We start from the raw sequence: 57,671 nt of genomic DNA, 5'->3' as shown, positions 1-57,671 counted from the left end.
CTGATCGCGCGTCACCGATTGCCGCGGGCCGTTGTCGCTTGCCACGACGCTCTTCAGGTTCAGCTTGCCTTGCGCGTCGAGCAACACGCGGCCGTAGAAGTTCGCGAAGGTCACGCGCGCCGCGTCAACGTCCGTGCCGCGCTCGCCATAATTCACCTTTACGTTGGTGAGGCCGAGCAGTTTCCAGCCGGCGAAACGGTCGGACGTCGCTTTGTCCTGCATGCGCACGTCTGTCAGCGAAACATCGCCCTTGTAGGAAGCCGCGAGCGTCTTGCCACTGCCCGACAAGCTGACATCGCCATTGGCGTTGAGGAACGCGCTTGCGATATCGACGTTGAGCTTGTCGCCGAAATACGGTTCGAAGGCGGCGGCATCGACCTGATCGCCCTTCACATGCAGCGCGAGCTTGAGCGGTGTGACCGTGACCGCGCCATTTATATCGAGCGCGCCACGCCCGTTGAGCGTGAGCTTGCCGGTAACATCGAGCGGTTTCGAGAGATCGTCGCCGAACTGCTTCACGGCTACCGACATCGGCGCAATGCGCAGCTTCACGGGCGTCGTGGGCGTCAAGTCGGTGACATTAGCCGAGGCGTTATCGAGCGCGATCTGGCCAATTTGATAGCGCCACGCCGGTCCCGCTTCCTGCGCCTTCTGAATCTTGCGCGTGGCGCTCGGCTCCGGCGCAACCTCATGCGCTCCAGCGAGCGCGGCCAGGTCGATACTGCCGTCCTTGCGGCGCGTGGCATCGAGCGAAAGTCCCTTCAACTGCACGCTGTCGAGCGCGACCTGACGCGCGGGCACATCCACCTTGACGATCTTCGCGAGCGCGGCATCGAGCTTGATGGGCGCGGCGGCATCCGCGCCATTCGATGCATTCGGCACGAGCGTGAGCGCGTCGAGTTTCACATCGCCCGCGCCGACCTGCACGTTTGCTTCCGGCTTCGACCAATCGACCGACACCGGCAGATTCGCGCCGAGCGTGCCGCTCGTCACGCGCGCCGCCAGCGAATTCGCGATATAAGGCTGCAACGGCGGCAGCGCCAATGCTTCGAGCGCCAACTTGACGTCGGCGGTCTTGGCGGCCAGCGCGACGTTGCCGGACGCACCGAGCGAACCGCCGTGACCGAACGCCGTCTTGAGCGTGTAGCGCGCGGGCGTCTTGTCGAGCGTCGAAAAACCATCGAGCGTGACGGCAAGACCTGTCAGCGTTTCCTGCACGCGCTGCTTCATCAACTGGTCATCGAACGCGATCTTGCCGTCGTCGATGGCAACGTGCTTGATAGCCAGATCGAGCGGCGGCGTGTCCTTCGCTTCGGGCTTCTTCACCTCGGCCTTCGCGGGCGGCGGCGCGAGTTTCTGCACGTTGAGCGTGCCGGACGGATCGCGCGCGAGCCGTACATCCGGGCCCGCAAGCGTCACTTCGTCGAGATGATAGATATCGCGCAACGGCTCGGCGTTGGCAATCTTCACATGCAACGCGCGCGCGGCGACGAGCGGTGCGTTCGCTTTATCGGTGACGGCGAGATCGGCCAGATCCGCAGTGCCGTCGATACGAATGGTCGGTGCATCGCCGGCAATGGCAAAGCGCACGTTGAGGTCGGTCGTGAGCTTGCCGCTCTTCACCGCGACGGGCACGGAAGCCGGGGCGTAAGACGCCATCTGCGGCACGTCGAGCCCGTCGAGCGTGAGCGCGATCTCCGACTCGCGCGACTCCGAAAACGGCTTCGTGCGGCCCTTCACGACGAGCGGCGAGCCGTCGATGTGCGCCTGTAATAACGGCGTCACGAAAATATCGGTGGCCGAGGGCAGCGTCGCGATGAAAGGGATACCGAGCGCAAACTGGTCGATGGTGTGCTTCGCCTTCAGGAGCCGGTCGTCGAACACGATCCGGCCGTTCTCCACGCGAATGTTCGACACGGAGAAGCGCGCCGGCTTGTCCGATGGCGGCGACGAAGGCTTCGAGAATTTCTCGATCAGATCGGAGACATTGAAATGCTCGCCGTCGAAACGCACGATGCTGATGCGCGGCGAATCGATCTTCAGTTCATTGACGACGGGCGCGAGCCGGAAGATGGACGACCACGACGTGCGCACGACGAGCCGCGACACATCGACGAAACCGGCCGCCGCGCCGGGCGCTTTCGCGAGATTCGCGGGCGCTTCGCCGATATGCACGTCATCGGCTTCGAAATCGAGCGAATAGGGATTGAGCCAAATGCGCCGGATGGTGACCGGCCGGTCGAGTTGCTTGCCAAGCTGTTGCTCGGCGATATGACGAATGACCGGCGGCGCGACGAAGAAGCCGAGAAGGCCAATGACCACCACGAAGACGATCAGGCCAATCGCGATTCGCCGCGTACGCCGTGCATGCACGACGCCGCGCAGGGTTTGCCCGGCCGAGGCCAGTGAAGACTTGGTGACGCTTGCCATTCGATGCGCGCTGCGACGCGCGGCGGCGCATCGCCCTGTCAGGTAGAGAATGCTTCGAGTATACGACGAGGCATCGCGCAAACGTTCATCAAATGCTTCACTGCCGTTCGACGGCCGGCGGCGTCCACGTGCCGTCGCTTGCCTGCGGTTTGGGCGCGTAGAGGCGCATCGTCAGCTGAAAGTCGCCGTCGGGCGCGGGCAGCCAGTTCGATGCGCGCGCACGCGGCGGTGCTTCGGCCGATACGGTGACATCGACCGAACCGTCGCGGTTTTTCTTGAGGCGGTCGCGGTCGCTTAGCGACAGACGCGGCAGCTTGCCGTTGGCGAACGCGCCATCTTTCGTGTAGGCCGCGAGCGTCCAGAAACCGCGCACCGGCGGCAACTGGTTCGGCGCGAAGTGCAGCACGTAGGTGTTCGCGCCGTTGAGCGGATGGCCGTCGCTGTCCACGCGCGCAACCGGCTTCGCTTCGCCCGCCTTCGTCCCCGAAAACGGCTGATGGCGCGCGAGATAAGCCCGCAGAATGTAATCCGTGCCGTAGTTGCCGACGTCGTCGCCGAACCACGTCCAGCCGTTCTTCGTGATCGCGTTCGATGGCGCCGTCGCGAGATGCGCGCGGCCATCCGCGACACCGGACGCCAGAAGCGGCGCGTCGGCCTTCTTGAACTGCACCGGTTCGCCCGGCTTCACGCCGAGATCGGCGAGGCGGGACATCGCGGGCGCATCGTCGGCGGCGGGCGGATTGTCGTCGAGCGAGCGGGCAAGGCGCGCGAAAAACGCGTTGGCGTCGAGCGCTTCGGCCTGCGCGCCGGGCGATGCCGTCGGCGCCGCGCTCGGCAAAGGCGGCACGCTAGGCGTCTGGCCCGTGGCATTGCCCGGCCACGCGCCCGTCACGGTCGAAGTAGGATCGGCGAGCGAGCCCTTGGTGGGCGTAAGCGTATCGATGCGCATCGACGTCTGCAGCTTTCTGACTTCGCGCACGTCGCGCGTGCCGTTCACCCGCACGCGCACCGAAAGCCAGACGTAGCGCGTGCGCGTTTCGACGCGCGTCGCACCGGCGGGCAGCGTGCCCGTAAAGCCGGCGGGCACGAAGGCGATGAGCTGCGCCTTCGGAAACGGCGTCGTGTCGGCGCTCGAATACAGCGCGTTGCTCCATGCATCGAACGCGCGGGTATCGAGATAGCGTGCGCGCGGCGCGGCGGGCACGGTCACGATCACGGGATCGGCGGAGACATCGAGCCATGCGGAGGAATCGAGCGTATCGACGCTCGGCCAGCCGGTCGCGCCCGCGGGCGGCAACGCGATGGCGTGGCGGAACGTGTTGAGCGGCGCCTGACCCGGCCGCGCCGCCCCGCTTGCACGTTCCCGCGCGATGTCCGACGCGACGAGCGGAAAGCCGAACGTGTAGGCATCGACGACCTGGTTTTTTACCCAGCCGCCCGTATTTGCCGCCTCGGGCGTCGCGGTTCCCGCGCAGCCGGCGAGCAAGGCCGCGGCAGAAAGGCTCGTGCTGACCCATAAAGCGGCGTTGAGCGGAAGCGTCCAGCGTCGGTGCTTATTCATTCGAATGGAAATCCGGTTTTATTTCGATGGGTTCGCAGACGAGCAGCCCGCCGCCGTCCTGATCCCCGAGGTAGCGCGCCGAAAATTCGATCTCGAAATTGGGGTTTTAACGTATCCGCTGATGATAGGCAAGACAACACGCATAAAAGGCGCTACTCGTCGCGCAAATACGTCTGACCACTCGTCGAGACTCGCTTCACGGCATCGCGTAACATGAATGTTTTAGAACCTTTCGAACGAGTCCGACGCATGTATATTCCCGCCCATTTCGAGGAAAACCGCCCGGAAGCCCTGCGCGCGCTGATTGCCGCGCATCCTTTTGGCGCATTGGTCACGCATGGCCCGAATGGGCTTGACGCCAATCACATTCCTTTCGAACTCGATCCCGCCATCGGCGAACACGGCACCTTGCGCGCGCACGTGGCACGTGCAAATCCCGTGTGGCGCGAAGTCGGGGCGCGCGAGGACGTGCTGGTGATCTTTCAGGGCGCGGAAGGTTATATCTCGCCGACTTTCTATCCGAGCAAGCAGGAAACCCACCGTCAAGTGCCGACGTGGAATTACCTCGTCGTGCATGCGCATGGCCGAATCACCGTGCGTGACGACGAAGCCTACGTGCGCGGCGTCGTTGCGAAACTCACGCGCAAGATGGAAGCGGGCGAAGCAATGCCGTGGAAAATGGGCGACGCGCCGCGCGATTTCATCGATCAATTGCTGGGCGCGATCGTCGGCATCGAAATCGAGGTGACGCGGCTGGTCGGCAAGGCAAAGCTTTCGCAGAACAAGGCTGAAGCAGACCGCATCGGCGCGGTCGAGGGCTTGCGTCAGCGCGGCGGCGAGGAAGCCGGCGCGCTCGCCGACGCCATGTTCGGCTCGATCGAACCGCCTCGCGACTGAAATGCGCTCTTGACCTTCCAATCGTTGGAAGGTCGATACTGGCTTCATGCGTGGCCAGAAGGAGCGTTTCATCATGTCATCGGCACCAGTCAATCAAACCAGAACCGCGGTATTCGCCGTGAGCGGCATGACGTGCGCGTCGTGCGTCGTGCGCGTCGAGAAAATGCTCGGACGCGTGCCGGGCGTGGAATCGGTCGCCGTGAATCTCGCGACCGAAAAAGCCACCGTCCATACGAACGATGCCGTCACCGACCAACAACTGGTCGCGGCCATTACGAAAGCCGGTTATGAAGCGGCGAAGGTCGAGCCAGACGCGCCGACTGTCGATGCGAAAACGCCGCAAGCGCTCGATGCCGAACTCGTCGCGGTGGTCGCGAGCGCGCTCGTCACGCTGCCCTTGCTTGCGCCGATGTTCGGCGCAGCGCTCTCGCCGTGGCTGCAACTGGCGCTCGCGAGCATCGTCCAGTTTGGCTTCGGCGCGCGTTTCTACGTCGGCGGTTATCGCGCGCTGCGGGCGTTCGCGGGCAACATGGATTTGCTCGTGGCGCTGGGGACATCGGCGGCGTGGGCGCTGAGTGTCTATCAGATGTTCGCGCACGGCGGCATGCCGATGCATCTGTTCTTCGAGGCATCGGCGGTCGTCATCACGCTGGTGCGCTTTGGCAAATGGCTGGAGACGCGCGCCAAACGCCAGACCACCGACGCCATCCGCGCCCTGAACGCGCTGCGTCCGACCACGGCGCGCGTGCGCGATCGCGCCAATCCTTCGCATGAAAGCGAGATTGCGCTCGCCGATGTGCGCGTGGGCGACATCGCCATCGTGCGGCCGGGCGAGCGCGTGCCGGTGGATGGCATCGTGCGCGAGGGACGCACGCATGTCGACGAATCGCTGATCACGGGCGAGAGTCTGCCGGTTGCGAAAGAGCCGGGCGCGCGCGCGACGGGCGGATCGATCAACGGCGAAGGCGTGATCGCGATCGAAACGACGGCCATCGGCGCGGAAACGACGCTCGCGCGGATCATCCGGCTGGTCGAATCGGCGCAAGCGGAAAAAGCGCCGATCCAGCGCCTGGTCGATCGCGTGTCCGCCGTTTTCGTGCCGGCAATTTTGGTAATTGCGCTCATCACGCTGGCGGGCTGGCTTCTGCATGGCGCGGATGCCGAGACCGCCTGGCTCAACGCCGTCGCCGTGCTCGTGATCGCCTGCCCGTGCGCGCTCGGCCTCGCCACGCCGACCGCCATCATGGCCGGCACGGGCGTCGCGGCGCGTCACGGCATCCTGATCAAGGACGCGGAGGCGTTGGAACAGGCGCATGCCATTAGCGTCGTTGCATTCGATAAGACCGGCACGCTGACGGCCGGCCAACCGAGTCTCGTCGCGTTCGAAGCCGCGCCGGGATTCGAGCGCGCGGAAGCACTCGCGCTGGCGGCGGCGGTGCAAAGAATGAGCGAGCATCCATTGGCGAAAGCGGTAGTCGGTTTCGCCGATAGCACGCCGGACATTGCGCGATACGAGGCGACGTCGGCGAAAGCAATTGCCGGACGCGGCGCGGAGGCTTTCATCGGCGCGCGCAACGTGGCGATAGGCAGTGCGCGCTGGGTCGAGGAATTGCATGCGGCCTTGCCCGAAGCGCTTGCCGTCGAGGCGCGCAATCTCGAAGCGCAGGGCAACACGGTGTCATGGCTGCTGGACCGCGCTGACGGCAAGGCGACCGTCCTCGCCCTGCTCGCGTTCGGCGACACGATCAAGCCGACGGCGCGCGCCGCCATCGAAAGACTCGCGCAACTGGGCGTGAAGGCCGCGCTCGTTACGGGCGATAACGCGGGTAGCGCGCAGGCGGTTGCGCGCGCGCTGGGCATTCCGTCGGCGCTGGTTTTCTCGCAGACCTTGCCCGCGGACAAGGCGCGCGTGATCGCGGAATTGAAGGCATCGAACCACGGCATCGTGGCGATGGCGGGCGACGGCATCAACGACGCGCCCGCGCTCGTCGCCGCCGACGTCGGCATCGCGATGGGCAGCGGCACGGACGTGGCGATCGAAGCGGCGGGCATCACGCTCATGCGTGGCGACCCGGCGCTCGTGGCGGATGCCATCGACATTTCGCGCCGGACGTATCGCAAGATTCAGCAGAATCTTTTCTGGGCGTTTGTGTACAACCTGATCGGCATTCCGCTTGCCGCATTCGGCATGCTCGACCCGATGTTCGCCGGCGCGGCGATGGCGTTTTCGAGCGTGAGCGTGGTGGCGAACGCGTTGTTGTTGCGGCGCTGGCGTGCTCAGGCGGGAACCGAGGTGCCAGCGGAACGCGCGGGCAAACCAATCACCCGCCCCGCATAACGCGCATCGCACGGGGCAATCACCGCGTGCATATCGATACTTCGCGCCACGTCTTCATCGAACGAAGCCGACTTCGGCGCGCCGCTCGAATCGATGTGCATCATCATCTGCTCGCACGCCGATACCGGCTCCGCCTCGTCCGCTTCGAACATCTCCAGATAAAGATGCACGCGCTTCTTGTCGCGCGCGACAACCCACGCGTCCACTCGCACCGCCGCGCCTTCCTTGATCTCGCGCAGATAGCTCACATGGGCTTCGAGCGTGTAGAGCGTGCGCTGCCGCGCGCGTCTGCCCGCGTCGTCCAGACCGATGCCGTCCATGAACGCATCGGTCGCGAGGCTATAGATCAGCATGTAGTACGCGTCACGCAGATGGCCGTTGTAATCGACCCATTCGGCCTTCACGGTGTCGCGATAAATCGTGCTCATGAATCTCGCCCCGTTAGTCTTCGATACCGTGCCGTGCCTTCGCCTGCGCAATCGCCTCGATCACGCTCGTGATGCAGTCGTCGCGATACCGCTCCAGTTCCTTGATGCCGCGTCCGTTCGTCTGCCGCGACGTGCCGTCCACCACGCGGTCGATGAGTTCATCGGTGAGCGTCGGCGCGACGAGCTTCGTCCACGGCAATTCGAGCGCGGGGCCGAATTGCTGCATGAAGTGTCGCATGCCCGCCTCGCCGCCCGCCAACGTATAGGTCAGGAACGTGCCCATGAACGACCAGCGAATGCCCGCGCCGTACCGAATTGCATCGTCGATCTCGCCGGTCGTCGCCACGCCTTCGTTCACCAAATGCAACGCCTCGCGCCACAACGCTTCGAGCAATCTGTCCGCGATAAAGCCCGGCACTTCCTTCTTTACGCGAAGCGGCCTCATGCCGATGGATGCGTAGAAGCTCATCGCGGTATCGATCGCGTCGCCGGAAGTCAACTCGCCGCCAAGCACTTCGACGAGCGGCAGAAGATAAACCGGATTGAACGGATGCCCGACCACGCAGCGCTCGGGATGCACGGCGCGTGTGTAAAAATCGCTGGGCAGAAGGCCCGAAGTGGATGACGCGATAATCGCATCGGCCTTCGCCGCGCGGCTCACGCGTTCGTGCAGCGCGAGCTTCAGTTCCTCGCGTTCGGGCGCGCTCTCCTGAATGAAATCCGCATCGGCGACGCACTCCTCGACAGTTTCCACCACGCGCAGGCGATCCTGCGACGCGCCTTTCGCCAGTCCCACGCGTTCCAGCGCCGGCCACGCATTGGCGACGTTCGCGCGTAACTGCGCTTGAGCGCCAGGCGCCGGGTCCCACGCGGTGACATCTAGCCCATGCGCAAGCGCGCGCGCCACCCAGCCGCTGCCGATCACACCCGCGCCGAGCGCGGCGAATTGCCTGACTTGCATATCGTCCATCCGAATGTAGTGATCCTGAACCTATGCCAACTGCCCGAGCGCGCGACGCTCCAGCAAGCGTTCGCCGCGCGCCGGCAAACCGAGCTTGCGACGCCCTTCCGCCGGCGTGAGCGCGCGTCCGCCAAGACGTTCGATGATCTCCACCGCGCGCTGCACGAGCGAACCGTTGCTCGCATGCACGCCGCGATCGAGCCACAGATTGTCTTCGAGACCCACGCGCACATGACCGCCGAGTAGCATGGCTTGCGCGACCATCGGCATCTGCATGCGGCCGATACCGAAGCCCGCCCAATGCGCGCCAGGCGGCAGGTTATCGACCATGGCCTTCATGGTGCCCGTGTCGGGCGGCGCGCCCCAAGGAATGCCCATGCAAAGCTGAAAAAGCGGCGGCGCATCGAGCAGGCCTTCCTTCAGCAACTGATTCGCGAACCAGAGATGACCGGTATCGAAAATCTCGAGTTCCGGCTTCACGCCAAGCTGCTGGATTCGCTTTGCCCCGGCTCGGAGTTGCGCGGGCGTCGAGACGTAGATGTAGTCGCCATCGCCGAAATTGAGGGTGCCGCAATCGAGCGTGCAGATTTCCGGCAGCAGTTCCTCGACATGCGCAAGACGCGTGAGACCGCCGACGAGATCGGTGCCCTTGCCGAAGCGCATCGGCTCTTCGCCCGCGCCGATTTCCAGATCGCCGCCCATGCCCGCCGTCAAGTTGATGATGACATCGACATCCGATGAACGAATGCGATCCACCACTTCGCGATACAGCGCCGGGTCGCGGCTGCCGCGCCCGGTTTGCGGATCGCGCACATGGCAATGCGCCACGGTCGCGCCCGCACGCGCGGCCTCGATAGCCGCTTCGGCAATCTGCCTGGGCGTGACGGGTATTGCCGGATGTCTGGCCGTTGTGTCGCCTGCTCCCGTTACCGCGCAGGTCACGATCACGTCATGGTTCATGGTGGCGCTTGTCCTTATTCAGTTCAAAGTCCGAGGTATTGCTTCACCGCTGGCAGACCATCCTTGCCATCGACGGTCTTCACGCCCGCAAGCCATGAATCGAGCACCTGCGGATTCTTCTTGAGATACGCCTTTGCCGCTTCGGCGGGGCGTTCCTTGTTCATCACCGGTTCCATGAGACGGTTTTCGAGATCGGTATTGAACTTGAGGTTCGATACGAACTTGCCGGCGTTCGGGCAGCGTGTGAGGAAGTCGGTATTCGTGAGCGTGTAGACGCGCGCTTCGCCATAGTTGGGGCCGAAGACTTCATCGCCGCCAGCGAGATAGTCGATCTTCATCTGAATGTTCATGGGATGAGGCTCCCAGCCAAGAAACACGACCGGCTTCTTGTCGCGAATGGCGCGTTCCACCGTCACCAGCATGCCCGCCTCGCTCGATTGCACGAGCTTGAATCCGCCGAGCCCGAACTGATTCGTGTCGATCATCTTCTGAATCTTGGCGTTTGCGCTGCTGCCCGGTTCGATGCCGTAGATCTTGCCGTCGAGCTCATCGCGATGCTTGGCGATATCCGCGAACGACTTGATGCCCGCGTCATACGCATAGCTCGGCACGGCAAGCGTGGCCTTCGCGCCAGAGAGATTCGGCGGATCGAGCTTCTGAATGCTCTTCGATTCGAGGAACGGCTCGACCGCCTTTTCCTGCACCGGCCACCAGTAGCCGAGCGACACGTCGATCTGCTTGCTCTTCAGACCCGCGAGCGAAATGGGCACGGAGGCGACCGTGGTCTTCGGCGCATAACCGAGCCCTTCGAAGACGACGGAAGCGAGCGCGGTCGTCGACGTGATGTCGGTCCAGCCGATATCCACGAAGCGCACGTTGCGGCAGCTCGCATCATCGGCGGCAAGCGCGAAGGCGCCGTGAGTCAGTGCGGTCGCGGCACAGGCGCCAGTCAGGAGCAGTTTCGAAACCAGGCGATGTCTCATGGCGTGCTGTTCCGGTGAGGGTTCATTGGATGCCGGTTCGTCGTGCCGGCGTGCATCAAAAGTAACGCCGCATAAAGGCGAACGAACGACCGCTTGCGACCGCGACTTGACCGCATGCGACGTGCTAGAAGAAAGGCCTGCGAATACGGGCCACGCCGGATTGCGCGGGCTTTTTGTGCTTGCTAGCGTGGAGCGTTCATCCAAAGCGCCACACGCCATTCGATGCCCGTTCCCCAAGACTTCCACTTCCTGCTGCTGCCCGAGTTCTCGTCCATTGGCTTCATGTCGGCGATCGAGCCCTTGCGGGTTGCAAATCGCTTCAGCGGCGAGTTGTATCGCTGGCATATCCTGTCGCCCGATGGCGGGCCGGTGGTCGCGAGCAACGGCATCTCGCTGAATGCGGAAAGCGCGTTCGACAGCGTGACACATGCGGATACCGTGTTCGTCGTATCGGGATTCGAGCCGCTCGCGCGCTATACACGCGGCATCGGCGAGTGGTTGAAGCGGCTGGATCGCGCGGGCGCGACGCTTGGCGGCATCGATACGGGCAGCTTCATACTCGCCGAAGCCGGCCTGCTCGCGGACAAGCGCGCGACGTTGCACTGGGAAGCGGCGGCGGCCTTCGCCGAGCGCTATCCCGCGATAGAAACGAGCCAGGAGTTGTTCGAGATCGATACGCGGCGCATTACGTGCGCGGGCGGCACTGCGTCCATCGACCTCATGCTGGACCTGATCGCGCGCGATCATGGCGCGGAACTCGCGGCGCAAGTGTCGGAGCAGTTCGTGCTGGGGCGCATCAGGCAGCGCTCGGACCATCAGCGCATGAAGATCGCGGCGCGCTATGGCATTCACAATCGCAAGTTGATTCAGGTGATCGGCGTGATGGAGCAGCATATGGAAGAGCCGCTCTCGCCCGATGAGCTCGCGCAATCCATCGGCGTCACGCGACGTCAGCTCGAACGCCTGTTCTGCACCGCGCTAAAGGACACGCCGACGCATTTTTATCTCGGGCTGCGTCTCACGCGCGCACGCGAACTACTGCAGCAAACCGATATGTCGATACTCGCCGTGTGTGTCGCGTGCGGATTCGAATCGCCGTCGCACTTTTCGCGGACGTATCGCGCGCGCTTCAATGCGAGTCCGCGGCAGGACCGCAGCGCGTTGCGCGCCGTGCCTGCCGCCGCATGATCTTCGTCTCGCTAGAACGAGTGCCGCATGCCGATGCGCACATCCGACTGCGTATTCGAAGTCGACGGCGTGAAGCTATAACCGATGACGGCATCGATCGGACCCGACGCACGCAGATAATCGCCGGATACATAGACGTCGGTACGCTTCGAAAGCAGATAGTGCAGTCCGAGCGAACCCTGGTTCCAGTGATTGCCTTCGAAGCGCGTGTGCTGATAACCGCCGTAAAGCGCGAGATCCGGCCTGAACGAATACGACGCGCCGCCTTCGTAGACTTGCATATGCGAGGTCACGCCGAGGCCCTTGATGGTCGTGTACGTGAAGTTGCCCGAGAGCATCAGGTCGCCGAGCGTCCACGCGCCGCCGACTGCAAAGGCGCCTTGTTTATCGACGGGAAACGAATTCGTGCTGTAGAGGTCCGTGACTGCGCCCGTGGCCGGATCGACCGATACCGTCGGCTGGCCCAAGAACGTGCGCGCGCCGATCATCGCGTAGGGATCGAACGCGTAAATGCCGAACGGGTTGTTCAATTGCGTATAAGCCGCGCCCACGTTGAAGGTGTTGGCCGCATAGTGCGCGCCCACGCTCCACGCGCTGTTGCGATGAAAGTCGCCCGCGTTATTGCCGAACGAATACATGCCGCCGAAGGTGAAGCCCGCGATATTGTTCGAGAGGAACTTGACCGAGTTCGGCAAGCGGTCGCCGTTCATCCGGTCGAAGTCGCCCTGGTGGATGGCATAGCCGCTTCCCCATGCCGAGATGTTGTAGAGGTAGACCATCTCCTCGGTCATATCGAGCTGATTACCGAACGAGATTTGCCCCCACGGGTTCTTGAGGCCCACATAGGCTTGCCGTCCAAACTCCGCGCCGCCGAATGCATAGCGCCCGGTCCCGAGGCGGAAGCCCGATTCCAGCGCGAAGATCGCCTGCAGTCCGCCGCCCAAATCTTCCGCGCCACGAAAGCCGATGCGGTTGCCGTAGGACACGCCATCGTCGAACTTCACGACATGCGAGCCACCGGTGTTGTTCACATAGGTGATGCCTGCGTCGAGAATGCCGTAGAGCGTCACGCTGCTCTGCGCGTGCGATAGGGCCGGCGCGCCTGCCGCGCTCGCCGCGAGCGCGAGTCCCGCAAGACTGGAACGACGGCCGCGGGCGAGTCTCGAAACGCTTCGTGCGGCATGTCCTCTTCTCATCTGCTGCTCCTCTTCTTGTGGGTTGTCGTGTCGTTGAAGGTTGCTGATCGTTCGTCGTGTCCTGCTGAAAGTGCTAAAGACTGCCGCTGAAACGCTGCATTTCGATGCATCGGCGTGCGTGCGCCAACGTCGTAAAAGTAAGGCCACATATAAGCCACGGCTCGACCCGGTGCGACGCAAACATGTCCAGTTGCGACTCGCGCTCATTTGCAGCCCTTCTATTTCGGACATGCCCGATATCGGATTCCTCTGCTCCTACCCATACTTCTGAATCTGTAAAAAAGCGCTACATCGCAACATCTGCATCAACCACTGATCGAACATGACCACTCGCTGCCTGAGCATCTTCCACGTCGACGCCCCTCACGTTCTTGCCAATCACAAGCACTACAGCTCTCGCATGGGCTATGAGCACACCGCTGTTTCCATGGCGGGTATGCAGGGCAAAGCCCAACGAACGCTTCTCAAGTACGAACTCGTGCTGCATCACTTGCGGCAGATGCCTGAAATGGCTTTGCTCGTCTGCTTCAGCGAAGACTGCCTCGTGCTGAACATGTATCCCGTCGAACCCATGGCCGAAGGAAGGCAACATCTGCTTCCTTCGCTCAACGGCAACACGGGCAGTCATCAGGCCGCCGTGCAGGTCTGGCGTAACACGAAGGACATTCGCAACTTCATCGTTCGTTGCATCGGCGAATGCAAGATCGGCGGCGCAACCGATGACGAAGAAACCTTGCTCGCCCCGCTCGACGTCATCGAACCGATGGGCGAGCGCGGTGGTGTCACGTGCGCCATGTTCTGCAATCCACGCTTCACGCCTGTCTGGGCTACGTATTCGAATCTGTGGACCATCGTGATGGACGAAGAGAAGATGTACGGCTACATTCATCCGAGCTTTCGCAACGCGCTCGCCGAGCACATCAACGATTGCCAGCAAAAAGGCGCCCGCCTGCTCGATTTTTCAGCCCATGCGAATGTGCCCGCCGAACCCTTCAGCGTCTACAACCCCGGCCAGCCCATCGCGCTCGTGACCTACTACACGGCTAACGTGCGCGAGTACGGCGCAATCGCCGAATTGAACTTCAAGCGTTATTGCGAGCGTCACGGCTACACGCTCTACGTCTATCGCGATACGCCCGCCGAGGTGGAACCAGGCACGACGGGCACCTGGCTCAAGCCGTGGTTCCTGCGCAAATATCTGCCGCATCACGAATGGGTCATGTGGGTCGATGCCGACATTCTTTTCGTCGATCAATCCAAGCCGCTAGAACCGCTCTTCGCGAATCGCGATCTTCTCGCCGCGCACGACATCGGTCCTTGGATCATCAATGCAGGCGTGCTCGGTTTCAAACGCACGGACCACAATGTCGAGTTCGTCGAAGAGATCTATCGCGCCGTGAGCGCCGCGCCCGACAAGTCGAGCACGTATGCGAACGGCGGCGATCAGACGATCATTGCAAACCTCTTGCGCGAACGTCTCGACTGGGCGCTCGAGGACGGACTGGACTGCATCGGCATCAATACGCCGTGGTATTTTCAGCAGCCTTCCAGCCTGATGGTCCACTTCCTCGCCATCCAGTCGCCCATGCGCGCCATGCTGATGTCGCAGCAGGAACGCGTCAGCTTGCAACTCAACTGATCGTTTTCGATCACTTCACCCCGAGCGCGGTCTGAACGGCTTCCAGGCCGTTCCCGCCGCTCGCAGTCGTCACACCATCGAGCCACGTCTTCAGCAGTTCCGGATGCCGTTTCAATGCGTCCGTGGCGGCTGTATCGACGCGCGTCTTCTTCTCCAGCACGTCGGTTATCACGCCGTTTTCCAGATCTACGTTGAACGCCATCTGCTTGAACAGGCGGCCGACGTTCGGGCATTGCTGCTCGTAGCCGTTACGAGCCACCGTGTTGACCGTCGCGCCGCCGAAGTTCGGGCCGAAGTATCGATCCCCGCCATCGAGGTAGGCGAGCTTGAACTTGGTGTTCATGAGATGCGGCTCCCAGCCCAGAAACACGATCCACTTCTTGTCCCGCACCGCGCGATCCACTTGCGTGAGCATGCCCGTCTCGCTCGATTCCACGAGCTTCCATCCGCCCAGCCCAAAGGCTTTGTCGTCGATCATGCGTTTGATGTTCTGATTCGCGGGCGCGCCCGGCTCGATACCGTAGACGCGGTCATCGAACTTGTCGGCGTTCTTCGCGAGATCGGCGAACGAATGCACGCCGGCTGCGGCGACATAGTCGGGCACGGCCAACGTGAACTTCGCGTTGGATAGATTGGCGCGCAACACCTGCACCGATTTGTCGTCGATGAACGGCTTCACGAGCGGCGCCTGCGCCGGCATCCAGTTGCCAAGGAACACGTCGATCTGGCCGTTCTTGAGGCCTTGATACGTGATCGGCACAGACAGGTTCGCCACGTTCTGCCTGTAGCCGAGCGCTTTCAGAATGACGCCGCTCATCGCATTGGTGGCGTCGATGTCGGTCCATCCCGGACCTGCCATGCGCACCTGCGTGCAGGTCGAGGGATCGGCGGCGAATGTGGGCGAGACCACGGCGACGAGCGCGGCAACAATGAGCGCATGAAACAAGGGCTTTTTCATGGGGCGTTCCTGTCGTTGGAGTTGCTGGTGACTAGCGCGGGACTAGCGCTCGACCGCTGGAAAGCGCGCCATGGCTTCGAGCGTATCGAGGTCAATGTGATTGCGCATGTAGCGCTGGCTCGCATCGACATGCGGCTGCCAGTCCCACGACTGGATCGCACCTTGCGTGGTCGCGGCGAAATGGAAATGGCGGCGGCGCTGACTCTTGAGCACATCGCGATGCAGCGCTTCCAGGTCCCAGCGTCGCGCGATCTCATCGCGGAACGCGGTGACCTGCGACGCGTGCCGCGCATCGCTCGCGAGGTTATTGCGTTCGAGGGGATCGGCGGCGACATCGTAGAGTTGATCGGGATCGACACTCGTATGGATGAACTTGTAGCGCCCCCGCCGGATCATCACGATAGGCGCGATTGCACCTTCCGCGAGGAACTCGCCGATGGCTTCGTCATGGCCGTCCGCGCCCGCGAGATGTGGCACGAGGCTTTGCCCGTCGATGCTATCCGGCCACGCTGAAGGCGCATCGCCGCGCGCAAGTTCGACGAGCGTGGGCAACACATCGAGATGCGATACCGAAGCGCTCACGCGATGCGCATCGAAACGCTTCGGCGCATGCACGATCAAGGGCACACGGCAGCCGCCCTCGAAAAACGTCATCTTGTACCAGAGGCCGCGCTCGCCGAGCATCTCGCCGTGATCCGACGTCACGACGATGGTTGTGTCATTTGCGAGACCCGCCTGTTCCAGCGCTTCGAGTATCGATGCGAATTGATCGTCCACGTACGACACCGCGCCGTAATACGCACGGCGAGCATTGCGAATCTGTCTCTCGGTTGGCGGCGTGCGATCCGTCTCGCAGACATGACGCAGGCGCTGCGAATGCGGATCGCTGGCTTCGAGCGAATCGCGATACGAAGGCATGTCGATGTCGTCATCGCCATACAGGTCCCAGTATTTTTTCGGAATGGCATACGGGTCATGCGGATGCGTCAGCGACGCGACCATCATGAACGGTCGTACGTCTTTGCCCGCATTGCGCTCGCGCGCGATATCGAACAGCTTCTGACGCGTGGTGAAGGTCACTTCGTCGTCGAAGTCGAGTTGATTCGTGCGCACGCACGGACCTGCGTCGATCACGGAACTCATGTTGTGATACCACGAGGGACGCGCCTCGAAATTCTCCCAGTCGGGCGTCCAGCCGAAATCGGCGGGATAGATGTCGGTCGTCAGCCGCTCTTCGAACCCGTGCAACTGGTCCGCGCCGCAGAAATGCATCTTGCCGGAAAGAATCGTGCGATATCCCTCGGCGCGCAAGTAGTGCGCGAACGTGAGCGTCTCCGAAGGGAACTCGGCCGCGTTGTCATAAGCGCCGATTTGCGAAGGCAGCTTACCCGCGAGCAGCGAAAAGCGTGACGGCGCGCAGAGCGGACTCGCGCAGTAGGCCGATTCGAACACCACGCCTTCACGCGCGAGCGCGTCGATGCACGGCGTCTTCGTCACTCCGTTGCCGTATGCCGCAAGCACGAACGGCGTGAGCTGATCGGCCATGAGAATAAGGATATTTTGTTTTGTCTCAAGCATGAATGCATACCTCGAATAGAATCGACAGCGGACACGCGCATGGCGATGCAGGTTCGCTTCATGTGACTATTGCCGTTCAAATGGCCGCTGTGAAGAGAGCAAATCGTTATGCGCCCATAAGGGGGATTTATGCCGCGCCAGGACCGTCTACCGCCCATGCAGGCGCTCTCGATGTTCGAGTCCGCCGCGCGTCTCGCGAGCTTCACTGCCGCCGCGCGTGAACTCGGCTCGACACAGCCCGCCGTGAGCCAGCGCGTGGTGCAACTCGAAGAAGCGCTCGGCGTGCCGCTTTTCGAGCGCGGGCACCGGGGCGTCACCTTGACTGAAGACGGCGCGCGTCTCTTCGAAGCGGTCCGTCAAGGCCTCGATATCATCCGCACGGCTACCGGCGAGATTCGCGCGCGTAACGCTCAGCGCACGCTCACGCTGTTGACCGATTTCGGCTTCGCGACTTACTGGCTCATGCCGCGCCTGCCGCAATTCAAGGCGCTGATGCCCGATGTCGATGTGAAGATCGTCACCTCGCAAAATGTATCGGATGCCGACGGCGAACCGGCGGACGTGGTGATCGCATTCGGCAGCTCGCGCGCGCAGTGGAGTTCGCCGCACGCCATCCGGCTCTTTCCTGAAAGCGTCGTGCCGGTATGCAGCCCGGCGCTCGTGGCACGCAACAAGCCGTCGAGGGCGGCCGATCTGCTCGACTTGCCGCTCTTGCATTTGCAGGCTACGTTGCCCGAACGCTGGCTTTCATGGGCCGGCTGGTTCGAGGCGCATGGGCTGAGCGCGCCGCCGGCGCAAGGCGGCTTCACCTTCAACAGTTACGCGCTCGTCACGCATGCGGCCGTGATGGGCCAGGGTGTCGCGCTTGGCTGGGCGCCGCTCGTCGATGACCTCATCGCCAAAGGTCATCTCATCGCGCTCGACGATACCCCGCTCGTCACCGATCGCGGCTACGTGCTCGTCACGCAACGCGAGCCGTCTGCCGTCGTGCGCGCGTTCAGCAACTGGCTGCTCGATGAATGCGACGTGATCGCCTGACGCTTGCATACCAGCGCGACGGCGCTTCGCTTCTATCCGTCGTGCCCGTGCATTTGCTCTACTAGCGATAACGTTCGCCGCACGAGCGGCGTGGCGACCTTTATCGAATGTGGAGCGTGCATGTCCGCTGAAACCCGTCCCAATCAACTGGTGCTGACCGTTGCGTGTCCGAGCGCGGCGGGGCAAGTCGCCGCCATCGTCGGCTTTCTCGAACGCCATCATGGTTATATCGACGAACTCACCGTGTTCGACGACGACCTGAGCGAACGCTTCTTCGTGCGCTGCGTGTTTCATGGCGCAAGCCGAGACGACACGCTCGATCTGCCGATGCTGCAGCGCGAGTTTGAACCCATCGCCCAACGCTTCTCGATGAACTGGTCGATGCACGATCTCAACGCGCGGCCCAAGGTGCTCATCATGGTGTCGAAGCTCGAACACTGCCTCGCGGACCTGCTGTTCCGCTGGCGCATGGGCGAACTGAAGATGGATATCGTCGGCATTGCGTCGAATCATCCGGACCTGGCGCCGCTTGCAGAACAACACGGTCTGCGCTTTCATCATCTGCCGATCGCGGCCGATACCAAGGCGCAGCAGGAAGCGCGTCTGCTCGATCTCTTCGAGACATCCGGTGCGGAACTGATGATTCTCGCGCGCTACATGCAGATTCTTTCCGGCGATACGAGCCGCAAACTCAAGGGCCGCGCGATCAACATCCACCATTCGTTCTTGCCTGGCTTCAAGGGCGCGAAGCCCTATCACCAGGCGCATACGCGCGGCGTAAAACTGATTGGCGCCACTGCGCACTTCGTCACCGACGATCTCGACGAAGGCCCGATCATCGAACAGGAAGTGGAGCGCGTGGATCACTCCTATAGCCCCGAGCGCCTGCTTGCAACGGGACGCGATGTCGAATGCATCACGCTTGCGCGCGCCATCAAGGCGTTCACGGAACGGCGCGTGTTCATCAACGGCGAACGCACTGTCGTTCTACGGTAAGCACAAAAAAGGGGTGCCGCGGATTCGCGGCACCCCTTCTTGATCCAGGCGCTGAGACTTACTTCACCCAGCTGTCCACGCGATCGCCATGCGCGCCGATCCATGCATCGGCGGCGGCTTGCGGCTTCTCACCGTTTTGCGTCGCGAGCATCACGCTGTCGATTTCACCCGGCTTCCACTGGAATTTCTTCAGGAAGGCCACGACCGGCGGAGCCTTCTTTTCGAGTTCCGGATTCACCACGCTATCGACGTGTTCCGCTTCGCCGAAGACCTTCTTCGGATCTTCGAGGAATTTCAGCTTGTACTTCGCGAACATCCAGTGCGGCTTCCAGCCGGTCACGATGATCGGCTTCTTCGCCGCTTCCGAACGCGCAAGTTCAGCGGTCATCGCGCTGCCCGAACTCGGCATCAGCCTGTAGTCGAGGTTATAAGCCTTGATGGCTTCGCTCGTCTTTTGCATCACGCCCGCGCCCGCATCGATACCGACGATGCGCGAATCGAATTCGGCCTTCTTCGCTTCGAGGTCGGTCAGGCTGTTGGCATCGACGTTTTCAGGAACGATCAGACCAATCTTCGCATCATTGAAGTTGGGTCCGAGGTCGACGACCTTCGTCTTGAAGTTGTTCCAATACGCACCGTGCGTCACCGGCAGCCACGCGGACAGCGTCGCATCCAGATCGCCGCGCGCCACGCCCTGCCACATTACGCCTGCCGCCACCGGCACGAGTTGCACCTGATAGCCCAGCTTCTTTTCGATGATGCGCGCCGCCACGTTCGACGTCGCCACGCTGTCGTCCCAGCCTTCGACGTAGCCAATCTTGATGGTCGGTTTATCTTCGGCGTTTGCGCCCATGCTCGTGGCCAGTGCCGCAGCCATGGCGCTCAGCACGAACAGTCTTCTCATCGCTTTCATTTGATTTCCCCTTTGCGGCCCCACGCCGTAGCGTCCAGAATCACCAGCCAGAATTGGCCAGTAACGCACTTTTCCGACACTCAGTTGTCCAGAAGCGACGCCGAGTTTTATTTGTCCACCACGAGGTCGCTCAAAGGCTTGCTGCAGCACAACAGCACCATGCCCTGATCGATTTCGCGCTGACGAATGCCGCCTGCGTGCTTCATGCTCACTTCGCCCGATACGAGCTTGACCTTGCATGTGCCGCACATGCCTTGCGTGCACGATGAGGGTAAACGCACCCCGGCTTTCTTCGCGGCATCGAGCACGTTCTCGTTGCTACCGCATTCGATGTCGCGCCGGATCTTGGCGAAGCTGACTTTGTATGTCGTATCGACAGGCGCCGCTGGTCGAGGCGCAAAGCCGACTGCCTCTTCACGCGCTTCCACGAAATCGGTCTGTGTGGCGATGGCGTCGGCCACGTGCGCGGTCGTCAACTGCGATGCGACCTCCGCAATGGTCTCGAACGAGAAGCTCTCTTCGTGATAATGCTTGCGATCGAAACCGCCTTCGTCGAGAAGATCGCGGACCGCCTTCATATAAGGCGCGGGACCGCACGTGAAGATCTCGCGTTCTAGATAGTCCGGTGCAATCAGCTTCAGAAGCGGCAAGCTGAGAAAGCCCGTCACACCGGCCCAGTTCGTGCGCGTGCCCACGCGCTCGCAAACGAAGGCCGTGCGAAAGTTCGTCTGATTCGATGCAATGAGATCCAGCTCGCGCGAGAAGATGATGTCGTCGGGTGTGCGCGCGCTGTGCACGAAAACGATATCCGCGTCCTCGCCGAGTTCGTGATGCGCGCGGCTCATCGACATGAGCGGCGTGATACCCGACCCCGCCGAAAGAAACAGGAACTTGCGCGCCGGATGCCGCGCACAGGTGAACTCGCCCGAAGGTCCGAGCACACGCACGCGCGATCCCGCAATTACGTTGTCATGCAGCCAGTTCGAAACCTTTCCGCCCGGTACACGCTTGACCGTGATCGAAATGGTGTGCGGCCGCGTGGGCGAAGAGGAAATCGTATAGCAGCGATTGATCTGCTCGCCGTCGATATCGAGTTCCAGTGTAATGAACTGCCCCGGTTCGAACACGAAGCTGCGTTCGCTCGGCGCCTTGAAGAAAAAACTCTTCACGTCGTGCGTTTCCTGCCGGACGTGACAGCAGACGAGTGTGTCGTCGGTATCGCTATTCCAGCGCGCGGGCAGCGCCCCCCAGAACCGCGGCTGGGTGACACGGCTTGCAGTCGGCTCGAACGTGGCCTGATCGCGCATCATGTTTTGCCTCTCGAACGCGCTTAGCGCATGAAGGAAACGACTTTCTCGCCATGCGTGACCACGTCCTTGTCGGGCGTGTTCGCATAGTTATCGAGGCGGCCGATATACCACTCGCAGAACTTCTCCACGAGCCCTTCGGTGAACGGCGAATACGGGCCCGGCTCGTAAGCGCTGCTCGTTGCACCCAGCTGCGAATACTCGACCAACGTGCGGTCCTGTTCGTTCGTTGCGCGCCACACGGCGGTGAGATTGTCGACGTCGTAATCGATACCTTCGCGCGCGTCCTTATGCACGAGCCACTTGGTGCGCACGAGCGTTTCGCCCGCGGACAGCGGAATCACGCTGAACGTGACGATGTGATCGCTCATGAAGTGATGCCACGAATTCGGTTGCGTCCAGAACGACAAGCCGCCCAGGTCCGCGCGCTCGAAGCCGCCAAGCAGCTTCTTCGATGCCACCTTCGCGTCGAGCGTCTGCGATTCGCCATCGCGGTCGAGTGGCAGACGTTGCGTGCGAAAACCGGTGACGAGATCCGCCAGACGTTCGATCTCGGCGGAAGGCAGGTTCATCGCTTCCCATTGCTTCGTGCGTTCGCTCACCGTGCGTTCGAACGCGGCCATGCCGTCCTCGTTCGCAGGGGTGCGTTGATAACCGAAGCCGTATTCATAGAGCGAAATGGTCAACTCGGGATGGTTTGCCACGCAGTGATAGCACTCGCGGTTGTTCTCCATCGTGAGCTTCCAGTTGCCCTTTTCCACGATGTCGATGCTCGCCGCGATCTTGCAATCGGCGAGACCGTGCGGCAAAAGATACGGCTCCATCGACTCGCGCAGCACGGAGAAATCGGCGGGCGGTTCATCGGCGAGACAGATGAAGATCAGGCCCGCGAGGTTCTGCACATGAACCTTCTTGAGGCTATGTTTGCAGCGGTCGAACTGTTCGCCCATGTGTTCGGCGAACATGAGGTCGCCGTTGAGGTTATAGGTCCAGCTGTGATACGGGCACACGATATTGCCGAGCGAGCCTTTCTCCTGATTGCAAAGACGCGCGCCGCGATGACGGCAGACGTTGTGGAACGCGCGAATCTGCATGTCGTCGTCGCGCACGATCAGGATCGAATCGTTGCCGATATCGACGGTCGTATAGTCGCCCGGCTCCGGCACGTCCGGCTCGATCGCAACCTGAATCCAGTGCTGCCGGAAAATCGCGTCCAGGTCGAGCGCGTGAATCTCGTCGCTCGTGTAGAACGGCGCTTCGAGCGTGTGGCCCTTTTTGCGGCGTTCGATCATTGCGCGAACGTCTGCCGAAACTTTCATCGTGTGCTCCGTTGTGCGTCACGTCTGGTGCCCCGCCAACACCCCTGAAATGCGGGCTTGCTGCGCTTTGAACTTAATAATCCACCAGTTGATGCTCGCGCAAATACGCCAGGATCACTTGTGCTTTTTCGACGGAACTCCCTTCAATTACGACGCTTCCGCCACGGCTTTCGGTCGTGGTCGCGGAAAGCATGCGGGCATGGCCGGTGCGCTTTTCGGGCGCGGCGAGGCGCTTGGGCTTCGCGCTCACGGGGCCGACGCTCCATGCGCTCGCTTCCGGATCGACAGGCGCGGCCGCTGCAACCGGTGCGACGCGTCCTTCGCGCATACGCGCATACGCGTAGCGCGGTGTCGCGTTGGCGAGCGGATGCACGGCGATGAGCGCGGGCAACTGCACGCGCACACGACGACGCAAGCCCTTCGGCATGAACTGGCGCACTTCGACGCCTTCGTTCGTCACGTCGATATCGACAGCCGAGCCGACTAGCGCGACGTTCAACGCATCGGCAAGCCGATACGGCAACGTGCCGCTATCGAACGCGCCTTCGGCACGCGTGCCGGTCAAGACGAGTCGATAACCCGCGAGACGTTGCGCGAGTGCCGCGCAGGCATCGCCCGGTGTGTTGAGCACTTCGACGCGCGGCGCGCCCAGTGCGAGATATTCGGCAAGCGCGGGATTGGCGGGGTCGCCTGCATGCAGCACATCGAGTTGCGCGCCGTGTTCCTTTGCAATGTCGATACCGAGGGCGAGCGCGGCCGCGTCGTTGCGGCTATAACGCGCCGTGCCGCTAATAGGATGCCGGCCAGTAGAAACGAGAACGGCTATTTTCATGCGTACGCTCCTTCGGCAAGCGTCGCCGTCTGCAGGATCGGGCTGCCATTGGTACGCGATGCACGCGCGGCCGACGCCGCGTCCGTCAGCGCCTTGATGGTCTCTTGCGTATCCGCGACGATGGTCAGATCCGCACGCTTGGCAATGGGCGCGCTCGCATCGAGATTGACCGCGATGACATGCCGGCAATCCTTGATGCCTTGCAGGTGCTGCACCGCGCCCGAGATGCCGAACGCGATATACACGCTAGCTTCCACCGTCTTGCCCGTGGCGCCGATCTGCTTGTCGCGCGAGAACTTGCCGTCGTCGACAGCCACCCGGCTCGCGCCGATAGCCGCGCCCAAGGTGCTTGCCAACGCTTCGAATGCGGGCACGTCCGTCACGCCGTTGCCCGCCGAGATGATGAAGTCCGCTTCTTCGAGCGCGACTTGGGCCGCGTCCATTTCCTCGATGCCGAGATCGACATACGCGCTCGGCATCGTCGCGGGCACGACGTCTTCGCTATTCACGCGCGCGCCTGCGCCGACGTAAGGCAGCTTGGCATCGACCGCATTCGGTGCGAGCAAGATCACATCGGGTAGCGCACGCAATGCCACCGCGCGGCCAGCATGTGCATACGCAGCGACGTGCTGAAGGTCGAGTTCCACCACGTGTGTGGCGATACTCGCACCGGCGCGCGCCGCGTAACGCCGGCCGAGATCGCCGTCGCCGGTTGCGTTGTCGGGCATGAAGACATGCACGGGCGTGAACGCCGCGACGCAGGCAGCGAGCGCGCGCAGTTCTTCATCCGGTGCGAAATGGCGGCGATCGAAGCCGGGCAGCTCGATATAACGATCCGCGCCGAGCGACGCCGCATCGTCACTGAACGCGCCGAACGCGATCAACACGACTTCGGTTTCATCGTCCGCGAGCAAGGCGGCGGCGGCCAGTGCCTGACGGCCGTGATCGTCGAGCGCGCCGCGATCCGTATGCGCCGCCACCAGCACCGCGCGACGCGACGCTTTCGCCGTGCGGCGCGGCTTCGCTGCATCATGGTGTGTTGCTACGAAGTCAAGCAGCGCGCCGCTGCCGATCTCGCCGAGCGTGATGCGCTTGAGCCCCGCGCTCGTGACGATAAACGGCCTGCGCGGATCGATTCGTTTGATGTTGTCGTTCATCGTGTTACTCCAGCGCCGCGGCGACCAGCTCCGCCACGTCGAGCACTTCGGGACGCGCGCCGACCACGCCTTCGAGCATCGCGGTGCAATTCGGGCAACCCACGGCGACCACTTCCGCGCCTATCGTGCGGGCATCGGCAATGCGGATATCGGGAATGCGCTGCTTGCCGGGAATGTCGGTCAGGGGCGCGCCGCCGCCACCGCCGCAGCACCGTCCGCGCATGCCGTTACGCTCCATTTCCACCACCTTGACGCCGATGGACTTCAGCAGCTTGCGCGGCGCTTCGGTCTCGCCGTTATAGCGGCCGAGATAGCACGGATCGTGATACGTGATCTTCTTGTCGGCGAGCACGGTCGCGGCCTTCGGCGAGAGCTTGCCGTTCGCGACGAGTTCAGCCATCAACGCCGTGTGATGCTGCACTTCATAGAAGCCGCCAAGCGCGCGATACTCGTTGCGCAAGCTATGCAGCACATGCGGGTCCGCCGTCACGATGCGCCGGAACGAATACTGCGAAAGTGTGCCTATGAGCTTCTTCGCACATGCCTGAAAGGTGGCTTCGTCGCCGAGACGACGCGCCGTATCGCCGGTGTCCGTTTCAACGCCGCCGAGCACCGCGTAATCCAAGCCTGCCTTGTTCAGCACCTTCGCCAACGCACGCAGCGTGCGTTGATAACGCATGTCGAACGCGCCTTCGCCCGCGATCAACAAGACATCGACGGGACGACCCGGTTGCGCGACCTGCACTTGCAGATCCACCGACCAGTCGTAACGCGCGCCGATGTCAAACCCGTTCGCGCTGCCCGTTTCACGCAGATTCGCAAGCGTGATCGGACCCTTCCCCGGGACGTTGCCTTCCACGAGCGTCTGATTGCGGCGCATATCGACGATGGCATCGACGTGTTCGATCAGCATCGGGCACTCTTGCACGCAGGCGCGGCACGTGGTGCAGGACCAGATGGTATCGGCTTCGATCATCGTGGAGATGAGCGGCTTGCCCGGTGCGCCCGAATGCCTGCCGACCGGAATGCCGGGGGTCGGGCTGCCGGCGTAGAGCGCATCCGAACCGCCGACCATGCCGACGACGAGATCCTGAATCAGCTTCTTCGGATTGAGCGGTTGTCCCGATGCGAACGCGGGGCACGCCGCTTCGCATTTGCCGCATTGCACGCAGGCATCGAAACTCAGCAACTGGTTCCAGCGAAACTCGATGGGCTTGCTCACGCCATATTCCTGCGCATCGAGTACGGGCACTTTGAGCGCGGTGGGCGGCACGACATCGTGCTCGTTTTTCGCTGCAAAGCGCTCCTGACGCGGATGAAACGCGAGATGCAGCAAGCCCGCCATCGCATGCTTCATCGGGCCGCCTTGCGCTGCGCCGAAGGTCATCGTGTATGCGCCCGCCGCGATCAGCAATGCAACGATGATCGCGAGTGCACCCGACATCCACGAAGCCGGCAACAGCATGAACAATGCAAGACCAAGCGCGAATGAACCGAGCAGCAAAGGCAGGCTGTCCCACGGTCCGCGTGACAAACGCGCGGGCACTTCCTTCGCGCCGTGTCTGCGACGGTACACGAACACCGCGCCCACCAGCATGACGATAGCCGCGAGGAAGATCAGCTTGTCGAGCCACGGCGAATAGATGGCGAGGCCGTAGTTGAGGAATACGAGCGCCATCGCGAGAATGGCGCCGCCAGCGGTTGCAACGTGCGTCTTCGCGATATACGGATCACGCGCGACCACATGATGCAAATCCACGAAGTAACGCTTCGGGATGGTCAGCAGGTTAGCCCAGCCATAAGCACCGGCAGTCGTGGCGCGTCCTTCTCGCCAATAGGCCGCGCGCTTCATCACGGCGAAGGCGAGACCCGCCACCGATACCCACAGCAAGACGGTGATGACAAACACGGGGTTCATCGTCTAAAGCCCTCGTCAGAAGTCTTTGCAAAGACGCAGCGCGTCGTAGATCGCGCCGTGGATGTTGTGCATGGAGATGCAGTCGCCGACGCGGAACAAGAGAAAACGCCCGTTTCCAAGCTCTTCCGAAAGACACGGCTGCGCTTCCGATGCAAAGAGCTTGTGCACATCCACCTGGCCGCGATTGAGCGATTCGGGTTTCAGCTTCCAGTACAGGGAATCGTTGGGCGTGCTGCCGTTCTCGATCACGACCTGATCCACCGCGCGCTCTTCCTGTTCTTCCGTGTACTCGTTGCGGATCACGGCAATCTTCTTCCCGTCTTCCTCGTACACCTTGTCGAGCCAGTAGTTCGGCGTATGGATCACGCCTTGCGCATAAAGCCTTCTATAAAAGATGGGGAACGTGGTGCCGCCGACGTCATCGGCGACCTTCACGTCCGGCGTCACGATCTCGACATTGCCGCCACGGCTCGAGATGAAGTCCGCGACGCCCGCGCCCGCATGCGTGCTCACGCCGTCATAAACGAGCACGTTCTTGCCCGGCTCGACCTTGCCCGAGAGAATGTCCCAGGCGCTCACCGCGAGACCTCGTTCGACGCCCCATGAAGGCACTTGATCCGTGAACGACGAGCCGCCCGTCGCGAGCACGACGATGTCCGGCTTCTCGGCCATGATGGCCTTGTCGTCGGCGGCGACACCGAGACGACGATCCACGCCGAGCCGCTTCGTTTCCATGTCGAACCAGCGCACGATGCCCGCCATCTGCTCGCGCTGCGGTGCCTTCGCGGCAAGCATGATCTGACCGCCGACGTAATCGTTCTTCTCGAACAGCACGACATCGTGACCGCGCGACTTCGCCACGCGCGCCGCTTCGAGTCCCGCGGGCCCTGCGCCGACCACCACGACTTTGCGCTTCGGCCCGCGCGTCTTTTCGATGACATGCGGCATGGTCGCTTCACGCGATGTCGCCGCGTTCTGCACGCACAACACATCGAGTCCGTTGTACTGCCGGTCGATGCAGTAGTTCGCGCCGACGCACTGCTTGATCTCGTCCTCGCGGCCGTCGCGAATCTTGATCACCATATGCGGGTCCGCAATCTGCGCACGCGTCATGCCGACCAGATCGACCATGCCGTTGGCGAGCAGACGTTCCGCCTGACCCGCATCGCGAATGCTTTGCGCATGCATGATCGGCAGCTTCACGACCGACTTGATGCCCGCCGCGAGATGCACGAAAGGCTCGGGTGGCAGCGCCATCGGCGGCATGCAGTTGGCGAGCGTGTTATGCGTATCCGCGCCCGAACCGATCACGCCGATGTAATCGATGAGGCCCGCTTCAGCCATCGCTTGAGCGATCTCTTTCAATTGTTCGTGATCGAGACCGTCTTCATGGAATTCGTCGCCGCACATGCGCAAGCCAATTGCGAAGTCGGCGCCCACGGCTTCGCGCACGGCCTGCAGCACTTCCTTACCGAAGCGCAGACGGTTTTCGAGCGAACCGCCCCATTCGTCCGTGCGAAAGTTAGTGCGCGGACTCCAGAACTGATCGATCAAATGCTGATGCGCCGCCGAGATCTCGACGCCATCCATGCCCGCATCCTTCACGCGCTTCGCGGCCGCCGCGAAATCCTGAATGATGCGCTTGATCTCTTCCACTTCGATGATCTTCGCGTTGCCGCGATGCACTGGCTCCCGCACGCCCGAAGGCGACATCAGATGCGGCCAGCTCTCGCCGTGCCACGCCGAACGTCGGCCCATGTGCGTTGCCTGGATCATGATCTTCGCGCCATGCCGATGCATCGCTTCGGCCAGCCGCGAGAGCGGGTCGATGACCTTGTCGGTCGACAGGTTCACCGACTTCCACCAGCCTTGCGGGCTGTCGATCGACACCGGGCTCGAACCTCCGCAAACGGCTAGCGCCACGCCGCCCTTCGCCTTCTCTTCGTAATAGCGGATATACCGGTCGCCGGGCAGACCGCCTGGCTCGGCATAGACCTCGGCATGCGCGGTACTGACGATACGGTTACGCAAGGTCAGTTTGTTCAGCGTGAGTGGCTTGAAAAGGTTCGGGTAACGCATTGCGGGCGACCTCGGAAAGGTTTTGCTTTGAAGCCTTTATTTCGATGCGAGCGGCGACACTTCGAACACACAATGCTCGCAGCCTTCCGCGGCGCATTGCGTTTCGACCGAGTGCGAACGCGGCCCCTTCTTCGTGCTGTCGGGTGCGGTGTCGTTGACCCAGTCCAGCGCGCCGGCGAACCATCCGGCGAACATGTAGCAGAGCTTGCCGTGCTTGCCCGGTTGCGCGAGCACGAAGGACGAGTGACGCAGATGCACGCGCGCCATGGCGCTCTGCGGGTCGGATTCGACGATATCGAAGAGACCCCAGCCGCGTTGCGACAGGCGCTTCAGGTAATGCTCGAACACCGCCATGCCCGCTATGCCGTGCTTGTCCGCCTCCTTGTCGCACCAGTGATAAGCGGACTTGTAGCCCGCCTCGTAGAGAATCGCGGCGTAAGCTTCGCGGCCGAGCGCTTCTTCCACGGCCACGTGGTTGTTGGTGAAGAAGTGGCGCGGCACATACAGCATGGGCAGCGCGTCGGTAGTCCAGACGCCCGTTTCTTGATCGACGTCGATAGGCAGTTGCGGTTGCATCGCGGGTTCCCTGTTCTTGTTGGAGTCAGACGTTCCAGACTTCGCCGAAGAAGCGCATCCAGTTCTCGCCCATCACCTTCTTGATACGCGTCTCGCCCCAGCCCGCTTTTTCCATCGCGGCCGTGAGGTTCGGGAACTCGCCGATCGTGCGAATGCCTTCCGGATTCACGACCTTGCCGAAGTTCGTCAGACGGCGATAACGGCCCTTGTCGTGCGTGATCCAGTCGAAGAACTCGGTGCTGTAGCCTTGCGTGAAGTCCGTGCCGATGCCCACCTTGTCTTCGCCGATCACGTTGATCACGTAGTCGATGGCTTCGAGATAATCGTCGACGGTCGCGTCCGGGCCTTTCTTCAGGAACGGCGAGAACATGGTCACGCCGACGAAGCCGTTGGCGTCCGCGATCTCTCTCAGCTGATCGTCGGTCTTGTTGCGCGGATGGTCCTTGAGTCCCGAGGGACAGCAGTGCGAGTACGTGACAGGCTTCTTCGAGCAGGCGATGGCATCGGAAGAAGTCTTCGCGCCCACGTGGGAAAGATCGACCATGATGCCGACGCGATTCATCTCGTGGATCACTTCCTTGCCATAACCCGAGAGTCCGCCGTCCGGTTCATAGCAGCCCGTGCCGACCAGGTTCTGCGTGTTGTAGCAGAGTTGCACCACGTTCACGCCGAGCTCCTTGAACACTTCGATATAGCCGAGGTTGTCCTCGAACGCATACGAGTTCTGGAAGCCGAAGATGATGCCTGTCTTGTTTTCCTTCTTCGCGCGCAGAATGTCGTCGGTCGTGCGCACGAGCGTGAGAATCTCGCTGTACTCGCGAATCTGTTGCTTCATCTCGGCGATGTTGTCGATCGTCTTCTGGAAGTCTTCCCAGACCGAAACCGTGCAGTTCACCGCGGTGACGTTACCTTTGCGCATGTCCTCGAACACGGAGCGCTCGAACTTGGAGATGTTCAGGCCGTCGATGATGATGCTGTTGTCGTGCAGAGTGCTCATCGTTGATAACTCCGTGTGCTTAGTAGATGGGGAAGCGTTCGCACAGCGCGAAGATCTCGCGGCGCACGCGTTGTTCGGTTTGCGGATCGCCTTCCGGATGCTCGCGCAGCGATTCGAAGACTTCGAGAATCAGGCGGCCGGTTTCGCGGAACTCGTTGACGCCGAAGCCGCGCGTCGTGCCTGCCGGCGTGCCTAAGCGAATGCCCGAGGTGACGGTCGGCTTTTCGGTATCGAAGGGAATGCCGTTCTTGTTGCAGGTGATGCCCGCGCGTTCCAGCGCGTGCTCGACCTGATTGCCCTTGAGGCCTTTCGGGCGCAAATCGACGAGCAGCAGATGGTTGTCCGTGCCGCCGGTGACGAGATCGACACCACCTTCCTTGAGCACTTCGCCGAGCGCTTGCGCATTTGCGAGCACGTTGTCGATATACGTCTTGAAGTCCGGCCGCAGCGCTTCGCCGAAGGCCACCGCCTTGCCTGCTATCACATGCATCAGCGGGCCGCCTTGCAGGCCGGGGAACACGGCCGAGTTGATCTTCTTGGCGATGTCTTCGTCGTTCGTGAGGATGAAACCGCCGCGCGGACCGCGTAAGGTCTTGTGCGTGGTGGACGTGACCACGTGCGCATGATCCACGGGGTTATCGTGACGCCCCGCCGCGATGATGCCCGCGATATGCGCCATATCGACCATGAGCTTCGCATCGACGCTATCGGCGATCTTGCGCAGACGCGCGAAGTCCAGTTTGCGCGGATACGCCGAGAATCCCGCGATCAGCAATGACGGCTTGTGTTGCTTCGCGAGTTCCTCGATCTGCTCGTAATCGATCAGCATGGTGTCGCGGTTCACACCGTATTGCACCGCGTTGAACCACTTGCCCGAAAGCGCGGGCTTCGCGCCATGCGTGAGGTGACCGCCCGCATCGAGCGACATGCCGAGAATGGTGTCGCCGGGTTTGGCGAGCGCAAGCATCACGGCGCCGTTGGCCTGCGCGCCCGAATGCGGCTGCACGTTGGCGAACTTCGCGTTGAAGAGCTGCTTGATGCGATCGATGGCGAGCGCCTCGACTTCATCGACGAATTCACAGCCGCCGTAATAGCGCTTGCCCGGATACCCTTCCGCGTACTTGTTCGTGAGCACCGAGCCTTGCGCTTCCAGTACGGCGCGCGACACGATGTTTTCCGACGCGATCAGTTCGATTTGCGATTGCTGGCGCTCCAGTTCTTTCAGGATCGCGCCGCGCACCGAAGCGTCGCTGGATGCAAGCGGGGCTTCGAAGAAGGGATTCGAGTTCGACATTGGCAGGTCCGTGGGTCAAGTGTGACGGCCGTTCGACGGCGGTGCGGGTGGCTCTTCGGATGCTTTTCCGTTTTCCGTCGCGGCCGTAATCGTTGCGTCTATTCTTGACTTTCGTCCTGCCGGTCAATTTACGAATTTAGACGTGTTCTTGGCCTTTTCCGACATGCGCGTCTTTTTTCGACAAGTGGCGCGATGGATTTCGGTGTAGCGATTTATTCGGTGCGCCGCTGCACTGTCGCGGAACGCCCGTGCGCATCGACGGTGCGCGCCCTTGCTCGTGGAGGGTCGGCGAGGAAATCGCGTCTATATGAAGCATGCACGATGCCTCGCGAGGCTCAGGGTTTAGCCTGATGGCATGGTAGTTGCAAACGAAACCAAAATGCAAAAAGTGGCAAAGCGCCGCATCTGACGGCGTCAAACAATAGATTCGAAGGAATCATTCCTCACATGTCCCCCGATCGCACGGCGTCGCTGTCGCACTTCGCTTTCATGCCGCTTCCCAACTTCACCATGATCGCTTTCACCAACGCGATCGAAGTCCTGCGCATGGCGAACTATCTGACGGGGCAGCCGTTGTATCGCTGGTCGATCGTGAGTCCCGATGGCGGTCCCGTCACCGCGAGCAACGGCTTGTCCGTCGATACAGGTCCGGTGGAATGCGTGGGACAACCCGATATCGTGTTCGTGGTCGGCGGCATCGATGTGCAGCGCGCGACCACGCCCGCACATCTCGCCGCGCTGCGCCGCTTCGCCCGCATGGGCAGCGTGCTCGGCAGCCTCTGCACCGGCACTTATGCACTGGCTCGTGCGGGCTTACTCGCGGGCTATGCGTGCGCGATCCACTGGGAGAACATGTCGGCGCTCAAGGAAGAGTTTCCCGACACGCGCTTCCTGAAGGAACTGTTCGTGATCGACCGCGATCGCGTCACGTGTACCGGCGGCGTCGCGCCGCTCGACATGATGCTCAATCTCATCGCATCCCGCGTGGGTACGGCGCGCGTGACACAGATCGCCGAGCAATTCATCGTCGAACATGTACGCGATACGAGCGCGCAGCAGCGCATGCCGCTCGTGGCACGACTCGGATCGGCCAACAAGTCGCTCTTCGAAGTGATCTCGCTCATGGAGAACAACATCGAGGAGCCGCTGTCGCGCGAGGAACTGGCGCGCCTTGCCGGCATGTCGCAACGGCAATTGCAGCGGCTCTTTCGCGAGCATCTCGGCATGACGCCGACGCACTACTATCTCACGCTGCGTCTGCGGCGCGCGCGCGAACTGCTGCTGCAAACCGATATGTCGATCATGCATATCACCATGGCTTGCGGCTTCCAGTCGGCGTGCCACTTCTCGAAGAGTTATCGCGATGCCTTCGGAACCGCGCCCACGCGCGAACGCCGCAAGCAAGCGCCTTCACTTGCGGCGGTTGCACCTTCGGCGCTGGTTGCCTGATATCGGTTCGAACAAAAAGAGCCGTTGGCTTGCAACAGCCAACGGCTCTCTTCATTCCAGGCCGATTACGCCGCTTTCAACAATCCGTGCGGATCGAGCACGAACTTCCTCGGCGCGCCGCCATCGAACTTTCTGTAGCCTTCGGGCGCTTCATCGAGCGAAATCACGGACACGTTGACGATATCCGCAATCGGCAAACGATCCCACAAGATGGCCTGCATCAGATTGCGGTTGTACTTCATCACCGGCGTCTGTCCCGTGTGGAACGAATGCGACTTCGCCCAGCCAAGGCCGAAGCGAATGCTGAGACTGCCCTTGCGCGCGGCGGCATCGGCGGCGCCGGGGTCATCGGTGACATAGAGGCCGGGAATGCCAATGGCGCCCGCTGCCTTCGTGATCTCCATCAGCGAATTGAGCACGGTGGCCGGCGCTTCCTCGCCGCTGCCGCTGCCGTGACCGTGTGCCTCGAAGCCCACGCAATCGACCGCGCAATCCACTTCCGGCTTACCGAGAATCTGCTCGATCTGCTCGCCGAGCGTCGCGTCCTTCGAGAGATCGATGGTCTCGAAACCCATCTTGCGCGCGTGCGCCAGGCGCTCTTCGTTCATGTCGCCGACGATGGTGCACGCCGCGCCCAAGATGCGCGCCGATGCCGCCGCCGCCATTCCAACCGGTCCCGCGCCCGCGATATAGACCGTCGCACCCGGCTTCACGCCCGCCATCACCGCGCCGTGATAACCCGTCGGCAAGATGTCGGAGAGACACGTGAGGTCGCGTATCTTCGACATGGCCTGTGCCTTGTCCGGAAACTTCAGCAGATTGAAATCGGCATACGGAACCATCACGTATTCCGCTTGGCCGCCTATCCAGCCACCCATATCGACATAACCATACGCGCCGCCAGCACGCGACGGGTTTACGTTCAGACACACGCCCGTATGTTGCGCCTTGCAGGTCGGGCAGCGCCCGCATGCCACGTTGAACGGCACCGAAACGAGATCGCCAATGGCAAGCGTCTCCACATCGCGGCCGATTTCGATCACTTCGCCCGTGATCTCGTGCCCGAGCACGAGGCCGACTTCCGCCGTCGTGCGGCCGCGCACCATATGCTGATCCGAGCCGCAGATATTGGTACTGACTACGCGAAGAATGACGCCGTGGCCGATGTCGCGCCCGCGTGGATCGACCATCTTCGGATAGTCGATGGACTGCACTTCCACCTTGCCCTGCCCCAGATATACGACGCCGCGATTGCTGCTCATTGATCGTCTCCATGTCTCGTGGACGGCTCGCGCGATGCACCGTCACGGTTCATCGCGCCCGTTCGTCGAGCGTAGCGCCGCTAGTCGCGCACGACCGATCTCCAATGCGACGCGGGTTTGACTGAAACCGACATGACGTTCTTCGGCGGTTTTTATTGATTGACCGTTCAATATAAAAACGCCTAACATCGAATCGAACTGACAGCAGAAGCGACCAATGCCCAAACTCGGAATGCGCGAGATTCGTCGCGCGCAACTCATCGACGCGACCTTGCAGACCATCGACGAAGCGGGCCTCGGCGGTGCGACGCTCGCCTCGGTGGCGCAGCGCGCGAGTACATCGACGGGAATCGTCAGTCACTATTTCGGCGACAAGGACGGGCTGCTCGAAGCCACCATGCGTCATGTGCTGCGCAATCTCTGGCAGGCCACGTCGCGTCGCCGCAAGGCCGCGAAAGCCGAGCCGCGTGCGAAGTTGCGCGCAGTGGTCGCCGCGAATTTCGATGTCGAACAGGTGAACGGCCCCGCCATGAAGACATGGCTCGCGTTCTGGTCCGAGAGCATGCACAAGCCCGAGTTGCGGCGTTTGCAGCGTGTCAACACGCGGCGACTCTATTCGAATCTATGCGCGGACTTCTCGCGCGCCTTGACGAAGCCTGCCGCGCGCCGTGCGGCCAGCGGTCTTGCCGCGCTTATCGACGGTCTCTGGCTGCGCGGCGCGCTTGCAGGCGAACCGTTCGATACGAAGTCGGCGTTGCGCCTCGCTTACGACTACATCGACCTGGTGCTCGAAGCGCGCGGCTAAAACTTTCCATCCTCAAAGGAGCACGACATGGAAGAGCAACGCCTTTACATCGGCGGCGCATACGTCGATGCCACGAGCGGCGAAACCTTCGTCACGCTCGATCCCGCCACCGGTGAATCCATCGCGCACGTCCAGCAGGCGTCGCAAGCGGATGTCGATCGCGCCGTGCACGCAGCACACGACGGGCAACGCGAATGGGCCGCCATGACCGCGATGCAGCGCTCCCGCATCCTGCGACGCACCGTCGACCTGCTACGCGCGCGCAACGACGAACTCGCCGCGCTCGAAACGCGAGACACCGGCAAGCCGATTGCGGAGACGCGCGCCGTGGATATCGTCACCGGCGCGGATGTGATCGAGTATTACGCGGGACTCGCGACGGCCATCGAAGGCACGCAAATACCGCTGCGCGAATCGTCGTTCGTCTATACGCGACGCGAGCCGCTTGGCGTGTGCGCGGGCATCGGCGCATGGAATTATCCGATACAGATAGCTTGCTGGAAGTCTGCGCCCGCGCTCGCGGCCGGCAACGCGATGATCTTCAAGCCAAGCGAGATCACGCCACTCACCGCGCTGAAGCTCGCGGAGATTTATACCGAAGCGGGCGTGCCCGCCGGAGTCTTCAACGTGGTTCAAGGCGATGGCCGCGTGGGCGCCATGCTCGCGGAACATGCGGGTATCGAGAAGATATCGTTCACGGGCGGGGTGCAAACCGGCAAGAAGGTCATGGCGCATGCGGGCGGCTCGACGCTCAAGGAAGTGACGATGGAACTGGGTGGCAAGTCGCCGCTCATCGTATTTCACGACGCCAATCTCGAACGCGCCGCCGACATTGCCATGAGCGCGAACTTCTTTAGCTCGGGACAGGTATGCACGAACGGAACGCGCGTGTTCGTCAAGCGCGGCGTGATCGAACGCTTCGAAGCGCTGGTGCTGGAGCGCGTAAAGCGTATTCGCATTGGCGCGCCGGATGATCCGCTCACCAACTTCGGCCCGCTTGCAAGCGCGGCGCAACTGCATAAAGTGCTCGGCTTTATCGAAAGCGGCAAGCGCGAAGGCGCGCGACTCATCGCCGGCGGCGCGCGCATGAGCGATGGTGCATTCGCGCGCGGCCAGTATGTCGCACCGACCGTGTTTGCCGATTGCCGCGACGACATGCGTATCGTGCGCGAGGAAATCTTCGGACCGGTGATGAGCATTCTTGCCTTCGACGACGAAGACGAAGTCATCGCGCGCGCAAACGATACCGAATACGGACTTGCGGCGGGCGTGGTCACGGAGAACATATCGCGTGCGCATCGCGTGATTCATCGGTTGCAAGCGGGTATCTGCTGGATCAACACATGGGGCGAATCGCCCGCGGAAATGCCCGTGGGCGGCTACAAGCAATCGGGCGTGGGGCGCGAAAACGGCATCGTGACGCTCAATGCCTACACGCGCATCAAGTCCGTGCAGGTCGAGCTCGGGCCTTATCAGCCCGTGTTTTAAGGAGCTTTCGATGAGCGCGATGGAATACGACTACATCATCGTGGGCGCGGGATCGGCGGGCAACGTGCTTGCCTCGCGTCTTACCGAAGACGAGGACGTGACGGTGCTGCTGCTCGAAGCGGGCGGCCCGGATTATCGCTTCGACTTTCGCACGCAGATGCCGGCGGCGCTTGCGTATCCGCTGCAAGGGCGGCGCTACAACTGGGCGTATGAAACCGAGCCCGAACCGCATATGAACGATCGTCGCATGGAATGCGGACGCGGCAAGGGACTCGGCGGATCGTCGCTCATCAACGGCATGTGCTACATACGCGGCAATGCGCTCGACTACGACAACTGGGCCATGCGGCCGGGTCTTGCAAACTGGAGCTATCTCGACTGTCTGCCGTATTTCCGCAAAGCGGAGACACGCGATATCGGTGCGAACGATTATCACGGTGGCGACGGTCCCGTTCATGTCACGACCAGCAAACCCGGCAACAATCCACTCTTCGCGGCGATGGTCGAAGCAGGCGTGCAGGCGGGTTATCCGCGTACGGACGATCTCAACGGCTATCGGCAAGAAGGCTTTGGACCGATGGATCGTACCGTCACGCCGAACGGAAGGCGCGCGAGCACGGCGCGTGGTTATCTGGATCACGCGAAGCATCGCGGCAATCTCACGATAGTTACGCATGCAACTACTGACCGTGTGTTGTTCGCTGGCAAGCGCGCGACTGGCGTGGCTTATCTGCATGGCGTGCAACGCGTGCGCGCGCATGCGCGGCGTGAAGTGCTCATATGCAGCGGCGCCATTGCTTCGCCGCAATTGCTGCAGCGTTCCGGTGTCGGACGTTCGAGCTGGCTCAGGGAACTCGAGATTCCCGTGGTGCACGATCTGCCGGGAGTCGGTGAGAATCTGCAAGATCACCTCGAGATGTACATGCAATACGAATGCAAGGAGCCGGTCTCGCTTTATCCCGCGCTGCAACTGCGTAATCAGCCTGCTATCGGGCTCGAATGGCTTCTGAAGGGCACGGGCATAGGCGCGAGCAATCAGTTCGAGGCGGGCGGTTTCATCCGCACGCGCGATGACGATCCGTGGCCGAACATCCAGTATCACTTTCTGCCGGTGGCGATCAATTACAACGGTTCGAATGCCATCGAGTTGCATGGGTTTCAGGCGCATGTCGGGTCGATGCGATCGCCCAGCCGTGGACGCGTCAAGCTCACGTCACGCGACCCGCACGCGCATCCGGGCATCCTCTTTAACTACATGGCCGATCCGCTCGACTGGCGCGAGTTCCGCGATGCGCTTCGCATCACGCGCGAAATCATGCAGCAGCCGGCGCTCAGCAAGTATCGCGGACGCGAGTTGAATCCCGGCGCAAAGCGCATGAGCGACCGGGATCTGGATGCCTTCATCCGCGCGAAAGCGGAGACCGCATATCACCCGTCGTGCTCGTGCAAGATGGGTTACGACGATATGGCCGTGGTCGATGCCGAAGGACGCGTGCACGGCATGGAAGGCTTGCGCGTAGTGGATGCGTCGATCATGCCGCAGATCACGACGGGCAATCTCAACGCGCCGACCATCATGCTCGCGGAAAAGATCGCGGATCGCATTCGCGGGCGCGAAGCCTTGCCACGCGTCGAGACGCCGTACTTCGTGGCGAACGGCAAGCGCGCGCGCGACAGCGGCTGGTTGCAGAAGGAACTGGTCGAGCGTGCGAAAAGTGACGTGACGAGCGACTCCGCCACCTCGCGCATCTGAGCATTTCCAGAGAAACCTCCTCCGAGCCGAACTCTTCGGCTCGATAACCGGCGGCGACCTTTGCATCCGACGCATGGTTTTCCCTAGTGCCTCGTCTTCATCTCAATTATTACGATCGCAGCCCATTCGTATTCCGAAGCGTTCCCGTCGCCGTACCGAATGGAAATAAATGTGACGGCTAAAGCGAAGGGCGTCGCGGCGAACAAGGCCGCTGGCGCGTGCGAATACACAGCGACCACGAAACGTTGCGAATCGCCGTCGAACGAGCAGGTAACATGCCGCGCTCGCAGAACGAAGTGCGCATCAGCGTGCCCGCTTCCGACGCGCGCCGTGCTTCATGCACGAATGGCACGGTGATCAGTGAGCGCACCGAACAGGGTTGGCTACATCTGACCTTGAACATCAACATTTGATCAACACTTTTAAACTGAAGGACCGAAGTAGCAATGCAAGTCTCAAAGCTTCAACCCACGCGCGCGCTTGCCATCGCGTGTCTGCCGCTCGCAGCGGCGGTCGTGTCCGCATCGGCGGCAGCGCAGAGCAGCGTCACGTTGTACGGCGTAGTCGATAACGCCTTCGCCTATGCCAGCAATCAGCGCGGCTCGTCGAACGTGTATATGTCGCAAGGCAGTTTGCAGGCGAGTAAGTTTGGCCTGCTGGGCGCGGAAGATCTCGGCGGCGGCACAAAAGCCGTGTTTCGTCTGGAGAGCGGCTTCAATTCCCTGAACGGCGCAGCGGCAAGCTCCGCGGGCATGTTCAATCGACAAGCCTATGCCGGTCTCTCCAACGACCGTTACGGCACGCTGACGCTCGGGCGGCAATACACGCCCTACTTCAATCTCGTCGGCGCGCTCGGTCCGACCAGCGCGCTCACGGGCGCGACCGGCGCACATCCCGGCGATGTCGATGCGCTCGACACCACACTGCGCTTCAATAACTCGGTCTCGTATGTCTCGCCGAACATCGCGGGTCTGACGCTCGCCGCACAAGCCGGGCTCGGCGGCGAAGCCGGCAGCATTGCGAGCGGCTCCAACCTCAGCGCGGCGTTGCGCTACGACTTCAAGCCCGTCTCGATCGCAGCGGGTTATGTGCACCTCAAAGACGTCGCGACGAGCAGCGCCATCGGCAGCTTCGCCAACAATTCGCCGGTCAACAACGGCTACGCCACGTCGGGCGGCGTGCAGATGATCGCCGCTGCCGCGCGCTACACGCTCAAGGACCTGATGGTGGGTCTGAACTATTCGAACGTGCAATACGCACCGGGCGCGCACTCATTGTTCTCGGACGAAGCCGTGTTCAACTCGTACGGCGCGATTGCGTCGTATCGTTTCACGCCTGCTTTCGCCGCAGCGGCGGGCTACAGCTACACACGGGCCAGCAAGTCGAACGGCGTGAATGACCCGGCGCGTTATCAACAGATTTCGCTGGAGCAGACTTATGCTTTGTCCGCGCGCACCACGTTCTACGCGTTGCAGGCTTATCAGCACGCGAGCGGTCAGTCTTTGATCGCGAATGGCGCGGGCCGTGTGAGAATTTCGGATGCAGTCGCGGTGGTCGGCGATTCGCAGAACACCACGCCGTCGTCCGGGCCGTCGCAGTTCATCGCGATGATCGGCATGCGGCACGCGTTCTGACGCTTACTTCAGCGCATCAACGCAAGGTCCAGTTTCGGGCAAAGGCTTCGAAACTGGCGACTTGCGCGGACTGCCACGCAGCGTCGCGGCCGAGTTCCTGAGCCATGATGCGCGCCACTTCGGGCGCCGCCGCACGTGCTGCGGCGGCATCCAAAAAGAGCGCGCGATTACGGCGCGCAAGCACGTCTTCGACCGAACGCGCCAGCTCCGCGCGCACCGCGAAACGCGTTTGCGCTTCGGTCAGGCCGCCTGCTTCGACGAGCAACGTGTCCGCGCCCGGCAATCGTTCGATGATCCCCGCATCCGAACCGTAGTACCCGCTTTGCACGCCCGTTGCGCCATGCAAGGGCAACGAGCGCGTGCGGCATGGCGCAGCCGCCAACAGACCGTTTGCAATGGCCAGATCGACCACTTGTTCCGCCATCAGTCGATACGTCGTCCACTTGCCGCCCGTCACCGTGATCATTCCGGTGGAACTCGATTCGATCGTATGCTCGCGCGACAGCGCCGCCGTCGACGCGCCGCTATCGCCCTTCACGAGCGGACGCAGGCCGGCCCACACGCTCAAGACATCGTCGCGCGTCGGTTTGAGCGAGAGATAATCTGCCGCCGAACTCAGGATGAAGTCGATCTCCGCGTCGCTTGCACGCGGTTCGAGCGGCACGTCGCTCTGCGGTGTATCCGTCGTGCCGACGATAGTCTGCCCATGCCACGGCACCACGAACAGCACACGGCCGTCTTTCGTCTTCGGCACGAGAATGGCGTTATCGCTTTTGAGGAAGCGGCCGGGCAACGTGAGATGCACGCCCTGACTCGGCGCCACGATGGGACGCGCGCGGGGATCGTCCATTGCGCGAATGGCATCCACCCAGACGCCGGTTGCGTTGACCACGCAGCGGGCGCGCACTGAGAAGGCATCGCCCGTTTCGGTGTCTTCGAAGGCAATCCGATGCGTCCTGTCCGCGCGATCCACCTCGATACCGCGCACTGCCGCATTGTTGAGCGCGATGCCGCCGAGATCGAAAACCGTGCGCGCGAGTGCAATGGCGAGGCGCGCGTCGTCGAACTGGCCGTCATAGTAGAGCGTGCCGCCACGGAGCGCGCGGCCCTGCAGATTGCCGGCGAGCATGGGCGCCTTGTCGTGCGTTTCGCGCAGACCGAGACCACGACTCGGCGCGAGATTCAATGCGCCCGCAAGCCAGTCGTAGACCTTCAAGCCGGCGCCGTAGAACAGCTTGTCGGTTAAGCGGTAAGCGGGCACGACGAAACCCAGCGCGTTCACCAGATGCGGCGCATTGCGTGCAAGCAGCCCTCGTTCATGCAAAGCCTCGCGCACGAGCGGGATGTTGCCTTGCGCGAGATAACGCACGCCGCCGTGCACGAGCTTGGTCGCCTTACTCGACGTGCCCTTCGCGAAGTCCCGCGCTTCGAGCAGCAAGGTGCGATAGCCGCGCGACGCGGCATCGACAGCCGTGCCTAGACCGCTCGCGCCGCCGCCGATCACCACGATATCCCAGCACGCGGTCCGGTCGATTTCGCGCAGGAGCGTCGCGCGATCGGGCGGCGTGATCGCCTGCATGTCAGGCTGCGCGGGATGCTTGTTCATCGGGGAAATCCCGCGCGCGTGGCCGATCGAACAACATGGCGCGGGACTGGTTGCCGCTTGGGTCCGGGCAAGAATAAACGTGTCATACGCTGGCTTTGTCCCGTCTCTCGCCGATTTTCGTTTTGAAGTGAGATGTTCGTTTTTTTACATCGTACCATCGGCCTTCGGGATCATCGGTGTGGGCCACGCCGCGATCCCTCACTCCCGAGCCGAAACCAGCACGCCGCTCCCTTCCACCACCTCTGCCTCCGAAACCAGCGTCTCCAGCGCGAGCCCGCGCGTCTCGATCCCAAGAATCCAAACCGCCGACGCCGCCACCACAAAACAGGCGGCGCCCAGCGAAAAGACTCCGCCCTGTCCGAAGACCGGCAACACGACGCCAACGACATAAGGCCCGATCAACGACCCGACACGCCCGATCGCCGATGCAAACCCCGACCCCGTCGCGCGCGCGCCGGTCCCATACAACTCGGGCGTATAGGTATAAAGCACGGCCCACATCGCGAAGAGGAAGAACTGCATGGCAAGTCCCGCGCAGATCAGGAGCGTCGGCGTTTCGGCATGCAACGCGGTTTGGCCATACAAGTACGCCATCAACCCGCTACCCAAAAGCGATGCGATGCAAGTCGGCTTGCGTCCCCACCGTTCCACGAGCCACGCCGCACACAAGAAACCCGGCACGCCGCCAAGCGAGATCAGCACCGTATAAAGCACGGACTTCGTGACGGCAAAACCGGCCTGTTGCATCAACGCGCCGAGCCACGACGTCAATCCATAGAAGCCAAGCAACGCAAAGAACCAAAGCGCCCAAACCATGATCGTGCGACGCCTGTATGCCGCACTCCAGATCTCACGAAACGCTCCAGATCCCTTCCTGACAGGCGGTTCCGCCAGCATCGAAGGCGCAGGCAACGCACGCAAGCCGCTAGCCCTCATGACCTTCGCCTCGACTTCATCGAGCACGCGATCCGCTTCTTCGATACGTCCGTGATGTTCGAGCCATCGCGGCGACTCGGGCACCACGCGCCGCACGATCAGCACGAACACCGCGGGTATCGCAAGCAACGCAAACTCGGTGCGCCAGCCAAACTGCGGCAACACGAAGTACGACACCACGCCCGACGCGATGAATCCCAGCGGCCAGAAGCCATCCATCAACGCAATCAGTCTGCCGCGTGAAGCCGTCGGCACGAACTCGGAGAGCAACGTCTGCGCGATAGGAAACTCCATTCCCATGCCGATACCAAGCAGCACGCGATAGAAGATCAACGCATCGACGGAATGCGCCGTCGAGCACAGGTACGACGCCAGTCCCCACAGCACCATGCTCCACTGGAACACGGGCCGGCGTCCGAAGCGGTCCGCAAGCAAGCCCGCGACGGCCGCGCCGAGCACCATGCCGAAGAAGCTTGCGCTTGCAACGAGGCCCGCAGTCGCGGTCGACAAACCGAACTCCGTCTTGATCGAACCGAGCACGAAGGTCATCGTGCCGAGGTCCACCGAATCGAAGAAAAACGCAACGGCAATGATGATGAAAATGGTGCGGTGATACCCGGAGAACGGCAGGCGTTCTAGCCGTGCAGCAGCGCTCGCGCGCGATTGCGTGGCGGTGGACATGTCATCCCTCTCTCGATGCGGCGCTAACCGCGTGGACGTGGCGTACAGAAGTCAAAGCGTTTTCAGTAGACGCCGACATAATTCCGCAACATAGAAGATTCGCGTCATCGGGATGGAACGTACGCGTCATGCGTCATAGCGTGCGCGCGCCGCCGCGGCAACGCGCATGAGCGCATCCACGCTGAGCCTTGCAGCGATGTTCTTCACGTACTCGTGGTGACGCGCATCGAGCGGCGCGTCGAGATACTGCGCATGCAGATAGCGAATCAACGCAATCCGCCGATGCTTCAACGCAATGCTGCGTTCGAGAAGCGCGAGCGCCGCGTTCGCATCGCGCTCCTTGACCGCGCGCTCGGAAAGCAACGCCGCCGTGTCGCGCGATGAAGTCATCGTCGTGAAGGTCAGGAAGCTTGAAGCGCGGCTGCGTTCTGTGCGCGCCACGCGTCGAAATCGGCACGACGCCAGTCGAGTTCCAACGCAAGACGGCGCGTGCCTTCACGAATCTTGGGCTTATGCAACGCGAGCGTGAGACCGTCGAGCGCGGGCCATTCATCGAAGGAGAACGCGGCGATTTCCATCGCGAGCGTTTCGAGCAAACGCGTATGCGGCTTCGTTTCGAGAAACGCACTCACGCGATCGCACCACGCTTCGTAATCGATAAGACCATCCGTCGATTCATGGGGCGTGCTTCGATAACGCAGGCTTGCATCGATAGCAACCGGCTGCGGCGCACGATGCTCATGTTCGTACAAGCCGACGCGCGTCGTCACCATCAGTTCATCGACGACGACGCGCCAGCCCTGTCCGCCCATGGCAAGCGGTTCGAACGGCTTCATGCGAGCAAGGGCTCGGCGGCATCGAGCATGATCTTCACGAAGTAGTCCGCGAAGCTGCGGCGGATGATCAGTTCGAAGCGGTCACCGCCCAACGGCACGAGCGTGAGCGAAGCCTTGAAGTAATGACTCTGCGCGCACTGGCCTTCGCCGAATACTTTCGGATGCAGGTCGAGCGGGCATCCGCGTGAAAGGACATCGCGCGTGCGCGGCCCATCGATTTCGAGCACCGTATAGCCGCTGCCGATATCCACCGCTGCCGCGAACGCGCCCTTGAACGCGTCGCGCAACTTCGCTTCGAGCGGCGCGGGGCGTGCGGCATCGTGCGCGGTCAGTGAGCGCACGAGCCATTCATCGGGGCCGAGCCACAGCATGTCGTAGCCATTGCCGCGCGCGGTGGTGTTCGGTTTGTCGGGCGGCGCGCAGCCAATCACGCTTTGCACGGCCTGCACGAAGGCCGCATCGCGCGTATCGCCACGCACGTTGACGAGTTGGAGAAACGGCCGCTCGGAAAGACGAAACGCTTTCGGCGAGCCCGCCTGATGCGCCTTCAGCAACGCATCCGCGCCGACGAGCGGTGACTCCTGCCACACCCCTTGTCCAACCGTGACGCGATCGACGACCGTCGAGGAACCTCTGGTTTCATTCCACATGCTGACGTGCTCCTTCGCTGTCGTAGAACACCGAACTGGTGATTTTTGCGTTGATCTGCTTGCCGCTCGAAAGCGGAATGGTGACCGCCTCGCCGATCTTGTCAAGACCGCCCTTCACCACGGCAAGCGCAATCGAGCGCTTCAAAATAGGGCTGAAATAGCTCGATGTGACATGACCGAGCATTGGCGCCGAGTCGCCCTGGAACGAACCCGCGACGATCTGCGAGCCTTCCGGAATGACAAACGAAGGATCGTCCGAGAGCAGACCGACGAACTGCTTGCGTCCCGGCTTGGCGGTGTCCGAACGCGTGAGCGAACGCTTGCCGATGAAGTCCTTCGACTTCGCGACTAGCCCGCCCATGCCGAGGTCGTAAGGCGTCATCGAGCCGTCCGTATCCTGGCCCACGATGATGTAGCCCTTCTCCGCACGCAACACGTGCATGGTTTCGGTGCCGTAGGGCGTGATGTCGAATTCCGCGCCCGCTTCCATGATGGCTTCCCACACCGCGCGTCCGACATTGGCCGGCACGTTCACTTCATACGCGAGTTCGCCCGAGAAGCTGATGCGCATCACGCGCGCCGATGCACCCGCCACCGTGCCCTCGCGATAGCTCATGAACGGGAACGCGGCATTCGCGAAGTCGATGTCGTGACACACCTTTTGCAGCACCTTGCGGCTGTTCGGTCCCACGACCGCGAACGTGGCCCAGTGATCCGTCACGGAGGCAAGCCGCACGCGCATGTCGGGCCATTCGGTTTGCAGCCAGCGTTCGAGCCACGTGAGTACGCGCGCCGCGCCGCCCGTGGTGGTCGTCATCATGTAATGCTGGTCGGCAAGGCGCACGGTCACGCCGTCGTCGAAGATCATGCCGTTTTCGTCGAGCATGAGACCGTAGCGGCACTTGCCGACTTCGAGCTTGCTCCACGGATTCGTATAGACCCAGTTCAGCAACTGAGCCGCATCCGGGCCTTGAATGTCGATCTTGCCGAGCGTCGATGCATCGAGAATGCCGACGCTTTCGCGCACTGCGAGCGATTCGCGCGCGACTGCCGCGTGCATGTCCTCGCCCGCCTTCGGGTAGTACCAGGGACGCTTCCAGTTGCCGACATCCTCGAACGCGGCGCCGTTCTGAACGTGCCATTCGTGAACCGCCGTCTTGCGCACCGGATCGAGAAACTCGCCCAGTTCGCGGCCCGCGAACGTGCCGAAGGAAACCGGCGTGTAGTTCGGGCGGAAGGTCGTCGTGCCGGTCTCGGGAATCGTCTTGTTCAGAGCTTGCGCGAGAATCGCCATGCCGTTGATGTTGCCGAGCTTGCCTTGATCGGTGCCGAAGCCCATCGCCGTATAACGCTTCACGTGCTCGACCGATTCGAAGCCTTCACGCGCCGCGAGAAAGATGTCGGCAGCAGAGACGTCGTTCTGGAAGTCGATGAACTGCTTGGGGCCGCGCGTCGCGAGTTCGCGTCCACCGACGAGCCACAACGGCAACAACGGCGCTTCCGTGATCTCGGCCACTTGCACCGGATTCGGCCGCGCGACGATAAGCCCTGCCGCGCGCGCTGCGTCGGCGCCCGCATCGAGTGCGAAGCGGATGCCGCGCGCCAGCGAGAACTCGCCCGCGCACGCGCCCACGCTGCTTTCCAGTTGCATGGCCTTGCCGGGGACGAAGCAGGCTTTATCCTCGTGCCAGTGCGCCTTGCCGCCCGATTGCGCGAAGAGATGCAACACGGGACTCCAGCCGCCCGACATCGCCACGAGGTCGCATTGCAGGTCGGACTGCTTCGCGCCGACTTGCCCCTTCGCATAAGCTGCGACTTCCACTGACGACACGCGCAGCTTGCCGTGCGCCGCCGTGATGACCGCATCGTTGATGACGCGCACGCCATAGCGACGCGCGGCAGCAGGCAACGCGCCTTTCGTTTCCGCCGGCCGCGGATCGACGACCGTGACGTCCGCGCCGGCCGCCTTCAGATCGAGCGCGCACTGATACGCGTCATCGTTGTTGGTGAACACGACCGCGCGACGTCCCGGCAACACCGCATAGCGATGCAGATACGTCGATATGGCGGAAGCCATCATCACGCCCGGCAAATCGTTGTTGCCGAACACGACAGGCCGCTCGTGCGCGCCCGTCGCGAGAATCACGCGCTTGGCGCGCACCTTCCACAGCAGTTCACGCGTGCCCTTGCGCAACGACACCGGCAGATGCTCGGTCAGACGCTGCGTGATGGTCACGAGGTTGTGATCCTGATAGCCGAACGCCGTGCTGCGCGAAAGTACCTTCACGTCGGGCATTTTGCGCAGTTCGGCTTCGATCTTCTGCACCCATTGCAGCGCGGGCTTGCCATCGATCTCCGCGCGGCACGAGAGCAACGAGCCGCCGAGTTCGCTTTGATCGTCGACGAGAATCACGCGCGCGCCCGACAAACCCGCCGCATGCGCCGCCGCGAGTCCCGAAGGACCGCCGCCGACCACGAGCACGTCGCAATGCGCGAAGCACTTGTCGTAACGATCCGCGTCGCGTTGCTCGGGCGCCTTGCCGAGACCCGCTGCATCGCGAATCACATCTTCGTACTTCGGCCAGAATTTGCGCGGCCACATGAAGGTCTTGTAGTAGAAGCCCGCTGGAATGAAGCGCGCGATCTTCTGATTCACGGCCATGCGATCGTTCTCGATGCTCGGCTTCGCATTCACACTCGTCGCGACGAGTCCCTGATATAGCTCGATTTCGGTGGCACGCGCATTGGGCACCGTGTACGCGCCGGTTTCCAACTGCACGACGGCATTCGGCTCTTCCACACCTGCCGTGACGATGCCGCGGGGCCGGTGATACTTCCAGCTACGCGCAACGAAATGCTGGCCGTTGGCGAGCAGCGCGGAGGCAAGCGTATCGCCTTGAAAACCTTGATACGTCTTGCCGTTGAAGGTGAACGTCAACGCAATCGCGCGGTTGATGCGTCCACCCGCGCCGAGTCGGTCTTTCTGGCTCATTTCGACGTGCCTCCGTTATTCGTGTCCATCACGGCAAGCGGACGGTCGAACGTCTCGTAGCCCTGAATCTCGTATGAAACCGTATCGCGCTGCGCCTTGAACCAGCGACGGCAGCCTTGCGCATGCATCCATTGTTCGCGATGCTTGCCGCGCGAGTTCTTGCGCATGAAGAGGTAATCGCCCCATTCCTTGTCGGTGAGCTTGTCCGTTTCGAGCGGGCGCGCGATATCCGCTTCGCCGCCGCAGGAAAATTCGCTTTCGGCGCGCGGGCCGCACCAGGGGCATTCGATCAGCAACATGTTCCTAACTCCCTAAAGTGCGATTAGTGCGCCACGGCAGCCGCGCCGTGTTCGTCGATCAGATGACCCGTATAGAAGCGCTCCAGCGAGAACGGCGCATTCAGCGCATGCGGCTCGTCTTTCGCGATGGTGTGCGCGTACGCCCAGCCCGAGCCCGGCGTCGCCTTGAAGCCGCCCGTGCCCCAGCCGCAATTGAAATAGAGGCCTTTCACATCCGTCTTGCTGATGATCGGGCAAGCATCCGGCGAGACATCGACAATGCCGCCCCACTGGCGATTCATGCGCACGCGCGAGAACACCGGGAACATTTCGACGATAGCCTCTAGCGTGCCTTCGATAATCTGAAAACTGCCGCGCTGCCCGAAGCCCGTGTATTGATCGACGCCCGCGCCGATCACGAGATCGCCCTTGTCGGACTGGCTGATGTAAGCGTGCACCGCGTTCGACATTACGACCGTGTTGACTACCGGCTTGATGGGCTCGGACACGAGCGCCTGCAGCGGATGGCTTTCGAGCGGCAGACGCACGCCGGCCATATCCGCAAGCGATGTCGTATTGCCCGCCGCGACCACCGCGACCTTCTTCGCCTTGATGAAACCCTTGGTGGTATCGACGCCCGTGACTTGGCTGCCGTCGCGCCGAATTCCCGTGACCTGACAGTTCTGGATGATGTCCACGCCCGCCTGATCCGCGCCCCGCGCGAACCCCCACGCCACGGCATCGTGACGCGCGACGCCGCCGCGCCGTTGAATCGACGCACCCAACACCGGATAGCGGCTATTGAGATTGATAGTCGGTTCGATTTCCTTGATCTGCGCGGACGTGAGGAACTCGGCATCGACGCCATTGAGACGGTTGGCGTTCACGCGGCGTTCGGTATCGCGCACGTCCTGCAGCGTATGCGCGAGATTCATCACGCCGCGCTGGCTGAACATGACGTTGTAGTTGAGGTCTTGCGAAAGGCCTTCCCACAGCTTCATTGCCTTTTCGTATAAAGCCGCAGATTCGTCCCACAGATAGTTCGAGCGCACGATCGTCGTGTTGCGCGCGGTATTGCCGCCGCCTATCCATCCCTTCTCCAGGATCGCGACATTCGTGATGCCGTGTTCCTTCGCCAGGTAATACGCCGTCGCAAGACCATGCCCGCCGCCGCCGACGATCACCACGTCGTATTCGCGCTTGGGCTCGGGGCTTCGCCACTGGCGCTCCCAGTTCTCGTGATACGACATGCCGTTGCGCAAGAGGCTGAAGATCGAATAGCGGGTCATGGTGTTTCCTTTCCTTCGTGACGTACTGAATTCAGCATTCGATGACGTTGACGGCCAGTCCGCCGCGCGACGTCTCCTTGTATTTCGTTTTCATATCGGCGCCGGTTTCGCGCATGGTCTTGATGACCGAATCGAGCGAGACGTAATGCTGGCCGTCGCCCTTCATCGCCATGCGCGCGGCATTGATGGCCTTGATCGCGCCCATCGCGTTGCGCTCGATGCAGGGAATCTGCACGAGGCCGCCCACCGGGTCGCAGGTCATGCCAAGGTTATGTTCCATGCCGATTTCGGCGGCGTTCTCGACTTGCGCGGGCGTGCCGCCCATGACCGATGCCAGCGCGGCGGCGGCCATCGAGCAGGCCACGCCCACTTCGCCCTGGCAGCCCACTTCGGCACCCGAGATCGAAGCCGTTTCCTTGTAGATGATGCCGATGGCGGCTGCCGTAAGAAGGAAGCGCACGATGCCATCGTCGTTCGAGCCGTGCATGAACTTCACGTAGTAGTGCAGCACGGCGGGGATCACGCCCGCTGCGCCATTGGTCGGCGCGGTGACGACGCGGCCGCCCGCCGCGTTCTCTTCGTTGACGGCCATTGCATAGAGGTTGACCCAGTCGAGCATCGAAAGCGGATCGCGCAACGACTCTTCGGAACGAAAGCGCAGTTGCGACGAAAGATCCGCCGCGCGACGCTTGACGTGCATCGATCCCGGCAACTCGCCGCGCTCCTTGCAGCCGCGCTCGACGCATGCCGCCATCACGCGCCACACGGCGAGCATGCCCTCGCGCACTTCCTGTTCGCTGCGATTCGCGCATTCGTTTTGCAACGTGATCTCGGCGATAGACAGACCAGTCTCCTTGCACACGCGCATGAGATCGTCGCCGGTGCGAAACGGATACGGCACGCTGCCGCCCGCGCGCAGTCCGTTGACGCGATCGCCTTCGCGATTCACGACGAAACCGCCGCCGACCGAGAAGTATTCTTTCTCGACGAGCAGCTGGCCGTTCTCGTCGAACGCCTGAAAGCGCATGCCGTTCGGATGCACGATGCTCGATCCCGGCGCACCCGGCATCAGCTTGCGATAAAAGCCTATGTGTTCGCGCTCTTCGAATGCGACCGCATGCTTGCCGAGCAACATCAGGCGCTTCGTCTCGCGAATTTCTTTGAGGCGCGGCGCGATCAGGTCGGGATCGATCAGATCGGGCAGATTGCCTTCCAGGCCGAGCAGCACGGCCTTGTCGGTGCCGTGGCCCTTGCCGGTGGCGCCGAGCGAGCCGAACAGTTCAGCGCGCACCCGCGTGACGAAGCCAAGCAGATTCGCGTCCTCGATGTGCGAGGCGAAGCGGCACGCCGCGATCATCGGCCCGACGGTATGCGAGCTGGAAGGACCGATGCCGATCTTGAACAGATCGAAAACGCTGACGTTCATGTGCATTCCTGGTTGGATCATGGGCCGCTTGCCCACTTTTCGCGACTGTGCTCATTGCACCAAACCGCAAATCCGTCCGATAGAACAAAAGCGGCATCGAAATGGGATGGCGGCGTCAGCGCGCGGGAACGCTCGCCCCAATGACGGATTTACCAAGGTTCATGACGTTTGATCGAAAGTCGCCGCATGAGTCCGCCACGCGAACGCGGCGGTAGCAGAGCATTTCGAGGTTGGCGCGTTTTTGCGCAGCTTCGTTGCAGATCGCGGGATTTTTGAGACTGATCCTACGGGCCGAAAGAGGACGTCTCGGTATATTCCCTAAGTCCGTGAGCGGCCACCCTTCAAGGCTTGACGCGTCGCTCGTTTCTCTGTTGTTCCTTCGTCTTCTGTATCCATGCAAAGCTCTGCTCTTCCCGATCAGTTCTTCAAATCCTGGACTCTTGCTTTCATTGTCGGCGCCGCGGTGGTCGGCTTGCTTCAGGCCATCGACATCATTTCTCCCGAACACGTTCTCACGCGCGAAGCGCCCACCTGGGCCGCGTTGATGATCGCGTGTTGCGTCGATCCCGCCTTGCGTTACTTCGGCGTATTGAAGGCCGAAGTCGAACAGCGCTGGGCCGACTACACCGTCGCAAGCCTGCTCGGTCGAACCACCGGCGCGCTCGTCGGCTCGGCGTTCGCCTGGGCCATCGCCGTGCTGGGCAACTAATCTTCCTTCAGGGCCGCCGTATTGCGGCCCTTCTCATTTCTGACCATGCGCCCGTGCTCCACGCACGAGTGATATGCTCGCGGCATACTTACAGGCCGCCGCACTTCACGCGCATGAACCCCGCAGAATCGCTTCCGCCGCTTTCCATCGACGGTCAATCCAAATCGCGTATTCGCTTCGGCATCGTGCTATTGCCGAACTTCACGCTTACCGCGTTCTCCGGTTTCGTCGATCTCCTGCGCCTTTCCGCCGATGAAGGCGATTTCAGCCGCCCCGTGCGCTGTTCGTGGAGCGTGATTGGCGAGACGCTCGCACCCGTGCGCGCAAGCTGCGGCATCCAGATCACGCCGTGGGAGACTTTCGATCAGGCCGAGCACTTCGATTACGTCGTCGTGGTCGGCGGTCTCTTGCACTCGGGGCCCTCCGCAAGCGATGCCACCTTGCAGTTCATCCGCCGCGCCGCCGCGCTCGATGCAACCATCGTCGGCATGTGCACGGGCGTTTTCTCGCTGATGCGTGCGGGCGTGCTGGAAGGGCATCGAATCTGCGTGAGCTGGTTTCACTACTGGGATTTCGTCGAACGCTTTCCGCACGTGGATGAGCAGGCGCTCGTGGCGGACCGGCTCTTCGTGATCGACAGGCGGCGCATTACGTGTTCGGGCGGACGCGCATCCATCGATGTCGCGGCGGCCATCCTGCTGCGTCACTTCGAGACCGCGACGGTGCAAAAGGCATTGCGCATTCTCCTCGTCGACGACATGCAGAAGGGCAACGCGCCTCAGCCGCATCCGCCGGGACTTGCGCCGGCGACGCATCCCAAGGTCAAGCGCGCCATTCTGCTGATGGAACAGCACGTGGGACGCTCGCTCACGCTCGACGAACTCGCGCACAAGCTGGACCTTTCCACGCGTCAACTCGAACGTCTGTTCAAGGCGGAAACCGGCAAGGCGCCGCAAGCCTACGCAAAGCAAGTGCGTTTGCGCACGGCGGCGTGGCTGCTCACGAGTTCGGACAAGACGGTAGCGGATATTGCATCGAGTTGCGGCTTTTCCGATGCCTCGCATCTCGGCCGCGAATTCCGCAAGCAATACGGTCTTCCGCCGATGATGTATCGTGAACAAGGCGGCTCTGGCAACGCCGAAGAAGAGAATCAGACGCTGGACTACGACGAGACTTTCCCGGGCCGCGCACAGGCGATCTAACACGATCTATCCACGTTATCCGCGGCTTACAACCCAAGGAGGAACGGCATGGAGAACCACGGTTATTCGAAGGAAGAATGGGCGCTGCGTTGCGATCTGGCGGCGCTCTACCGCGTGATTGCGCATTTTCGCTGGACCGACATGATCTTCACGCACATCAGTGCGCGCGTGCCGGGGCCGGAGCATCACTTCCTCATCAACAAATACGGCGTGCTCTTCGACGAGATGCGCGCGTCGGACCTCGTGTTGATCGATAGCGAAGGACGCGCGGTGGATCCGGCGGCGCGGGATTATCCGGAGCGGTTTCTCGTCAATCCGGCGGGCTTCACCATTCACTCGGCCATTCATATGGCGCGTCACGATGTCGTGTGCGTCGTGCATACGCATACGGCGGCGGGCGCGGCGGTATCGGCGCAGAAACAAGGGCTTTTGCCGATCAGCCAGCATGCGCTCAAGTACTACGGGCACATTGCTTACCATGACTATGAAGGCATTGCGCTCGATCTCGCGGAACGTGACCGGCTCGTCAACGATCTCGGCCTGCATAACGCGATGATCTTGCGCAATCACGGGCTGCTCACTTGCGGCCCGTCGATTCCCTCGGCGTTTCAAGAGATGTATTTCCTCGAACGCGCCTGCGAGATTCAACTGCGTGCGCTCGCGGGCGGCGGCGAGCTGAATCTGCCTTCGCAGAAGGTTTGCGAAACGACTGCCGCGCAGTATCGCAGGGACGAGTCGGAAGGGATCATCGCGCTGCAATGGCAAGCCGCCTTGCGCATGATCGAGGGCGGCAAGACGGACTATCGCACCTGACCTTCAGTTGCCGGCGACATAAGCCTTCACCGCCGGCAACCCGTCCTTGCCATCGAAGGTTTTGACACCTGCGAGCCATTTATCGAGCACCGCGGGATTCTGCTTCAACCACTCGCGCGCGGCCTTGTTGGCGTCGGTTTTATTCATGATCGGCAGCATGACGTGATTCTCAATGTCCGTCGTGAACCGCAGGTTCGATACGAACTTCGCGACATTCGGGCAACGTGTGTCGTAATCGGTCGGCGTCACGGTCAGCACGCGCGCTTCACCGTAGTTGGGGCCGAAGACATCGTCGCCGCCCGAGAGATAATCGATCTTCATCTGCACGTTCATGGGATGCGGTTCCCAGCCCAGAAACACTATCGGCTTCTTGTCGCGAATGGCGCGATTCACTTCGACAAGCATCCCCGCCTCGCTCGATTCAACCAGCTTGAACTTTCCGAGCCCGTACTGATTGCTGTCGATCATCTTCTTGATGAGCGCGTTACCGTCGTTGCCCGGCTCGATACCATAGATCTTGCCGTCGAGCTTGTCGTAGTTCTTCGCGATATCGCTGAACGTCTTGATGCCGCCGTTGTACGCGTATTCCGGCACCGCGAGCGTGTACTTTGCACCGATGAGATTCGGCGTCGGCAGCACCTTCACCTGATTCGCTTTCTTGAACGAATCGATCATCGGATCCATGGTCGGCGACCAGTAGCCGAGGAACACGTCGATCTGCTTGCTCTTCACGCCAGCGAAGGTGATCGGCACCGATGCGATCGTTTTCGTCGGGCTATAACCAAGTCCCTGCAGGACCGTCGATGCAAGCCCGGTGGTCGCGGCAATGTCGGTCCATCCGACATCGGCGAAACGCACGTTCTTACATGCAGCGGGTTCGGCCGCATTCGCAGCGCAAGTTACCGCGAAAGCAAACGATGCGATCCACGAACGATTCATGCCTTATCTCCCGTTGCTATTTTCAATTGACGATGAGAGGCTCACGCGCGGTCCATGAAGAACGCGCGAAGCCAGAACGATGTCGATTAGGTCAAGCAGACAGACGCCGCTCCACACTCGGCGCGTGCCCGAATTGCGCGCGATACGCCTTGCTGAAATGACAAGGCGAATGGAATCCGCAGATGCTGGTGACGCGCGCAATCGATGCATCCGTGTTGCGCAACAACTCGCGTGCGCGCCGCAAGCGAAGCGTCAAGTAGTAATGCGTCGGCGATACATTGAGGAACATCTTGAACATGCGTTGCAAGTGTCGTTGCGACAGATGCACGAGCCGCGCGAGTTCTTCGAGCGAAAGCGGCTCTTCGATATTCGCTTCCATCAGGCGCACCACTTCGACGAGTTCGGCACGCGAGAAGCCGACGCGCGCATCGACGGGAATGTGCTGATAGTCCGTCGAAGAGCGAATGCGTTCGACGATGAACTGCTCCGACACTTGCGACGCATGCGCCTGGCCAAGCCGCAAGCTCACGAGATTGAGCATGAGATCGAGCGGCGCCGTGCCACCCGTGCAAGTCATGCGGTCGCGGTCGATCACGAAGAGCTCATCGGCAAAACGCACATGCGGGAAGCGCTTGTTGAGCGGCGACATGTCTTCCCAGTGCACGGTGCAGCGATAGCCGTCGAGCAGCTTGGCCGCGAGCAACGCATAAGGCCCGGTGCAAATGCCGCCGAGCGGAACGCCCGCTTCGTGCACGCGCTGCAATAGCTCGATGATCGTATCGTCCACGTGATCCGTCACGTGCCAGCCCGCGCAGACGATGAGCACATCGGGCATGCCGGCTTCGTCGAGCGTCGTGGTCGGCTTCACGGTGATGCCATTGCTTGCTCGAGCAGGCTCGCCATCCGGTGTGATGACCGACCACGTGTAGTGCTGCGCGCGGCCGACGTAGTTGGCCATGCGCAGCACTTCGACCGCGCTCGTGAACGCGATCATCGAGAAATTCGGCAGCGTGAGGAAGCCGAAGTGCGCGAGGTTGGACAACGGCGATTCCGAGGCAGCCGGAACGAGCGCGTCGCGTTTCATGAGCGCATCAGCCTTGTTGCGCGGCCGGTGCGCGGCGCACCTTCATGACGCTGCGAATGCCCGAAAGAAGCGGGGCGCGCGCCATGCCGGGCGAACGGCCGAAGCTCTCGGTGATACGGTCCAGAATGATCGCCAGCAACACGACGGACAAGCCGCTCTCGAAGCCGAGGCCGATATCCAGACGCTGAATGCTCGCGAGCACGTCGTTGCCGAGACCACCCGCACCCACCATCGACGCGATGATGACCATCGACAGCGCCATCATGATCGTCTGGTTCACGCCGGTCATGATCGAAGGCAGCGCGTTGGGAATCTGCACCTTGTAGAGCAGTTGCCACGGCGTGCAGCCGAACGCCTGACCCGCTTCCACGATCTCGCGGTTCACGTGCTTGATACCGAGCGACGTAAGACGGACGGCGGGCGGCATCGCGAAGATCACGGTCGAAAGAATGCCGGGCACGCGGCCGAGGCCGAACAGCATCGCGGCGGGAATGAGATACACGAAGGCGGGCATCGTCTGCATCAAGTCGAGCACGGGACGAACGGCCATCTCCACGACCTTGCTCTTCGCCGTCCAGATACCGAGCGGTATCCCGAGCAACAGGCTGATGAAGGTCGACGAGAGCGTGAGACCGAGCGTGATGACCATCTGATCCCAGAAGCCGGTCGCGTAGATCAGCAACAGCGAGAGCAACGTGAAGGCGGCAAAGCGCCAGCCCACGCGCCACAAGCCGATGCCGACGAAGATGGCCATGAGCGCCCACATCGGGACGGCCTGCAGGCTGTGTTCGATGAAAGCGGCGAAGCTCTCGATGACCTTGCCGATTGAATCGAACGTCTTGGCGTCGTGGTCGAGCAGGTAATGGACGCCGTGATCGACCCAGCTACCGAGCGGAATGATTTCAGACATGGGAACCTCGATGGCGGGTTAAGACCTTCAGGACGTTCGACTTGTTGACCGAACCGCAATAGAAACCCTCGGCGTCGACCACCGGCAGCGGCGCGGGACTCGCGACCACGCGGTGCACGACGTCATCGAGCGTCATGTTGCGCTCGATACACTCGATGTGATTGATCTGCGGCACTGGATTGCCGTTCGAATCGCGGCCGACGAAACCGCGAATGCGCCGCTCGCCGTCAAGCACGAACGCATAGTCCGCGCTGCCGTTGAGCGTCTCCGCCACACTCGATGCGTCGATCTGCGGCGAGTGCTTCATGAGCGGCACGACATCGGTCTGCATGAGGTCGCCGGCGGTCAGATAGCGGCTGGTATCGATGCCGTCGAAGAACGCTTGCACGTAGTCGTCGGCGGGGTTCTGGATGATTTCCTGCGGCGTGCCGATCTGCACCACGCGGCCGCCTTCCATGATCGCGATGCGCGTGCCGATACGCATGGCTTCTTCGAGATCGTGCGAGACGAAGAGAATCGTGCGCTGCTGCTCGCGTTGCAAGTCGAGCAGGACGTTCTGCATTTCCTTGCGTTTGAGCGGATCGAGCGCGGAGAACGCTTCGTCCATGATCATCAGCGAGGGATTCACCGCCAGCGCCCGCGCAAGCCCCACGCGCTGCTGCATCCCGCCCGATAGTTGCGCTGGCAACTTCTGCGCGAACGATGCAAGGCCGACTTGTTCGAGCACGGTCATCGCGCGCTTCTCGCGTTCCTTCTTGCCGACGCCCGCGACTTCCAGACCGAACGCGGCGTTCGAAAGCACGGTGCGCTGCGGCATCAGCGCGAAGGACTGAAACACCATGCTCATGTCCTTGCGGCGCAGCGCCGTGAGTTCCGAGCGCGGCACGGCAGCCACGTCGCGGCCATCGATCAGCACCTTGCCGGCGGTGGGATCGACGAGACGGTTGATCAAACGGATCAGCGTCGATTTGCCGGAACCGGAAAGGCCCATGAGCACGAAGATCTCGCCTTCCTTGACGTCGAAGGAAACGTTATGTACGCCGACGATCTGCCCGGTGCGCGCAAAGACTTCTTCTTTCGTCGCGCCGCCGGCGAGCATGTCGATCGCCTGCTTGGGGCTGTTGCCGAACACCTTGCATAGCCCTTCGACTACTACCTTTGGGGAATTCATCGAAATCTCCATAGCGTGGCGGACGTGCGTCCGCGCTGTGCATACATAGTTGCCAGAAAAAAGTATCGCTAGCCGACTATTTGCGACAACTGCATGTCGAAATACGACAATGGAATAAGGAGGATTCTGGACGGGCGCGGGTAAGCCCTTGTGACGCAAGGATTTTTTGGCGTCGAATGGCCAAGATTCGGCGAATTGCGCGTGTCGCGCAAGAA

48 protein-coding genes (1 of these 48 cut by a window edge) are annotated in these 57,671 nt (G+C 62.0%); 15 read left to right on the top strand and 33 right to left on the bottom strand.

All coding sequences use genetic code 11. The features are described from left to right. On the bottom strand, positions 1-2,430 hold the 5' portion of the coding sequence (locus NCT04_RS15625) for a DUF748 domain-containing protein (protein ID WP_250466446.1). The gene continues 1,275 nt to the left of window position 1, outside the view; the window shows 2,430 of its 3,705 coding nt (coding positions 1-2,430); its start codon is at positions 2,428-2,430; its stop codon lies off the left edge, out of view. A gap of 97 nt (positions 2,431-2,527) precedes the next feature. Next, positions 2,528-3,991 carry a DUF1254 domain-containing protein gene (locus NCT04_RS15620; RefSeq protein ID WP_250466445.1) on the bottom strand — a complete coding sequence of 488 codons (1,464 nt, stop codon included), beginning with the start codon at positions 3,989-3,991 and terminating at the stop codon, positions 2,528-2,530. Positions 3,992-4,240: 249 nt separating this feature from the next. Between NCT04_RS15620 and NCT04_RS15615 the strand changes: the two genes are divergently transcribed. Both NCT04_RS15615 and NCT04_RS15610 read left to right on the top strand, forming a co-directional pair. Beyond that, entirely contained in the window at positions 4,241-4,888 is a 648-nt protein-coding gene (locus tag NCT04_RS15615) for an FMN-binding negative transcriptional regulator (RefSeq protein WP_250466444.1), read from the top strand. Between the two features lie 73 nt (positions 4,889-4,961). Beyond that, a complete protein-coding gene (locus NCT04_RS15610) occupies positions 4,962-7,226 on the top strand; it encodes a heavy metal translocating P-type ATPase (protein ID WP_250466443.1) in 2,265 nt (754 codons plus the stop codon). Here the strand turns inward: NCT04_RS15610 and NCT04_RS15605 are convergent. From NCT04_RS15605 to NCT04_RS15590, 4 genes are read right to left on the bottom strand one after another with little or no spacing between them, the layout of a single operon-like run. After that, a complete protein-coding gene (locus NCT04_RS15605; RefSeq protein ID WP_250466442.1) occupies positions 7,166-7,654 on the bottom strand; it encodes a thioesterase family protein in 489 nt (162 codons plus the stop codon). The genes NCT04_RS15610 and NCT04_RS15605 overlap by 61 nt on opposite strands. 13 nt (positions 7,655-7,667) lie before the next feature. Then, positions 7,668-8,615: an L-carnitine dehydrogenase gene (locus NCT04_RS15600; RefSeq protein ID WP_250466441.1), complete on the bottom strand. Its 948-nt coding sequence runs from the start codon at positions 8,613-8,615 to the stop codon at positions 7,668-7,670. 30 nt (positions 8,616-8,645) lie between these two features. Continuing rightward, entirely contained in the window at positions 8,646-9,575 is a 930-nt protein-coding gene (gene cdhC / locus NCT04_RS15595) for a 3-dehydrocarnitine:acetyl-CoA trimethylamine transferase CdhC (RefSeq protein WP_244829055.1), read from the bottom strand. A 23-nt stretch (positions 9,576-9,598) separates the two neighbouring features. Then, positions 9,599-10,558 (bottom strand): choline ABC transporter substrate-binding protein, encoded by a 960-nt coding sequence (locus NCT04_RS15590; protein WP_250466440.1) that lies wholly within the window; start codon positions 10,556-10,558, stop codon positions 9,599-9,601. Positions 10,559-10,780: 222 nt separating this feature from the next. Between NCT04_RS15590 and NCT04_RS15585 the strand changes: the two genes are divergently transcribed. Further along, positions 10,781-11,746: a GlxA family transcriptional regulator gene (locus NCT04_RS15585; protein ID WP_250466439.1), complete on the top strand. Its 966-nt coding sequence runs from the start codon at positions 10,781-10,783 to the stop codon at positions 11,744-11,746. A gap of 11 nt (positions 11,747-11,757) precedes the next feature. Here the strand turns inward: NCT04_RS15585 and NCT04_RS15580 are convergent, their stop codons facing one another. Beyond that, positions 11,758-12,942 (bottom strand): porin, encoded by a 1,185-nt coding sequence (locus NCT04_RS15580; protein ID WP_250466438.1) that lies wholly within the window; start codon positions 12,940-12,942, stop codon positions 11,758-11,760. A gap of 322 nt (positions 12,943-13,264) precedes the next feature. Between NCT04_RS15580 and NCT04_RS15575 the strand changes: the two genes are divergently transcribed. After that, on the top strand, positions 13,265-14,581 hold the full coding sequence (locus NCT04_RS15575) for a glycosyltransferase family protein (RefSeq protein ID WP_250466437.1): 1,317 nt from the start codon (positions 13,265-13,267) through the stop codon (positions 14,579-14,581). 10 nt (positions 14,582-14,591) lie between these two features. Here the strand turns inward: NCT04_RS15575 and NCT04_RS15570 are convergent, their stop codons facing one another. Continuing rightward, on the bottom strand, positions 14,592-15,539 hold the full coding sequence (locus tag NCT04_RS15570) for a choline ABC transporter substrate-binding protein (RefSeq protein ID WP_250466436.1): 948 nt from the start codon (positions 15,537-15,539) through the stop codon (positions 14,592-14,594). Between the two features lie 42 nt (positions 15,540-15,581). Continuing rightward, positions 15,582-17,117, bottom strand: coding sequence for a choline-sulfatase (gene betC / locus NCT04_RS15565; protein WP_250466435.1), 1,536 nt, complete (start codon positions 17,115-17,117; stop codon positions 15,582-15,584). Between the two features lie 129 nt (positions 17,118-17,246). On the opposite strand from betC, the gene NCT04_RS15560 reads away from it, so the two are divergent. Both NCT04_RS15560 and purU read left to right on the top strand, forming a co-directional pair. Then, positions 17,247-18,155: a choline sulfate utilization transcriptional regulator gene (locus tag NCT04_RS15560; RefSeq protein ID WP_250466434.1), complete on the top strand. Its 909-nt coding sequence runs from the start codon at positions 17,247-17,249 to the stop codon at positions 18,153-18,155. 120 nt (positions 18,156-18,275) lie between these two features. After that, positions 18,276-19,151 carry a formyltetrahydrofolate deformylase gene (gene purU / locus NCT04_RS15555; RefSeq protein WP_250466433.1) on the top strand — a complete coding sequence of 292 codons (876 nt, stop codon included), beginning with the start codon at positions 18,276-18,278 and terminating at the stop codon, positions 19,149-19,151. A gap of 58 nt (positions 19,152-19,209) precedes the next feature. On the opposite strand, the gene NCT04_RS15550 is transcribed toward purU, so the two are convergent. The 10 genes from NCT04_RS15550 to NCT04_RS15505 form a co-directional block, all read right to left on the bottom strand. Beyond that, positions 19,210-20,064 (bottom strand): glycine betaine ABC transporter substrate-binding protein, encoded by an 855-nt coding sequence (locus NCT04_RS15550; protein WP_244829046.1) that lies wholly within the window; start codon positions 20,062-20,064, stop codon positions 19,210-19,212. 107 nt (positions 20,065-20,171) lie between these two features. Next, entirely contained in the window at positions 20,172-21,374 is a 1,203-nt protein-coding gene (locus NCT04_RS15545) for an FAD-binding oxidoreductase (RefSeq protein ID WP_404989431.1), read from the bottom strand. Positions 21,375-21,394: 20 nt separating this feature from the next. Then, complete coding sequence (locus NCT04_RS15540; protein ID WP_250466432.1) at positions 21,395-22,690, bottom strand: aromatic ring-hydroxylating oxygenase subunit alpha; 1,296 nt, start codon at positions 22,688-22,690, stop codon at positions 21,395-21,397. 73 nt (positions 22,691-22,763) lie between these two features. Beyond that, complete coding sequence (locus NCT04_RS15535; RefSeq protein ID WP_250466431.1) at positions 22,764-23,522, bottom strand: adenine nucleotide alpha hydrolase family protein; 759 nt, start codon at positions 23,520-23,522, stop codon at positions 22,764-22,766. Next, a complete protein-coding gene (locus tag NCT04_RS15530; RefSeq protein ID WP_250466430.1) occupies positions 23,519-24,679 on the bottom strand; it encodes an electron transfer flavoprotein subunit alpha/FixB family protein in 1,161 nt (386 codons plus the stop codon). Before NCT04_RS15530 ends, NCT04_RS15535 begins: the two co-directional genes overlap by 4 nt. 4 nt (positions 24,680-24,683) lie before the next feature. Then, positions 24,684-26,597, bottom strand: a complete 1,914-nt coding sequence (locus NCT04_RS15525; RefSeq protein WP_250466429.1) for a (Fe-S)-binding protein — start codon at positions 26,595-26,597, stop codon at positions 24,684-24,686. A 15-nt stretch (positions 26,598-26,612) separates the two neighbouring features. Continuing rightward, positions 26,613-28,676, bottom strand: a complete 2,064-nt coding sequence (locus NCT04_RS15520; RefSeq protein ID WP_250466427.1) for an NADH:flavin oxidoreductase — start codon at positions 28,674-28,676, stop codon at positions 26,613-26,615. A 36-nt stretch (positions 28,677-28,712) separates the two neighbouring features. Continuing rightward, entirely contained in the window at positions 28,713-29,252 is a 540-nt protein-coding gene (locus NCT04_RS15515) for a DUF5943 domain-containing protein (RefSeq protein WP_250466425.1), read from the bottom strand. Between the two features lie 25 nt (positions 29,253-29,277). Then, entirely contained in the window at positions 29,278-30,249 is a 972-nt protein-coding gene (locus NCT04_RS15510) for a dipeptidase (protein WP_244829039.1), read from the bottom strand. A 19-nt stretch (positions 30,250-30,268) separates the two neighbouring features. Then, positions 30,269-31,543 (bottom strand): serine hydroxymethyltransferase, encoded by a 1,275-nt coding sequence (locus tag NCT04_RS15505; RefSeq protein WP_244829038.1) that lies wholly within the window; start codon positions 31,541-31,543, stop codon positions 30,269-30,271. A gap of 447 nt (positions 31,544-31,990) precedes the next feature. On the opposite strand from NCT04_RS15505, the gene NCT04_RS15500 reads away from it, so the two are divergent. Next, positions 31,991-32,992: a GlxA family transcriptional regulator gene (locus NCT04_RS15500; protein ID WP_244829037.1), complete on the top strand. Its 1,002-nt coding sequence runs from the start codon at positions 31,991-31,993 to the stop codon at positions 32,990-32,992. Positions 32,993-33,057: 65 nt separating this feature from the next. Here the strand turns inward: NCT04_RS15500 and fdhA are convergent, their stop codons facing one another. After that, positions 33,058-34,254, bottom strand: coding sequence for a formaldehyde dehydrogenase, glutathione-independent (fdhA, locus tag NCT04_RS15495; protein ID WP_244829036.1), 1,197 nt, complete (start codon positions 34,252-34,254; stop codon positions 33,058-33,060). A 217-nt stretch (positions 34,255-34,471) separates the two neighbouring features. Between fdhA and betI the strand changes: the two genes are divergently transcribed. The 5 genes from betI (at position 34,472) to NCT04_RS15470 (ending at position 39,934) form a co-directional block, all read left to right on the top strand. Next, positions 34,472-35,059, top strand: coding sequence for a transcriptional regulator BetI (gene betI, locus NCT04_RS15490; protein ID WP_244829035.1), 588 nt, complete (start codon positions 34,472-34,474; stop codon positions 35,057-35,059). Between the two features lie 27 nt (positions 35,060-35,086). Beyond that, entirely contained in the window at positions 35,087-36,547 is a 1,461-nt protein-coding gene (betB, locus tag NCT04_RS15485; protein WP_250466423.1) for a betaine-aldehyde dehydrogenase, read from the top strand. 10 nt (positions 36,548-36,557) lie between these two features. Further along, a complete protein-coding gene (gene betA, locus NCT04_RS15480) occupies positions 36,558-38,300 on the top strand; it encodes a choline dehydrogenase (protein ID WP_250466421.1) in 1,743 nt (580 codons plus the stop codon). A gap of 275 nt (positions 38,301-38,575) precedes the next feature. Further along, positions 38,576-38,713 carry a hypothetical protein gene (locus tag NCT04_RS15475; protein WP_244829032.1) on the top strand — a complete coding sequence of 46 codons (138 nt, stop codon included), beginning with the start codon at positions 38,576-38,578 and terminating at the stop codon, positions 38,711-38,713. Between the two features lie 33 nt (positions 38,714-38,746). After that, a complete protein-coding gene (locus tag NCT04_RS15470) occupies positions 38,747-39,934 on the top strand; it encodes a porin (RefSeq protein WP_250466419.1) in 1,188 nt (395 codons plus the stop codon). A 16-nt stretch (positions 39,935-39,950) separates the two neighbouring features. Here NCT04_RS15470 and NCT04_RS15465 read toward each other — a convergent pair whose 3' ends face one another. The 9 genes from NCT04_RS15465 to NCT04_RS15425 all read right to left on the bottom strand — a co-directional run bounded on the left by NCT04_RS15465 (position 39,951) and on the right by NCT04_RS15425 (position 50,628). Then, positions 39,951-41,540, bottom strand: a complete 1,590-nt coding sequence (locus tag NCT04_RS15465) for a glycerol-3-phosphate dehydrogenase/oxidase (RefSeq protein WP_250466417.1) — start codon at positions 41,538-41,540, stop codon at positions 39,951-39,953. A 198-nt stretch (positions 41,541-41,738) separates the two neighbouring features. Beyond that, a complete protein-coding gene (locus tag NCT04_RS15460) occupies positions 41,739-43,157 on the bottom strand; it encodes an MFS transporter (protein WP_244829029.1) in 1,419 nt (472 codons plus the stop codon). Between the two features lie 126 nt (positions 43,158-43,283). Then, a complete protein-coding gene (locus NCT04_RS15455) occupies positions 43,284-43,547 on the bottom strand; it encodes a hypothetical protein (RefSeq protein WP_250466415.1) in 264 nt (87 codons plus the stop codon). Positions 43,548-43,558: 11 nt separating this feature from the next. After that, complete coding sequence (locus NCT04_RS15450; protein WP_250466413.1) at positions 43,559-43,993, bottom strand: dihydroneopterin aldolase; 435 nt, start codon at positions 43,991-43,993, stop codon at positions 43,559-43,561. Next, positions 43,990-44,643 carry a sarcosine oxidase subunit gamma gene (locus tag NCT04_RS15445; RefSeq protein ID WP_250466411.1) on the bottom strand — a complete coding sequence of 218 codons (654 nt, stop codon included), beginning with the start codon at positions 44,641-44,643 and terminating at the stop codon, positions 43,990-43,992. The genes NCT04_RS15450 and NCT04_RS15445 overlap by 4 nt, the downstream gene beginning before the upstream one ends. Continuing rightward, a complete protein-coding gene (locus NCT04_RS15440; RefSeq protein WP_250466409.1) occupies positions 44,633-47,635 on the bottom strand; it encodes a sarcosine oxidase subunit alpha family protein in 3,003 nt (1,000 codons plus the stop codon). The genes NCT04_RS15445 and NCT04_RS15440 overlap by 11 nt, the downstream gene beginning before the upstream one ends. Then, the gene (locus tag NCT04_RS15435) at positions 47,632-47,934 is read right to left on the bottom strand and encodes a sarcosine oxidase subunit delta (protein ID WP_244829024.1); all 303 of its coding nucleotides are present in this window, start codon (positions 47,932-47,934) and stop codon (positions 47,632-47,634) included. The genes NCT04_RS15440 and NCT04_RS15435 overlap by 4 nt, the downstream gene beginning before the upstream one ends. Positions 47,935-47,957: 23 nt before the next feature. Further along, complete coding sequence (locus tag NCT04_RS15430; RefSeq protein WP_250466407.1) at positions 47,958-49,202, bottom strand: sarcosine oxidase subunit beta family protein; 1,245 nt, start codon at positions 49,200-49,202, stop codon at positions 47,958-47,960. 31 nt (positions 49,203-49,233) lie between these two features. Then, entirely contained in the window at positions 49,234-50,628 is a 1,395-nt protein-coding gene (locus tag NCT04_RS15425; protein ID WP_250466405.1) for an L-serine ammonia-lyase, read from the bottom strand. A 394-nt stretch (positions 50,629-51,022) separates the two neighbouring features. On the opposite strand from NCT04_RS15425, the gene NCT04_RS15420 reads away from it, so the two are divergent. The 3 genes from NCT04_RS15420 to NCT04_RS15410 all read left to right on the top strand — a co-directional run bounded on the left by NCT04_RS15420 (position 51,023) and on the right by NCT04_RS15410 (position 53,352). Then, positions 51,023-51,337: a hypothetical protein gene (locus tag NCT04_RS15420; protein ID WP_250466403.1), complete on the top strand. Its 315-nt coding sequence runs from the start codon at positions 51,023-51,025 to the stop codon at positions 51,335-51,337. Positions 51,338-51,450: 113 nt separating this feature from the next. Then, positions 51,451-52,539 (top strand): GlxA family transcriptional regulator, encoded by a 1,089-nt coding sequence (locus NCT04_RS15415; RefSeq protein ID WP_244829020.1) that lies wholly within the window; start codon positions 51,451-51,453, stop codon positions 52,537-52,539. Positions 52,540-52,587: 48 nt separating this feature from the next. Continuing rightward, positions 52,588-53,352: a class II aldolase/adducin family protein gene (locus tag NCT04_RS15410; RefSeq protein WP_250466401.1), complete on the top strand. Its 765-nt coding sequence runs from the start codon at positions 52,588-52,590 to the stop codon at positions 53,350-53,352. A gap of 3 nt (positions 53,353-53,355) precedes the next feature. On the opposite strand, the gene NCT04_RS15405 is transcribed toward NCT04_RS15410, so the two are convergent. The 4 genes from NCT04_RS15405 to NCT04_RS15390 all read right to left on the bottom strand — a co-directional run bounded on the left by NCT04_RS15405 (position 53,356) and on the right by NCT04_RS15390 (position 57,456). Next, positions 53,356-54,291 (bottom strand): choline ABC transporter substrate-binding protein, encoded by a 936-nt coding sequence (locus tag NCT04_RS15405; protein WP_250466400.1) that lies wholly within the window; start codon positions 54,289-54,291, stop codon positions 53,356-53,358. A gap of 91 nt (positions 54,292-54,382) precedes the next feature. After that, entirely contained in the window at positions 54,383-55,375 is a 993-nt protein-coding gene (locus NCT04_RS15400; protein ID WP_250466398.1) for a GlxA family transcriptional regulator, read from the bottom strand. Between the two features lie 7 nt (positions 55,376-55,382). Beyond that, complete coding sequence (gene choW / locus NCT04_RS15395; RefSeq protein ID WP_244829016.1) at positions 55,383-56,285, bottom strand: choline ABC transporter permease subunit; 903 nt, start codon at positions 56,283-56,285, stop codon at positions 55,383-55,385. After that, positions 56,278-57,456 (bottom strand): quaternary amine ABC transporter ATP-binding protein, encoded by a 1,179-nt coding sequence (locus tag NCT04_RS15390; RefSeq protein WP_250466396.1) that lies wholly within the window; start codon positions 57,454-57,456, stop codon positions 56,278-56,280. The genes choW and NCT04_RS15390 overlap by 8 nt, the downstream gene beginning before the upstream one ends. Positions 57,457-57,671: the final 215 nt, after the last annotated feature.

The organism is Caballeronia sp. GAFFF2, from assembly GCF_023631485.1.
Classification (GTDB): Bacteria; Pseudomonadota; Gammaproteobacteria; order Burkholderiales; family Burkholderiaceae; genus Caballeronia.
Note: the sequence above shows the minus strand (reverse complement) of the source record. Positions and strands in the feature narration are given on the sequence as shown.

Coding starts and splice junctions, on each gene's coding strand:
- NCT04_RS15620 (WP_250466445.1), bottom strand. CDS start 3,991: ATGAATAAGCACCGACGCTGGACGCTTCCGCTCAACGCCGCTTTATGG.
- NCT04_RS15615 (WP_250466444.1), top strand. CDS start 4,241: ATGTATATTCCCGCCCATTTCGAGGAAAACCGCCCGGAAGCCCTGCGC.
- NCT04_RS15610 (WP_250466443.1), top strand. CDS start 4,962: ATGTCATCGGCACCAGTCAATCAAACCAGAACCGCGGTATTCGCCGTG.
- NCT04_RS15605 (WP_250466442.1), bottom strand. CDS start 7,654: ATGAGCACGATTTATCGCGACACCGTGAAGGCCGAATGGGTCGATTAC.
- NCT04_RS15600 (WP_250466441.1), bottom strand. CDS start 8,615: ATGCAAGTCAGGCAATTCGCCGCGCTCGGCGCGGGTGTGATCGGCAGC.
- cdhC (WP_244829055.1), bottom strand. CDS start 9,575: ATGAACCATGACGTGATCGTGACCTGCGCGGTAACGGGAGCAGGCGAC.
- NCT04_RS15590 (WP_250466440.1), bottom strand. CDS start 10,558: ATGAGACATCGCCTGGTTTCGAAACTGCTCCTGACTGGCGCCTGTGCC.
- NCT04_RS15585 (WP_250466439.1), top strand. CDS start 10,781: ATGCCCGTTCCCCAAGACTTCCACTTCCTGCTGCTGCCCGAGTTCTCG.
- NCT04_RS15580 (WP_250466438.1), bottom strand. CDS start 12,942: ATGAGAAGAGGACATGCCGCACGAAGCGTTTCGAGACTCGCCCGCGGC.
- NCT04_RS15575 (WP_250466437.1), top strand. CDS start 13,265: ATGACCACTCGCTGCCTGAGCATCTTCCACGTCGACGCCCCTCACGTT.
- NCT04_RS15570 (WP_250466436.1), bottom strand. CDS start 15,539: ATGAAAAAGCCCTTGTTTCATGCGCTCATTGTTGCCGCGCTCGTCGCC.
- betC (WP_250466435.1), bottom strand. CDS start 17,117: ATGCTTGAGACAAAACAAAATATCCTTATTCTCATGGCCGATCAGCTC.
- NCT04_RS15560 (WP_250466434.1), top strand. CDS start 17,247: ATGCCGCGCCAGGACCGTCTACCGCCCATGCAGGCGCTCTCGATGTTC.
- purU (WP_250466433.1), top strand. CDS start 18,276: ATGTCCGCTGAAACCCGTCCCAATCAACTGGTGCTGACCGTTGCGTGT.
- NCT04_RS15550 (WP_244829046.1), bottom strand. CDS start 20,064: ATGAAAGCGATGAGAAGACTGTTCGTGCTGAGCGCCATGGCTGCGGCA.
- NCT04_RS15545 (WP_404989431.1), bottom strand. CDS start 21,374: ATGATGCGCGATCAGGCCACGTTCGAGCCGACTGCAAGCCGTGTCACC.
- NCT04_RS15540 (WP_250466432.1), bottom strand. CDS start 22,690: ATGAAAGTTTCGGCAGACGTTCGCGCAATGATCGAACGCCGCAAAAAG.
- NCT04_RS15535 (WP_250466431.1), bottom strand. CDS start 23,522: ATGAAAATAGCCGTTCTCGTTTCTACTGGCCGGCATCCTATTAGCGGC.
- NCT04_RS15530 (WP_250466430.1), bottom strand. CDS start 24,679: ATGAACGACAACATCAAACGAATCGATCCGCGCAGGCCGTTTATCGTC.
- NCT04_RS15525 (WP_250466429.1), bottom strand. CDS start 26,597: ATGAACCCCGTGTTTGTCATCACCGTCTTGCTGTGGGTATCGGTGGCG.
- NCT04_RS15520 (WP_250466427.1), bottom strand. CDS start 28,676: ATGCGTTACCCGAACCTTTTCAAGCCACTCACGCTGAACAAACTGACC.
- NCT04_RS15515 (WP_250466425.1), bottom strand. CDS start 29,252: ATGCAACCGCAACTGCCTATCGACGTCGATCAAGAAACGGGCGTCTGG.
- NCT04_RS15510 (WP_244829039.1), bottom strand. CDS start 30,249: ATGAGCACTCTGCACGACAACAGCATCATCATCGACGGCCTGAACATC.
- NCT04_RS15505 (WP_244829038.1), bottom strand. CDS start 31,543: ATGTCGAACTCGAATCCCTTCTTCGAAGCCCCGCTTGCATCCAGCGAC.
- NCT04_RS15500 (WP_244829037.1), top strand. CDS start 31,991: ATGTCCCCCGATCGCACGGCGTCGCTGTCGCACTTCGCTTTCATGCCG.
- fdhA (WP_244829036.1), bottom strand. CDS start 34,254: ATGAGCAGCAATCGCGGCGTCGTATATCTGGGGCAGGGCAAGGTGGAA.
- betI (WP_244829035.1), top strand. CDS start 34,472: ATGCCCAAACTCGGAATGCGCGAGATTCGTCGCGCGCAACTCATCGAC.
- betB (WP_250466423.1), top strand. CDS start 35,087: ATGGAAGAGCAACGCCTTTACATCGGCGGCGCATACGTCGATGCCACG.
- betA (WP_250466421.1), top strand. CDS start 36,558: ATGAGCGCGATGGAATACGACTACATCATCGTGGGCGCGGGATCGGCG.
- NCT04_RS15475 (WP_244829032.1), top strand. CDS start 38,576: ATGCCGCGCTCGCAGAACGAAGTGCGCATCAGCGTGCCCGCTTCCGAC.
- NCT04_RS15470 (WP_250466419.1), top strand. CDS start 38,747: ATGCAAGTCTCAAAGCTTCAACCCACGCGCGCGCTTGCCATCGCGTGT.
- NCT04_RS15465 (WP_250466417.1), bottom strand. CDS start 41,540: ATGAACAAGCATCCCGCGCAGCCTGACATGCAGGCGATCACGCCGCCC.
- NCT04_RS15460 (WP_244829029.1), bottom strand. CDS start 43,157: ATGTCCACCGCCACGCAATCGCGCGCGAGCGCTGCTGCACGGCTAGAA.
- NCT04_RS15455 (WP_250466415.1), bottom strand. CDS start 43,547: ATGACTTCATCGCGCGACACGGCGGCGTTGCTTTCCGAGCGCGCGGTC.
- NCT04_RS15450 (WP_250466413.1), bottom strand. CDS start 43,993: ATGAAGCCGTTCGAACCGCTTGCCATGGGCGGACAGGGCTGGCGCGTC.
- NCT04_RS15445 (WP_250466411.1), bottom strand. CDS start 44,643: ATGTGGAATGAAACCAGAGGTTCCTCGACGGTCGTCGATCGCGTCACG.
- NCT04_RS15440 (WP_250466409.1), bottom strand. CDS start 47,635: ATGAGCCAGAAAGACCGACTCGGCGCGGGTGGACGCATCAACCGCGCG.
- NCT04_RS15435 (WP_244829024.1), bottom strand. CDS start 47,934: ATGTTGCTGATCGAATGCCCCTGGTGCGGCCCGCGCGCCGAAAGCGAA.
- NCT04_RS15430 (WP_250466407.1), bottom strand. CDS start 49,202: ATGACCCGCTATTCGATCTTCAGCCTCTTGCGCAACGGCATGTCGTAT.
- NCT04_RS15425 (WP_250466405.1), bottom strand. CDS start 50,628: ATGAACGTCAGCGTTTTCGATCTGTTCAAGATCGGCATCGGTCCTTCC.
- NCT04_RS15420 (WP_250466403.1), top strand. CDS start 51,023: ATGCAAAGCTCTGCTCTTCCCGATCAGTTCTTCAAATCCTGGACTCTT.
- NCT04_RS15415 (WP_244829020.1), top strand. CDS start 51,451: ATGAACCCCGCAGAATCGCTTCCGCCGCTTTCCATCGACGGTCAATCC.
- NCT04_RS15410 (WP_250466401.1), top strand. CDS start 52,588: ATGGAGAACCACGGTTATTCGAAGGAAGAATGGGCGCTGCGTTGCGAT.
- NCT04_RS15405 (WP_250466400.1), bottom strand. CDS start 54,291: ATGAATCGTTCGTGGATCGCATCGTTTGCTTTCGCGGTAACTTGCGCT.
- NCT04_RS15400 (WP_250466398.1), bottom strand. CDS start 55,375: ATGAAACGCGACGCGCTCGTTCCGGCTGCCTCGGAATCGCCGTTGTCC.
- choW (WP_244829016.1), bottom strand. CDS start 56,285: ATGTCTGAAATCATTCCGCTCGGTAGCTGGGTCGATCACGGCGTCCAT.
- NCT04_RS15390 (WP_250466396.1), bottom strand. CDS start 57,456: ATGAATTCCCCAAAGGTAGTAGTCGAAGGGCTATGCAAGGTGTTCGGC.